Source organism: Acinetobacter sp. yr461, from assembly GCF_900110445.1.
GTDB classification, from domain to species: domain Bacteria; phylum Pseudomonadota; class Gammaproteobacteria; order Pseudomonadales; family Moraxellaceae; genus Acinetobacter; species Acinetobacter calcoaceticus.
On sequence record NZ_FODU01000015.1, the window covers coordinates 1 to 57,671 of the forward strand.

Sequence of the window (57,671 nt, forward strand, 5' to 3'; positions counted from 1 at the left end):
AAACTGCTTATATATGCGGGAATAGCTCAGTTGGTAGAGCATAACCTTGCCAAGGTTGGGGTCGCGAGTTCGAGTCTCGTTTCCCGCTCCAAATTTAAAAAGCCCTAGTCGAAAGACTGGGGCTTTTTTCTTTTATTGATTCATAATTTAAGGTCTATCTATTCACAGCATATTTTATTGAGAATAGCCCAGCTCAAGGCCAAGTATTTCATTGCTAGATTCACATTTTTAAATCATCAGTTATAACGATTCAATCTAGTTATATTTGCAAGGTATTGGGGTTATTCGATTCATAGATATAAATGGTAATAATTGAAAAAAATCCAGATTAAAGCATTCTATATTGTGGCTCTGCTGTAAGCATATGGAAAAGATGAAGTTAGAATCATAGATATAGCTTTCAAAATAATACTCTTCTGTTTTTTGAGCATTATTGGTTGAGTCGAGAAACTGTATATGTTCAGGCAATACATGAAAGTTGAGCATTTTTAAATGACGGCTCATTCCTTCGCCAGTACATTTGATATAGGCTTCTTTTAAGGTCCATATTTGAAAAAACCGCTGATATACACTGAATGGATCAATCAGTTCTTTCTCTTTAATCCATTCAATTTCACTTGGTGCTAACACACTATCAACACGCGTCCAATCGAACTCACGATCCACTCGTTCAATATCAACTCCTATTTCCCCCTGTTCAGTCACAGCAAGGATAATAACGTCTGCTGAGTGAGTAAGATTAAAATACACAGCGTTGCTGCCTTGTACAAAAGGCTTGCCGTTGGGATGTAATTGGAGGTTGACCTTATAGGGTGCGATACCTAGTTTATCTGCCAACACAGACTTCACTAACACACGAGAGATCAAGAAAAGACGAGCCGCTTTAGGGTGATATTGATCATATCTCAGCTTTTCTGCCTCGTTGAGAAAGCCGAGATAATGACTCAATACCAAATGGTCTTGTGGTACCCGTGAAACTGGGCAGACATAAACCTGTACTTGCGCACGATCAGACATTAGGAAGCTGTAGTGCTAATGTATTTCGTCAGAACCGGCGCGAGGTAGTCATATACCGCGTCTACATGTGTGACGTGTGGATTATGGCCTGCACCAGCTATGATATGTACAGGGATATCAGGATTTATTGTAGTAACCATTGGGTCCTTATCTCCCACAATAATTTCAACTTTAGATCGAAGCTCATCAAGCAAAGCTGTTTGAGTTGCTCGCTGTTCTGGCAAATTAATGCGGTGCATATATTCACTAATATGCTTGGCTACCGACACTCTACGCAATGAATCCATCGCATAACCAACCGCCGGATTCTGTTGCCCATCTGGATGCAAGTCTTTAGCAATCACATCTTTTGGCACAAAACGGAAAATAAGGTTAGAGAGGGTTTGTATCCGAAACATTTTAGCGGCCTGCGCCTGAACAAAATAAGGCGATATCAGGATAAGGCGTGCAACTTTATCTGGATATTTCTTTGCAAGATTCAATGCAAAGAGACACCCTAGTGAGTGTGCAATAACAACACTATTTGGCGCTAAGAGCTTTGCAGCAGTGTCAATAAACTGACGGTTGTTATCTTCCACCACCTCATAACTGCCTGAACGCCCAAGTCCCGGCAAGTCCATCATAGCCACCTGATCATGTGTGATTTTATTGATGATTGGAGACCAGCATGCACTATCAAATGGAATCCCATGTAAAAATAATGCAGATGATTTTTCTGATTTAACTGGCTGTTTAGTATAAATTTCTGTCCAATATCGATTCTGATAGCCAAAACCACTAGGTGTAGGTACTTGCATGCGACCAAAACGTGTAAGAACCAAGCGATCAATCCAACGAGAGTAATAGGGACTGATATTGATTAGGTCCGCGATGCCCATTTTCGCGGCCTGCGCCTCTGCCCCAGCGACATGATAGTGCTCGCTAGAAATGAAAGCGAGTTGCTCTTTAGAACCACCAAGCAATACCTCAGGTAATTTCTCAAGCAGAACTTTGGGTAACTGTAAATGTGGTGCGCTGACGCCTAAGTGCTCGGCAGCTAGGTGAACCAAGCTATGAAACTTTGGTGTCGCTGGATCAAGCAACATATACTCCTGAGCAATGGTCTCAGGGTAAGACATCGTTCGGATGAGAAAGCTCACGATATACTGCATATTGCACAATGGCAGGAATGTATCACGCCCACCTGGCAATGCCATCAGACGTCCCTGATACAGCTTATCAATCATGTCAGCAATGCCAATATATTGCATATCACCATGCGTATAGAAACCATCAATGACTGTCGCTGGATTTATTGCAGTCCATGGCACATTTAAACGCTTACAGGTCTCAATGAAAGCTTGATGCCCTAAAATTTTCGAAGCCTCGTAACCACCGTATTTGCAATACAAATCATCAGCCGACTCTTGCGGTGGAGCAGCCACACGATATCCGCCAATCCAGATGAATCGCTCAAGCTGCTTCAATGTTGCAGCCCATTCAATCAAAGCGACTCCTGATTTAATGTTCGTACGCTCTGCTTCAGCTTTGCTAATGCCCCAATTAAATGATGCAGCAAGATGATAGACAACATGGATCTTTGCCTGAGCATCCGCTAGCAGAGAGTCCAGCTTAAAATCACGGCTTAAATCATATTCAACAAACGAAATAGAGGGATCAACTAACCCTTGCGTTGCAATGAAACCTAACAGCTTATCTTTCTTGGTTGCGGCATTACGCAGCGCAGCAATCACCTGATGACCTTCGCGCAGAAGTTCAACGATCAGTCTGCTGCCAATAAAACCTGCTGCACCTGTTACTAATATGGTCTTCCGTGAAAAATTATCTTTTTTTGCGTTATTTAAATTATCCATAAATCACCTTATTAGGGACTGGGCACTCCAGCATTGTTTTGGAGCGAATTATCTTAAAAATTATATCGAATCTGGGCATACACCAGACTGTTATCTCTAAATTGTCCTAACACCGTATCATTTTTGCCCCAGAAGCGATCTCCACCTGCATTCAACTGCCAGTGATCATTGAGACTGTAATTAATACGTACTCTCAACAATTCATTAGGCTCTGGTGCAAAATAGAATCCCGTTACTTCCAGCTTTAGATTATCGTTCAGCAAGTTAAGTGCATAGCGCAGCATAGCTCCATACTGATCCTGCTCATATTGGTCACTGATTGTTTGCTGATAACGGTAAACTTCTCTCAATGATGGATTTGTTAGACTGTCGGCAGATCTAAAGTCCTCCGTATGTTTGTACACGCCTACTAAACTCAGCGTGGAGTTCTTTAATGACAATTCCGGTCCCATGACCACAGTTAAATTATTTTTCTTATGTGAAAGATCTTCGCTGCCATCCGAGTCTGTCTTTGTATACGCAGCTTCACCTCGCCACACGAGATCGTTATGGTTATAACTAAAATCAAATCCATAGACAGACATAGGATTATTTTTCAGTTGCAATGTTGCCTCCCCTGTTGGAGATGCTGAAAGAACTGACAGATCGGGCATATGGTCCAAACCGGAGAAATACGATGCCCCAACATCCAGACCATCTACGGAATAATCCCAACGCATTGCAAACGCAGGACGACTCTTACGGTCTATGTCATACTGAACACCAGCAATTTGACGCAATGGAATCACATCTGAACGACTACGCGGATACCATAATGCCGTCCATTTATTGGTTCCAGATTCAGGAATATACGTTAATTTGAGAGCATCATTTCCAAGACGTTGATCTGTCTCATCTGGCACTAGACGCGTATAGTCACGGGGCGATAGATTATCCGTTGGATTAATCCCGTCAGCTCTCCCCCAGACTACAATCTGACGACCAAAGTCGAGATAAAACGTCTGATCCCAGTTATAAGAGGCATATAACTCACGTAAGTTGCGATTCACCTTACTTACCTGATCTGGGTTTACAGTATGGTCCGTTTCGTCTCCAATATTTATGTCGTAATGGATCTTAAACTCAGGGTTAAACTTAAGCGTACCATTGGACCAGAAACTTGCTTGCCCAATGTTTTTTAACGAGCTTAGATCACGATCCGATGACCACACATCGAATCTGGCTGAGTTCTGGCTCACAAAACTAATTTCGCTGTCATCTGCATAAGCATGCTGCAGTAGCATAAAGCTACTGCAACATGCCAATACCCAATAGGTACCTTGCGTCATTTTTCAAGACTCTGCGGTGAGAAAATCTTATCGGATAAGGTTTTTTCTGCGACAAAATCACTGACGATAACTTGTGTCATATGCTGAGTTTGTAGATTCTTTGCCATAGATTTCATGGCCTGCCATCTTGGTTTCACTTTGCCGTAAGGACGGATATCCGTGAACTCAATATGTTTTAACGGCTTACCTGCAGTATCCCAAATGTCGATGGTTGCTGTAACAAAGTTGTCTTTGAGGATGCACATGCGACGTTTGCTATAACCAAAGTCACTCTTCACAGTATTATTGATTGGCGTTGCTTCAATCGTGTAGCAATCTTTGCCATTAAATTTACCATCTGCCAGTTTCGTATACTTCCAATCACTTAACTTATAGCCAAGTACATCACCATAACTAAAGTCTGTACCGATAAAAGCATCGCCTTTATTCGCCGATGCCAGACGGCGTACTTTTTTCAATGCAGGCAGATAAACAAACATACTATCACTGCCTTTTGAGTTCTCAATCAATAGCGTCGTGGTTCCCTGTACATCTGCTGGTGAGATGAATTCAGTCAAACGCATATTGTTCTGAGTATTCCCAGCCAGCTTAGTCATATTTTTGGTCAAACGTACGCGTTGCTCGCCACTTTTAGACGTCAGCACAAATTTAGCACTAGCACTTGAAGACAAGAACTTAGAGGCATCATCACTACGGTTAACAATGTCTTGAACTTCATCTGCATGAGATGTTTTAGGCATTGACATGGTGAGTGCAGTACCCAACAAAAGACTTGTCACAACAGTTTGTGCAACGGTAATGTTCTTCTTATTTGAGGGAAAGATAAAACGAGGTTTCAAGATTAGAATCATTGTAGGTACCATAATTAAGGTTGCAAATACACTAAAAAGCATCGCAATCACAATAAACATCGCTAGCCATTGATGCACATGGAAGCCTTGCGATAAGGACAATACGCCATACCCACCAGCAACAGCAGTCGCAACAAAAAGCGAAGCCTTACCAGCAGTACTTAAAGTTTTACGAATAGCATCTTTGATATCGCCCCCTTCTTCGCGCAAGATTTCACGCAAGCGATAGAGGAAGTAGATGGCATAATCCGCACCAATACCAACAGCCATGGCCGAGATGAGGGAGTTCGGAATATTGAGCGGAATGTCGAGCCAGCCCATCACACCAAAGATTGCAAGAATCGAGAACAGAAGTGGCGTCAGGACAATTAGTCCCGCAGAGAGCGAACGGAAAACTAGCGCTGAGATAAAGAATACGGCAAATGAAATCTGTAGAATGTTCATGAGCTTGCCGTGAACCATCGTTTCAGTCAAAGCAATGGTCTGAGTCACATCACCACCAAAACTCACGACAGCTTTATCACCCAATTGACCCGCCATATACGTTTTTAGCGACTCAAGAATTTCTTTAATACGATGATTACTACCCGTTTTTAACAGAATCGTGATCTTGGCATAGCGCTGAGTCGTATCAATGTAAGATTCAAAATCAGTCGGCTCACCAGACATGGAATACAACAGCAGATACTGAGCAACAACATCTTTGGTTGCTGGAACCTGAAATGCCTGTGGCTGATCGGCATTCATTGCCTGATTCATTCTCTTGATATAGTCCACGATAGAGATGGTTTTACCGACCTCTGGAATTGAATTCGCGAACTTCTCTGTATTATCAATCGCTTTTAGAATTTCTGGATTTTCAATACCATCACGAACCTTTGTATCGACCATGATGTAGAGACTGTTTGTGCCACCAAGAGACTGATTCAGAAACCTGTCATCTTGCTGCATCGGTAAGTCGCGCGAGAAGAAGTTTCGGCTATCGTTATCCACCACAATACGGCTTGTGCCAATAGCAAGAAAAACACCCAGTACTGCAATCACAGTCATTAGCATCATGCGCGGACGAACTGACAAAATGACATCACCAATACGTTTTGGAATCCAGTCCCAGATCGGTAAACCTTTGCGTGCGACCTTGGTAACCGAAGGCGGTGGTAGCATCGAGCGAAGTACAGGAATAAAAGTCATCTCAATGATCAGCGTACTGATGATCCCGATTCCTGTAAAAATACCGAATGAACGGATGGTCGGAATATTAAAGGTCAACAGCGAGAAGAATCCAGCCGCTGCAATTCCGCCAGCCAATATCATAACCGGACCAACACGAACCATAGATTGCACCACGGCTTCGCTATTCGCAGCTTTAGGTTCCATACCTTGGGCAGTCAGTCGATCAAAGTCTTCATAGTATCGCTTGAGCAACTGCACGGCGTGCCCTGCCGCAATGGCCAGAATCAGAATAGGTGTAGGAGAGTTAAAAATATCCATTGGCTGTTTGAACAACCCCATCATACCCATACCCCATGCCACAGCCAGTAAAGCTGTAACTAGAGGAAGGATCAAACCCTGCTTACTGCGGAATGCTTCGAAGTGCAATAACCCAATGACCAGTATGGCAATCGGGAACAAGATATTGATCCGTTTAGAGTAATCTTCGGCTTTATCCAAATAAACAGGATTACCGCCCACACTAATGGTCATATCCTTAGACTGTTCAGCCGCTACGATCTTGTTGATCGGACCCATCATCTTTTGGAAGCCCTCTGGACTTTCCTCAAGCTCAAGCAAAATAGCAGCAGTTTTCTGATCTTTAGATACGACTGAATTCATGTAGATTGGATTCAGTGCTAGCAGTTTTTTCAGCTGATCGACATCACTTTCAGTTACAGAACTGTTCGGCAGTAGTTTCTTGGCATCAAATCCATCCGAATTGGCGGTGATCCCTTTGGCCTGACGTGCAGCCAGACTCATCAGAGTAGATCGAACCACACCCGGAGCATTATCAACTTCTTCGGTAATACGTTTAACTTTTTCTAACACTTGTGGCTGATAAATATCACCCTGCTTCGGTGTAATACCAATCACGACCATGTACTTGGAGCCGAATTTCTTTTCTATCAGCTTGGTCGAGGTGATATAAGGATGTCCTTTGGGCGCAAGCGCATCTGGATCAATAATAATTTTTACACCAGATGCGAGATACGCCAGTGCAAGCGTCAAGAGCATCACCACCGTCAGCACAATACGGCGATGTTTGAGAATCCAACGCGCATATTGTTCCATCACCTGATGAGTCTTGCGGCGTGGTTTATTGGTCTCGTGCGTCTGCTTACCAACCGACTCATAGGCTTCGCCCTTCTGAGCCAATGCTTCAAGATTAGCAACGTCTTTCTTGAACTGGGCGAGGACCATTTTTTTTAGCAGCGCTGGGGGCAATACACCAAAAAAGCTACCTGGCTCAGCCTCAAACACCCATTCAATCCATGTACCTTCTGGATGTGGTTTGAAGCGATAAGTACCTGTGTAGTGGAAAGGTCCTTCCACTACTTTGAACGCATACAATTCATTCGGTACTAGATGGGTGATTTCACCTTTAAAGGACATCTCACGACCAATAAAGCTAAAACCGATTTCATACTTGCTGCCCGCACGCGGAGTATTGTCTAGCAGTTCAGAATGCTTACACGACAATTGCCAGCCTGCATCGTTGGCCGGGTTTGCAAGATAGTTGAAAACCTTGTCAATCTCGGCCGGTATGAGGAAAGCATGTTCTATGGTCACCATTGTGGTTCTACCTTCTTGTATTTCTTATGCGGGAATTGGATACATCTGATCAATTGTCTGGGCAACAGCCACGACATTCTCAGCGTACATAATTGATGAATGGTCACCAGGCAGATCCACCTGTGTAAATGTGTCTTTAACCAGTTGGTCCCAGCCTAGACTTTCGCCAAAATCTTCCAGCTCATCTTTGGCCTTAACCAAGAGGATCGGAAAATCTTCAGGCTCTGGGAAATAGGTCTGGAGTGCGATGCCATTCGCCAAATAGGTATCAAAGTAAAGTCGGAAATCTGATGGGTCTGCATCTAGAGGTATAACATTGATGGCCTTGGCTTCTTTAAGCACATGATCAAACATGTGATCTGGACTCAATTCACGCAAGTATTGTGCTGGTATCATCAACTTCTTGCCATAAGGCGCAGCCAGATCACGAGCAAACCAGGATAAGAGCATCGCATCATCAGCATCTTCAGGCACATTCTCTGTAATTGGAGCTCGGGTATCGATCATGACAATCCCTGTGACCTGCTGCCCCATTTGACGCAACTGATGACTGATCTCGTATGCAATCGCACCGCCAAAGCACCAGCCACCAAGGAAATAAGGTCCCTCAGGCTGCGTCTTTTGCATTTCAGCAATATAGAGCGTCGCCATATCTTCGATTGCCACTTCTGCTGCATCTGCTTCAATTAGTCCAGGAGACTGAATAGCGCGCAAGGTACGTTTCGGATTAAGATGACGCGAAAGTTCCATATAACAGAAGGTACTGCCACCAATTGGATGGAAGAGCCACAAAGGTTGCTCGTAAGTTCCACGGCGCAGCTCAATTACGATGGAAGGCTTAATTTCTTTATTTTCACGAATGATCTCGCCCAGACTCGCCACAGTGGAATATTGGGCCAGCAAAGCAACTGATAGTTCAGTACCAAAAGCTTTTTTGAGGTGATTAACAAGCTTCACAGCCAGTAATGAATGTCCACCCAAGTCAAAGAAGTCATCATGTATACCAACCCGTTTAACCGACAAAATCTGCTCAAAGGTAGTACAGAGTTCAATTTCAATCGGATCACGTGGCGCAACATAATCGTTACTTTGCTCAAACACAGGCTCAGGAAACGCTTTACGATCTAGCTTATTGTTAGCCGTCATTGGAAACTGGTCCAATGTAATAAACGTATTTGGCACCATGTAAGCTGGTAGATGGATTTGCATCGTCTTTTTCAAACTAGCAATGTCAATCTCATGTCCGATTAAATAGGCTACTAGTTTCTGATCGTTGCTGGTAGTCATCTTAACCAACACGACTGCGTCTGTGATACCGTCGATCTGTTTGAGAACATTCTCGATTTCGCCTAGTTCAATACGGAATCCACGAATCTTGACCTGGAAATCTAGACGTCCATGATGAGTCAAATGTCCATCCGTACGCAGACAGACTTTATCTCCGGTGCGATAGAGTCGACCGGCATTTGGTAGAGATGGCAAAGTTCTAAATTGCGCATCTGTCAGCTCAGGTCGATGCCAGTAATCAACTGCCAGACCATCACCTCCAATCCAAAGCTCTCCCATAACGCCTGGCGGGACTAAACGCTGCTGTTCATCAAGGACATAAAGCTGGGTGTTCGCCAGTGGTTCGCCTAAATCAATAAATTTTGCATCAGTGATACGAGCCGCACTTGACCATACCGTAGTTTCGGTCGGACCATAGACATTCCAGAGACAGCCAACTTTACCCAGCAGTTTTTCTGCCAAAATAGTATCTAGCGCTTCGCCTCCACAGAGTGCAGTCAACCCCGCATTGCCAATCCACTCACTATCTAAAAGCATTTTCCAAGAGGCCGGTGTTGCCTGCAAGACATTGATAGACTTAGCATTTAAATAATCCACCAATTGATTGCCATCTTGTGATACCTCTCGTGGGCAAACATGCACCACACCGCCGTAAATCAGCGGAATGAGTAACTCAAGAATTGAAATATCAAACGCATAAGTGGTGATTGCTAACAACTGAGTTTCAGTCGTTACTTGCAATCTATCATTCATGGATAGCAAGAAATTGATGATTGAAGGATGCCCAATACGCACGCCTTTAGGCTTACCTGTCGAGCCTGAGGTGTACATCACATAAGCGGTCTCACCAAAGGCAAGCGTTTCGCGTACTTGCTCAAGGGGCACAACACCAGCTTGATTGATATCCAAACGCGGTACAGAAACTGTGAGAGCATCCATCAACTCGGTTTGAGTCAAGATGACTTTAGGTTCAGCATCTTCGATGATGTTATGTAGACGTTCACTTGGGAAATTCGGATCTAGTGGTACATAGGCTGCCCCTGTCGCCCAGATCCCGAGAATTGCTGCTGGTAATAATGCCGTGCGGTCTAACATCAGACCTACACGATCGCCACGAGTAACGCCATGTACACGCAAATATTCAGCGATACCAGCGATATGCTGACCTAACTCACGATAGCTAACCGCATGATCCTTCGAGGTCAGAGCATGATGATCACCACGTTCATCGATCTGCTTTAGAATCATTCCTAATAGATCATGTTGAGGATAATCAGTAGCCTGTCCACGTAGGGCATCGAACTGGATACCATCCTTATAATCAGGTGCGATATCTAACTCAACGATCTTACGTTCAGGATGAGCCACCATTTCTGATAATACAGCTTGCAGCAGTTGCACCATATTATCGGCAGATTTTGCAGAAAATAGCTCGGAGTTGTATTTCAGCACGCCAACGAGTTCGCCTTGATATTCACCGCCCATTTCCAGCGTAAGATCCAATTGACCTTCTTGCTGGCGAACCGGAAAACTTCCTAACGTCAGGTCTTGACCAACCAAAGTCGCTGGGGTCTGGATTGGCAAGAGTAGTTCTTTAAACTCATCCATGCCACCTAGACGTTCCCAGAACATTCCCACCTGCGCCAATGGATTAATACTGCCATCACGCTTTGGTGAAACAGCCTCAACCACTCTGGAAAAGGCAACTTTTTGATGCTTGAGACTTTGTCTTAATTGTTCCTGCACTTGCTGTGTAAACTGACGTAAAGTCTGATCAGCATCGATGTCCATGTGAATAGCAATCGTATTGACAAACTGCCCTAGTGCATTGCGCAGCGAGCGTTCAAGTCGACCAGCTACTGGTGTGGCAATAACGAGATCATTTTCATTCGATAGTTTGTGGAGCAGGATATAAAAGCCAGATAGTACGAGTCCAAACAGCGTGATCTCATAATATTTCGCCAAGTTCACAAGACCAGACGACACTGACTCAGGCACACGGAAAACCAGTGAGCTGCCTTTATGTTGCTGCACAGCAGGACGTGGATAATCAAGCGGAATGCTATGCACGTGTGGTGCATGTTGCAACGCATTTTTCCAGAAGAGTAGACTCTCATCAGCATCATCGGTCACAGTGCTCTGTTGCTTATCTGCATACTGTGCGAACTCGATTCCGTTCACTGTATCCGAATCTGTAACTAGTCCAAAACGTTTGCAGACATCACGCAACAAGAGACCAATCGACCAGAAGTCCATTAAGGCATGATGAATCACAACCGCAATCACATAGTGATTTTGACTGCGCTCATAGCAATGAATACGCCACAGCGGTGGCTGGGTTAGATCAAAGGGCTGCTTCGTATCCTGCTCGACTAATTGCGTCAAATCAGATGCATCGACATGGCGGGCATCCGACACGATAATATTAGGATAGATACGATCCCAGATAAGTTGCTCAATACCCTGATCATTGGCAGGCATGCTTACACGCAGCAGCGGATAATCATGCATTACCGCCTCTAGAATCTCCATCGGCTTGTTGCCTAATGGTTGGTTAACCTTCACATCAAAGGCCACCACCATATTGTAGGCATTGCAAGTCGACTCAAGCCGCTGGATATACCAGATGCCGAGCTGTTCTGCAGAAATCGCATGGCGCGATAGAATTGCAGGTTCCAGTCGTACAAGGTTGTTCACGAAGCAACTCCCTGCTCCAACTGAGAAACGATATATTCAGCCAACGCATTAATTGTTGGGTAATCCCATAGTAGTGTCGGCTCAAGTTCCAGTTGTGTTAGATCCTCTAGATCCCCAGACACCGACAAAGCGACGATAGAATCAAGACCGTAACTGGTAAATTTTTTCTGTGGATCAAGAGTCTGGGGCTCTACGCGCATTTCTTTGGCTACTAGCGTGCGAATGATTTCGCTCCAGTAAGCTTTATCTTTATTCATGGGGTAATATCCTCTTTAACCGGTTTGGCATCACGCGGTGCCAGTGCAAAATCGATGACAGATAACATATGGTTGTTTGAAATTCGGTCTAGCAGATCTGCCAATGTGCTTTCACGCAGTGATTTCATTGGAGGGGACGTCTGCCCTTCAGCAGCATTTAGAAAAATGATCAGCCATGCACCATCCTGCAAAGCAGGTCTTAGGCCACGACGGTTAAAGACCCAGAAACCCAGCACAGCAATGCGAGCAAACAGCTCGGCATAGTCGCGGGCTAAGCTGAAACGTAATGTTTCGAACTCTTTAGCCGCATCTGAACTTGAGAAATAATCTTGAATTTTTTGATCTAGCGTACGCTGCTCGATAAGAAGCTGATCAGCGCGCTCACGTAGCGTGGACAGCGTCTCAGCAGCCAGCCCCCCTACTGTAACGTCAGCATCGTTGAGCATCTCGATGATCGTTTCCAGTGACTCCATCACCAAGTCACCATCTCGGTTGAAAATCTCAAGCTCGCGGAAATCAATAGCGTCGGTTTCCACCTGCAAGTCATACAACTGACGATAGCGTGCTTTAGCTTCGGCTTGATTGAGATGGTCGGCTTTTTTGCTACGTCCTTTATTGGCAGATTTGAGCTGAAAACTTAGACTGTCTAAACAGACGGTGCTACTGCCGTCAAATACACTCACGATCAGATGATCTCTGAAAGCTTTCTGGTACATTCCATCAGCATATGCATTTCTTAAGAAAAAACGCGACCCAAGCACTGAGGAAGTAATTTTAGCCAGTGACTCTACATACTCAGGTACCAGTACCTTGATGATCGGTGACCATGTGCTGAACTGATTAATACAGACGTGTAGCCCACGCGCGCCAACGAGTGATAACACTTCAGCTGCTAACAGATAGGCATAGGCTGTAGCAAGTTGCTCACGTACTAGCGGAATGTTAATGACTTTTTTGTTATACAACTCGCGTTCGATAGCAAACTCGGTCGCGATGCGTAGCATCGTATCGCCCGCACCCAGAGAAAAGCTGCTGCAATATGCACGCGTCACCTGTAGCGTCTTGAGTCCAAGCTCCAATCCCTGACCTTCTTCACCGATCAGGGCATCTTTGTGAATTTCAGCATTATTAAAGCCAATACCGCTAATATCTAACCCACGCATACCCACCGTCGGCAAGCGGTTTAGGCTATAGGTTCCTTTAGAAGCCATGTGACGCTTATCAAGCCAAAACGCACTCAGACTACGCGGTCCACGATCATCTGATGTTTTAGCAATCAGACTTAAAGAGTCACCTAGAGTCGCACGATTGATTGACCATTTTTCGCCATTTAAGACGTACTTGCTCTCGGCAGCTTGTGCAGTTACTTCACTGGATAATAGGTCAGCCCCATGCGCTTTCTCGCTATAAGCAAGCGCTGGTGCAGCACCACTCAAAATCCGACTAGCGATGTTTTCGCATTGATTAAGATTACCGCCGATCCATACGATCACAGACCAAGCATTAGTACTATAGGTCGAATTAATTGTTAGATCACGTCGTGCCAGCACGCGATGCAGATATAGCAACTCTTCACCAATTTCCATGCGACCTCCAAGCTCTGAAGGTACATAAAAACGGTTCATGCCTACGGCATTCAGAAAATCAACGGCACGCTGAGGGTATTGCTCCTTCTCATCACGCTCGATGGCCGCGGACCAAGAAAAATCATTATTAGTATCATGTACGGAGCCTAAAATTTGCTCCAGACGAGCAGCAGATTGAAACTGCCGCAAATTGGACGTAAGTGACATGAGTTTTTGCTCAAATGATTAAAGGGTAAGGATTAAAACAAAGCACTTTTCAGTCGATTAAAAATGAGCGCGCGCACTTCTCGTTCCTTGATCATTGAATTGAGTAGATTGGAGCTATAACGAATCAGTTGCCCCCGCTGCTCACGATCACGGATGACTTCTAAGCCATTCTTGACATAGTTTCGGGCCATCACCGTTCTACGGTTTGGATGGGTTAAACAGATCAGTTGACCGCGCTCGATCTGCTCTTTAATTTTTCTTCTTCTAATTTTGCCGCTGGTGGTCTTGTTTATCCGACCTTGATGCAGTAAATAGACACCTTCTACAGGCAAGCCGATATCAGCCGCCACTTGCTCTTTAACCTGAGTTCTGATGGTTTCAAAATTAAGAGTCTTGTCTATCGACTTCTTTTTGATCTCAAGCACAACCGTGACACCGTCAGAATTACCGAAATTCACTGCTGCAACACAACCTTTACGGACAGCAGGATGCGCCACTTCGACGGAGCACTCGATATCTTGCGGGTAATAGTTTTTACCACGGATGATGATCACATCCTTAAGGCGACCGGTCACATATAGGTCTCCATCTTTGACAAAACCCATATCACCAGTTCTTAAGTAATGCACTTGACTAGGCTTACCTGCTTTATCGAGGATGGTTGCAGCAAAGGTTTCCTGATTGACCTCCGGCTTCTGCCAGTAACCCGCAGTGACACTCTCGCCTGCTAGCCAGATTTCACCGACTTCATCAGCCCCCACCTCTTTGCGGGTATGCGGATTGACAATACGGCAATCAATGTGTGCTGAGATCTTGCCACAGCTCACCACTTGCACAGCTGTCTGATCTTGGCTGGTCTGCACCAAGTTGGCATTCAACTTTTCACGGTCTATCGAGATAGCATTGAGAGGACCAGTTACACCACTGACTAAGAGCGTAACTTCTGCCAAGCCATAGCACGGCAAGAAAGTATCTAGTCTCAATTGCGACTGAGTATTGAACTTCTCCATGAAACGCTGCATGACGTTGGCCTTGATCGGCTCGGCACCGTTAAACAGCACACGCACACGGCTCAGATCAAGCGATGCAGCCTCATCATCCGAGATGCGGTGTAGGCACAATTCATAGGCAAAGTTTGGCCCACCACTAATCGTGACCCCTTTTTCGCTGATGAATTGCAGCCATTTAAGAGGTTTACGGATAAAATCCAGCGGTGACATCACATAGCAAGTCAGACCTACATACACGGTCTGTAAAACCGAGCCAATCAATCCCATATCGTGATAGACAGGTAGCCATGTAAGACCGATATCATCGGCTTGTGTGCCAAAAGCTTCAGCAATCATGACTTCATTAGCCATGATATTTTTATGGGTGACAATCACACCTTTAGGCCAACCTGTTGATCCTGAGGTGTATTGTAGGAAGCAGATATCTTCTTCAGAAATCAGAGGAAAATCCTTTTCCACCAAGTCACGTTGCAATTGGGCATCAACGGCATGCAATATTAAATTTTCATTTTGAGCTTTTAATGTGATCAGTCCTGATAGCTCAAGAATCTTCTGAGTTGTGAGTACGATCTTTGGCTCACAGTCATTCATAATATTCAAAATATTAGAAAAACCGTTGCGATTAAAAGGCAAGCTGACAGGTACTGCGATAATTTTAGCTTTCAGACAAGCAAAGAACGATACGATAAAGTCCAGTCCAGGCTCGAACAACAATACGGCACGATCGCCACTGTCTACAAGATTCATTAATATTTGAGCTTGATATTGAACCCGCTCGTTCAGATCTGCATACGTCAGAGATTGAATACCACCAGATTGGCGTCCCAAATATTCAAAAGCAATTTTGCCTCCATTTAAATTTGCGTGGGATTCCAAAGTTGCAATGATATTATCCGTACCCATTACAGCCATAACTTAACTCCAATTATTTATAATTCACCCTTAAAACTCGCTAATTCAAAAATTACATGTCTAGCTGGGGCTTTTAATAAAAAATGAATATACTTTTTTTGTTTAAAATATAAATTCACATTATATTTTATGTGCGGGTGTTTTTTATTACACCTGTAAGGGTTTACAGGTTGGCCTGTATTTATTGAAAATTAAGACACTAGATCTCTTTCATAAATTATTTTTATTCAGTCAATTTTGTGAAATCTGGAAATTAAATTAAAACTCAAATTCAATTTTTTGCATCTATTCCAATAATATTTAACAAGGTTTCTAAAGGTTTTTAACCTACCAACTTACACCCAGTCCGTATTTTTATTTTGTTGCTCTCTTGATTGTAGATCTTGTATTCAAGATCTAATTTACTGTGTGCTTTCTCTTTTTCAGAGCAATAAAAGATTCAGGTAAAATCCTCTAATAGCCTTTATTTACAAGGATAAAACTCATAAAGGAATCTGCTTTAAATTGTATTTAAATAGCTCGAAATCATGTACAGCACCGTGACTAATATATAAACTTAGAATCGATATATTTCATCCATAGATAATACAAAAAATACGAATATTTATTTTTTAGCAAGGATATTAATCAAGAAAATATTTAATATTAAAATAATAGAAAAATTAAAAAGACATTATTAGTTAAAGTTTAAAAAATACAGACTCCACAGCAAATAATTTTTATACAATAATTCCATTTTAATTAAAATTTCATTAAATTAAAAAATACTTTTCAAATAATTAATTTTACTTTAAAAACACATCTAATAATATTTTATTTTCTTAAAATCCAATATTAAAATTCTCTATCTTTTATATATCCACCTTTATAAAATCCCCAACATCACAGCCCGAATAGCTGCTGAAATTTTATTATTCACATTTAGCTTCTGCATTGAGTTACAGAGATGAAAATTTACTGTTCTTTCAGTTACCCCGAGAATCTGGGCAATCTCTGCTGACGTTTTTCCTTCCGCAGTCCAACGTAGAACCTCTTTTTCCCGGTTCGTTAAATAAAGATTAAACTGAGCAAATTCCGCATCATTCACAATTTTAGCAATGCTGGAATGCACTGTCTGAGACAACCAATACATATTTGTATATTGAGCTTTCTGCTCTTTTTCTGATAATTGGTCAGCGGATCTTGCTAGTGTTAACATCCCCCTTGTACCAATAAAGTCACGGCTTGACTGGGCCCAACCAACATTTAAACCATAAGAACGCGCCTCCTCCCAAAAATCTTTTTGAGCTTGTGTGTTCGCAGATTGGCTCGACCAGACAAGAGGTTGAAGTGACAGCATACAATGCTGTACGGTTGGATCTACCACCACATATTGCTGTTTAACATAACGCTTCTGCCATGCTTCTGGATAATTATTCAACATAATCGTTTTTGGTTCAGCAATAGATAATGGTGCCTGCATTCCATAAGCACAATAATCAAATCCGAGCTTGAAAGCTGTAGATTTGACGACCTCAAATAGCTGATATTCATTTTTTACCATCAGAGATGCTGATAGTAAATCCTCTTGCCAATTTTCCATTTACTCTCATTAGACCTTATTCATAAAGCATGTTTTGTTTAGTTGCATATAGTGAATTCATAATCCAATTAACAACATTTTTGAGCCTGAGAGGGTGGTAAATTCTTCGGATAAACTAGTTTCAGAAAGCTTTTTAAGGTTGTTATATTGCATATGTGAATTATGCTTGAAACTCTCAAATATAAAGAACGCATTTTATTCCAAAAATGAGTATTTTTTACTTTCAAAAGAAGTCTATTATTTATCCTTATTTGCATATTTCTATTAATTTAACTAAATAATAACTTCCACGAACAATACACTCCCTATAAGTTTTCTATTTATTATCTGGTGAAGCGTAGAATAATTATAATGATCTCGAAAATATTGTTTTAATAATGAGGATAGATATTATCTACAATACATATAAAAAACTCAAACTATTGATAATCTTGCAACAAGCAACTCTCATATCGAAGCTATAGATGGCTCAATTTCTGCATAAGTAAAACTCCCTGCCTGAAGTACTTTCTAAAGAACAGCTTAACGTTGTGTACTACCAGATTACGACTGACCTGTAAAACATAACAGTATTTTGTTGGCAATAATTTATGTTATTTATCTATAGAACTGTAATTCAAGTCACTTGAACAGGTAGCATGGTCACAATCCCCCCTGATTTCTCAATCTCAACTGATGGTTTTATTCGGATGAATGAAAACCAGCTTATGAATTACCCCCTCCAACACCTCATATCTACTGTTGAATCAACACAAATTGAAGATTCTCAAATTCTATATTATGGGTTTACTGAATGGGCAACATCCCTGACCCCAGCTTTAAGTACCGGATGGGACTGGGAGTTTGTTGAGCAAAATGGCATCGCTAGCTTAAAACGGATTGGGCTACCTCGAAGCAATATCATGATTGTTGATGTATCTGGTGCAGATATTGGATTTGATGTTACTGAAACATTAATCAAAAAAAAAATAGATACTTTGTTTTGGGAACAGTTCATTTATGCTCAAATCAATACAACGCAAACAAAGACTAAATTAAGTCCAAACTTCTCTTAGAAACCTGTTAATTCTTACAGTTACCACCTTTCCAGCTGTCGAGTAAAGTCGCCTGAAAAATAAGTGGAAGCACTTGTAATGAATATTATTGTTGGATTCCAAAACAATTTTTCAGAAGGTCTATATACCAAATTTAAAAGTTACCGTTACAGGGTATTTGTTGAACATTTAGGTTGGGAATTAAACTGTCCAAATAATGAAGAACTAGACCAATTTGATAAGGTCGATACAGCTTATGTCGTCGCTCAAGATAGAGAATCCAATATTATTGGCTGTGCCAGACTTCTCCCCACTACTCAACCCTATTTACTCGGTGAAGTATTTCCTCAATTAATGAATGGAATGCCTATTCCTTGCTCGCCAGAAATTTGGGAGTTATCAAGATTTTCAGCCGTAGATTTCTCGAATCCACCTTCCTCTGCTAGTCAAGCAGTGTCATCTCCTGTATCTATTGCCATTTTGCAAGAAGCAATTAACTTTGCGAGAGAACAAGGCGCAAAACAACTCATTACGACTTCACCTCTTGGTGTAGAGCGGTTATTACGTGCCGCGGGTTTTCGCGCCCATCGTGCAGGACCGCCAATGGTTATCGAAGGATATGCTATGTTTGCATGCTTAATTGAAGTGTAGTTTGTTAAATCAAAGTCTAAAAATATTGATGACATTATAAAATTATAAAGATTAGGGTCATGAGTTCGAGTCTCGTTTCCCTCGCTAAAATTTAAAAGCCCTAATCCAACGATTAGGGCTTTTTTCTATTTAAAGCATCAAACTTAATATTAAGACTGCTCAGTAATCTTGGTTTTCAAATTTAATTCTGATTTCTTATGATAAGCCTCGTCAGTTTTAGTATTCCAATCGCGCGGCATAAATGAAGTCGATATAATCGCAACGATAGCCATAGAACCAATATAAATCATAATTAAGTAAGGATTACCCTGCCCGATACTTAAAAGTTTCGTCGCAATTAGCGGTGCTAAACCACCACCGAGCACTCCAGCTAGCTGTACCGAAATTGAGATTCCGCTATAACGAATTTCTGCCGGAAATTGACGTGCAAAAAGCTGAGCCTGTGGTGCATACATAATCGGGAAAACCACACCAATCGCTAAAACAATTGCCGTCCATACCAATACCGGATCTTTAGTGTTGAGCATGGTAAAGAATGGATAGCAATAAAGTGCCAATACGCATAACCCAAACATAAACATATTGCGTTGGCCGACTTTATCTGACAAATGTCCACATAACGGCGTCATAAAGAGAATGACCACAGCACCGCAAATGGTGGCAAATAAAATGTCCTGACGTGGAATCCCAAGTTGGGCAGTGGTGTAAGCCAACGTAAAGGTTGAAGCAATATAGAACCATGCATTCTCAGCAGCACGCGCCAAAATAATGGTGATGAGCTGCTTCGGATGATTTTTAAAAACTTGTAAGGCAGGAACTTTAACTTCTTCGGACTGCTGTTTTACTTTTTCAAAGTCTGGTGACTCTGGTACTTTCACTCGAATGTACCAGCCTACTGCCAGTAAAATAATGCTGGCAAGAAATGGGAAACGCCAACCCCAGCTAAACAGTGCTTCTTCAGGTAATAATGACACCAGTCCTAGAGCAATTGAGGCTAGCATTAAGCCACCACCCGTACTGGCTTGAGGCAAGCTTCCCCAAAACCCTTTACCACCTTCGGGTGCATGTTCAACGGCCATAAGCACTGCACCACCCCATTCACCGCCCATTGCCATACCTTGAATAAATCGCAAGATGACTAAACCGATTGCAGCCCAGTAACCAATTGACTCGTAAGTTGGTAATAAGCCAATGAGTACCGTCGGAATCCCCATTAACATTAACGTCAGCAGCAACATCGATTTACGACCAATCTTGTCACCAAAATGACCAAAGACTAAACCACCTAATGGCCTCCCAATAAAGCCAACGGCATAGGTTGCAAATGCAGCAAGTACGCCTGTAAGTGCGTCCAGATTTGGGAAAAATAATTTATTAAAGATGAGAGCTGCTGCCGCGCCATAAATAAAGAAGTCATACCACTCAATGGTGGTGCCGACCATGCTAGAGATGCCTGCTAATCGATGTGACGACTTTTTAGAATGTGAACCGTTTCCTTGTATTGTTTGCATCGCAATTTCCTTTCTTGGATTTTCTTGTTTTGTCTTTTTTATGCTTATGACCAGCCCTGACCATAAGCATTTTCAGGTCTCGCTTTATCTCCTTAAGCTTTTTTGTTTTTATAATGCGGGCTTAGCTTAGCTTTTCTAAAATTTGCTCTAGCTCCACATTACGTTCTTGCCACTGTGGTTGTTTATCTTTATCGACAATGAGTGCACGAACACCTTCAATAAAGTCACCATGCTCAAACCAGATATCCTGTAAATCACGCTCAAGTTGCATACATTGCGGCAAAGAAAGCCCACGGCCTAAATGTTGCAGCTTCAAACTCGTTTGTTTGGCAATAAATGAACGTTGCTGCAAAATGCTGAGCATCTTGCTAGTCCAAGTTTTTAAGCTTTCATCTTGTTCATTTTCAAGACTTTGTTCAATTTCATCTAAATGCTGAAAACCGAAATGTTTACGAATACCTTCCGCCAATTGTTTTAATTCACTTTCGGCAGGACGAGTAATAAATCGGGTAATGATTTGCTCAATTCCTTCTTTACTTAAACTTGGAGTATCAACAAGTGCTTCTTGTAAAGCTTGTAACTGCTCGCTTGGCACATGGTAGTCAATTAAATCGAGATAGAGTGCATCGCTACTGCTGATCTGCTCACCCGTAATTGCCATATAAACGCCGATATCATCAAGTCGAGACAGGAAGTGTGTTGCTCCAACGTCTGGGAAAAAACCAATGGCAGTTTCAGGCATGGCAAATCTGGACTTTTCACTGCTTACGACAATGTGACAAGCCTGAGCTAAACCAAAACCACCACCTAAGACATAACCATCAAGTACAACGATGACTGGCTTTTCATATTCACGCAGTGTATTCAGCATTTTATATTCGGCACTAAAGTAGCCTTTATAGTCAGCCGTGCCATTTTTATAACTGTCGTAGAGATAGCGGATATCTCCACCTGCACAGAAGGCTTTCGGGCTATTTGACTTAATTAACACTGCCTGAACAGCAACATCATTTCGCCACAGTTCCAATTGGGCACCAATGCCTTCAATCATATCTAACGACAATGCATTGAGGTGAGTCACACGGTCTAAGGTAATAACGCCCAACTTACCTTGTTGCTCAATCATTAAGTGATTTTCTGTATTCATTTTATTGATCTCTTATTGATTTTTAAAATTTGGCTGACGTTTTTCAACGAAAGCCTGCATTCCTTCTTTTTGGTCAGATGTCGCAAAAATTGAATGGAACATACGTCGCTCAAAGCGTAAACCTTCGGTGAGATTCACTTCATAAGCTCGGTTAATAGTTTCTTTGAGCATCATATTTGCAGTTAAAGATCGTGCTGCAATTTTTTCTGCGGCTTGCAGGGTTTGTTCAAGTAATTCTTCTTTACTAAAAACACGTGCAACCAGCCCACTTTGCTCTGCCTCTACTGCGCCCATTTGTCGCGCGGTAAAGCACATTTCCATTGCTTTGGCTTTACCAATCGCATGAGTTAAGCGCTGTGTACCACCAATACCCGGAATTACGCCTAAAGTAACTTCGGGTAAGCCAAACTTGGCGTTATCGGCACAATAGATAAAATCACACATGAGTGCCAATTCACAGCCGCCGCCCAACGCATAACCACTGACTGCTGCAATTAAAGGTTTACGGCGCTGTGCGATACGGTCTGCAAGATGAAAAAAGTCATCAAAATAAATATCTGGAAATGCCAAATCAGCCATTTCTTTAATGTCTGCACCAGCGGCAAAAGCTTTTTCTGAGCCTGCTAATACCATGCAGCCAATTTCACGATCTTTTTCGAGCTGATCTAATGCCTGATTAATCTCACTAATTAATTCACTATTTAAGGCATTGAGCGCTTGAGGGCGATTTAATGTAATCAGTCCAACCCCATTACGCTTTTCTAATAAAATACTTTGCCACTGCATGATTTATTCCTTGTGCTGGTTTTATAGACTACGTGCGATGACTAAACGTTGAATATCGCTCGTGCCTTCATAAATTTGACAAATTCTGGCATCGCGGTAGATACGCTCAATCGGGAAGTCTTTGAGATAGCCATAGCCACCAAACACTTGTAAGGCGCTCGAACACACTCGCTCCGTCATTTCCGAAGCAAATAGTTTGGCCATTGAAGCTTCATTTAGACACGGTTGGCCTGCTTCTTTTAAACGTGCAGCGTAGTGAACAAGTTGTCTGGCAGCTTCAATTTCGGTTGCCATGCTAGCAAGACGAAACGCGATGGCTTGGTGCTCAAAAATCGGTTTGCCAAAAGTAATACGTTCTTTAGCATAGCGAGTTGCTTCTTCGAGCGCCGCACGTGCCAAACCTACTGCCTGTGCGGCAATACCGATACGACCACCTTCTAAATTGGCAAGTGCAATTTTTAAACCTTCGCCTTCTTTACCCAGCATAAGGCTCTTGTGAATGCGTACATCTGTCAGAGCAATCTGGCACGTATCGGATGCATGCAAGCCTAGTTTTTCTTCAACACGAATCACTTCATAGCCTGGTGTATCGCGTGGGACTAAAAAGGCACTAATCCCTTTTTTACCTGCGCTCGGGTCGGTTACTGCAAACACAATAATCACGCCTGCATTATTGCCAGAGGTAATAAACTGCTTAGCGCCATTTAAAATGTAATCATCGCCATCTTTAACCGCACGAGTTTTAAGTGCTGCCGCATCTGAGCCTGTATGCGGTTCAGTTAACGCAAAAGCACCGATCATTTCACCTTGTGCCAAAGGTTTCAAAAAACGCTCTTTTTGCTCGTCGGTACCAAATTTCAAAATAGGCACACAGCCAACCGAGTTATGTACACTCATAATGGTCGAAGTTGCGCCATCTGCTGCGGCGACTTCTTCGAGTGCCAATACATAGGCTAAATTGCCCGTGTCTGAACCGCCCCATTGTTCTGAAACAAGCATGCCCATAAAACCAAGTTGCCCCATTTGAGCCAAGGTTTCCTTTGGGAATGTCCCATCTCGATCCCAATCACTGGCATTGGGCTTGATTTGTTCTTGGGCGAAACTTTTCGCCATATCACGAATGAGTAATTGTTCTTCGGTAAATTGCATTGTTATTTCCTTTACCCTGCTTTAGCTTGTTGTTTAGCAATTTCTTGATTACGCAATAAAAAGCGCTGAATTTTACCACTTGGAGTTTTAGGTAATTCACTCACAAATTCAACTAAACGCGGGTACGCATGTGCAGAAAGTCGTCTTTTAACAAATTGGCTGAGTTCTTCAGCAAGTGTTTCTGATGGTTGAGTACTCGCGGATAGAATCACGAAAGCCTTAACTACTTCGGTACGGTCTGGGTCAGGCACACCAATCACTGCTGCCTCAATGACAGCATCATGTTCAAGCAAAGCACTTTCTACATCAAAAGGACCAATGCGATAACCCGATGTGGTGATTACATCATCACTGCGCCCAACAAAGCTCATGCTGCCATCGGCATGTAACTCGGCAGTGTCGCCTGTTAAATAGTAATGACCCACAAAAGGCGATTTTCGGCTTTCTTTATAGCCACCGAACCACATCATTGGAGACTGGCTAATATCTACAGCTAAAATTCCCGGTGTGTCTGGCGGAAGTTCTTCACCTTGTTCATTGACAATCGCAACACGGTAGCCCGGACTTGGGAAACCTGCTGAACCAGCGCGTATTTCATGTTTTAAACCATGATGATTACACACCACCATACCCACTTCGGTTTGTCCGTAATGGTCATAAATCGGAGCATCAAGCACTTGTTTAAACCAGCGAATCACTTCTGGGTTAAGCGGCTCACCTGCACTGCTAACGACACGGAATAGTCCTTTTAACGGCGCCATTTGTGCTGGATCAGCTGCCATCATCATACGGTAAGCAGTTGGTGCACCTGCCAAGTTGTTAATTTTATAATCTTTCACAATTTGGCATAGGCTATCTGTGCTGAAACCACCTTCATAAAACAAAGTAGCGTGGCCCAAAAATAACGGCCCAGTAATCGCATAGTACAGACCATAAGCCCAACCCGGATCGGCAATATTCCAAAACGAATCTTCTTCGGTTAAACCAATGGCGTCTTGCATATATCGCCCGAAGGCAATCAGTGCTTTTAATGGCACTTCCAAAGGTTTCGCTGGCCCTGTAGTCCCTGAAGTAAACATCAATAAAAATGGATCTTGGATGCTACGCATAACCAGTTCACATTGATCAGACTGCTGCTTCACTTCATTCCAAAAGTTAAAATCACCAGCTTTGAGCGGAGTACCTTGCACATCGGCAACCGTCACAATTGGAGGGCAATTCTCAATTTCATCAAGCTTGCTGCGGTTACCTACATCGGTCACCACCAACTTGCTTTGTGCAAGCTGAATACGATGCTCAATCGCCTTTGGGCCAAACGCAGTAAATAGTGGTTGATAAACTGCACCAATACGCCAAGCTGCAAAAATAGTCACGATCAGTTCAGGTGTTCTTGGTAATAACCCTGAAATACGGTCGCCTGCTTTCACACCTTGTGATTTTAAAAAGTTGGCAAACTGACTTGACCATTCTTTTAGTTCACGGAAGGTGTATTGCTCTTTTCGGCCGTCTTTTCCTTGCCAATACAGTGCAATTTTGTCGCCATCTGCGTGTCGATCACAGCATTCATAACAAGCATTTAATGCATCGAGTGAACCTGATAACATTTTTTTTGCAGTACTTTCCAAATCGAAAGCCTGTGCAGCATTTTGATAATCCATCATATCTTTTCCCTCAGTCCGGATTTGTTGTTATTCACGACAGGGTTTAATTGAGTTAAAGCCATCCTTTGGCTTTGCCGTTATACCTCTTGTGGCAGGTATTGCTGAATAATGCTCGAAAAATCGAGGTTGGCATTACCACGCATGCACATTTGCTGATAGAGCTGCTGTACCATGCCACCTAATAAAATTGGCTGTTTAACTTGGCCTGCGGCCTCGACAGCAAGACCTAAATCTTTCAGCATCAGCTGTGTGGCGAAACCATCTTGATAGCCTCTAGACGCTGGTGCATTTTCATTAATATGTGGCCATGGGTTGCACACATCCGAACTCCAGCAACGACCGCTTGAGCTATTAATGACACCTGCCAGTGCTTGCGGGTCAATACCCAGCTTCACACCAAGTGCCATACCTTCGGCAACGGCAGCCATTGAAATACCCAAGATGAGGTTATTGCAGATTTTGGCAATTTGCCCTGCACCGACCTCACCACAATGAACAATATTTTTGCCCATGTGGCTGAGCACAGGTTTCACTTCATTAAAGGTTTGCTCATCGGCACCCACCATAAAGGTTAGGGTCCCCGCTTGAGCACCAATGGTCCCACCTGAGACTGGCGCATCACAGATTTTGATATTTTTGCTATGTGCAACAGCAGCAATATCTTTAATGGTTTGCGGATCAATAGTACTGCTATCAATGCATAAGCTACCTGCTTTTAGCACTTCCAAGACACCATTTTCACCTAAGTAAACTTCTTTAACATGTTTTGCAGCAGGTAACATGGTAATGACCACGTCTGCTTGTTTCGCGGCTGCCTGTGGGCTGTCACATACCACGCCACCCGCCTCAGCAAAGTACTGAATAGCAACTTCACTGAGGTCATAACCATAAACTTTGATTCCGGCTTTAAGTAGGTTATGGGCCATTCTGCCGCCCATATTTCCTAGACCGATAAAGGCGATATTCATCCGTGATCCCCTTAACGTAAACTAATGGTTGTGTTTACTGCACCAACCTCATGGCTGTCTTCAAACCAGCGACTGGTAATAGTTTTGGTTTGGGTATAGAACTGTACAGCCTGTTTGCCGTATGGCCCCAAATCACCAAGTTTTGAGCCTCTTGAACCCGTAAAACTAAAGAAAGGCACTGGCACAGGAATTGGAATATTGATACCCACTTGACCAATATCAATGAGGTTTTGGAAAGTACGCGCAATCGCACCACTTTGCGTAAATAAGCCCACACCGTTACCAAATGGGTTAGCATTGATTAAAGCAATCGCTTCCTCAAGTGTGTCTACGCAAATAATTGAAAGTACAGGTCCAAAGACTTCTTCTTTATAAATACGCATGTCGGTATTTACGCCACTAAAAATCGTTGCGCCAACAAAGTTGCCCGATTCATAGCCTTGAACTTGAACATCGCGACCATCGAGTAATAACTCTGCGCCTTGCTCAACACCGCTATTAATCAAATCAATTACACGCGCTTTGGCACGTTTTGAAATGACAGGACCAATGTCAGTATTTGGCTCATGACCTGCGTTTACTTTTAAGGTTTTCGCTTTTTCGACTAATTCTTGAATCCACTGTTTGCTTTCACCCACCATGACTGCAACCGACAATGCCATACAGCGTTGCCCAGCAGCACCAAATGCTGCACCCACCAATGCATTTAAGGTTTGTTCTTTATTGGCGTCAGGCATAACAGCCACATGATTTTTTGCACCCATCATCGACTGCACACGTTTGCCATGTTGCCCAGCAAGGTTATAAACATGCGTTCCAACCGCAGTTGAACCCACAAATGAAATGGCTTTAATGTCTTTATGCGTACATAAACGATCAACAACTTCTTTACCACCATGCACAACGTTCAACACACCCGCTGGAATACCTGCTTGAATTGCAAGTTCAACGAGCATCATGGTTGATAACGGATCTTGTTCTGATGGTTTTAAAACGAAGGTGTTGCCACAAACGATTGCCATTGGGAACATCCACAGTGGAATCATCGCTGGAAAGTTAAACGGCGTAATACCGGCACACACACCTAAAGGTTGCTGCAAGGTATAAGTGTCTACACCACGTGCCACACCCTCGACATATTCACCCATTTGTAAGGTGCCGATCGAACACGCATGTTCAACCACTTCTAAACCACGTTGAATATCGCCTTCAGCATCTGCCAAGGTTTTGCCTTGTTCAGCCGTTAGTACTTGCGCAATATCCTTCATGTTGGCACGAATCAAATCTTGCAGTTTAAGCATGATGCGCATACGTGCTTGAATTGGGGTTTGGCGCCAAGAAGCGAAAGCATCTTGTGCAGCTTGAATAGCAGCATCGACTTCTTGAACCGTTGCAAATGGTACACGACCAATCACTTCTTGAGTCGCAGGGTTAATAATGTCTTGCCATTCCTGTGTTTTAGATTCGATAAAGTTTCCGTTAATGAGTAACTTAGCGGTTTCCAATTCGATTTTTTGGATTGTGTTCATAACCTCTCCGTAGGCGATATTTTTATTGTGTTCAATTATTAGAAAATATTTTTTAGAGATATTTTCTTTATTCCAGTTTCAATTGAGACTAGCAAAGAAAACTTTGACCACCAACGCAAATTCATGCACGATTGATGTGCAAATATGCACAGGGATTACAACAAAAATGAAAGTGGATTGGGATCATCTACATTTTTTTCTGGTTTTAGCACGTACAAAAACCTTAACCAATGCCGCGCGTATTATTGGGGTAGAGCATAGTACGGTTGCAAGACGGATTCAGGCCCTAGAACTTGCTTTGGGTACAACGCTCTTTAAGCGTGAAGCAACTGGTTATGAATTGACACTTGAAGGGATGGCACTTGTTCCTCGAGTTGAGCAAATGGAACAAGCTTTCTTACAAATTGAAAAGCCACATCAACCTTTACAAGGCCGTGTGCGAATTGGCACACCTGAAGGTTTTGGCACTGCGTTTTTAGCCCGTTTACTGGCTGAGTTCTCTATTCAGTATCCATTGCTTACCATCGACCTGATTCCAGTGCCGAAAATGATTAAGCTCTCGCACCGTGAAGCAGATATTGTGGTCTCAATTGACCGCCCAACTTCTGGGCCATACATCATTACGCGCTTGTCTGACTATTGTTTAAAGATTTATGGTAGCCAAAACTATCTGGCTCAGAACCCACCTATTCGCGGTTTAGAAGATTTAACCCAGCATCGTTTCGTGAATTATATTGATGATCTGGTCTATAGCCCCGAGCTGTACTGTTTAGAACGATTGCCCTTAAAGCTCAATGCAAATTTCCGGAGTAGCAGTATTTTGGCTCAACAAATTGCAGTGAGTGCTGGTGCAGGCCTTGCAATTTTGCCCAAGTTTTTGGCAGATGATAAACCGGAACTTGACGTCGTTTTAGAGCAACAAGTTCGCTTTACCCATACGTTCTGGATGTTGACCTTTGTTGATTTACAACATGAACCACGCATCAAATTAGTTTGGGATTATCTACGTAAGCAAGCCGATAAATATCAACATTTATTGGTTGATTAAAGAGTCTAAATAAAAAAGCCAATCATGATTGATTGGCTTTTTTGAAATTATTAATAATCAATCAAAAGTTTCTTGGCCTAGTTTTTTCATGCGTGGTTTATAAAACACATGATAGCTAACGCCTAAAACAACTAGCCATAATGGACTAACATATACCGCTTTTAATGTATCTGGCTCTAGTGCCAAAATCACTAAAGTGAACAAGAAAAATGCAATGACAACATACGCCATCAACACCCCGCCCGGCATTTTAAAGGTCGATTTAGCATGTAACTCTGGACTCAACTTACGGTAACGTAAATAGCACGCCATGATCAGAAGCCATACACTAATAAAGAGAATCACACAGAGGGAACTTGCCAAAGTAAATGCTTCCATCGTATTTGGAACAAAGTACTGCAACACTGCCCCGCCCATAATGAAAATACATGAGAAGATTAAACCATTTGAAGGTACGGCACGTTTTGATAAACGCCCCAATGCACTTGGCGCCTGACCATCTTTCGATAACCCGAACAGCATACGACTAGTTGAAAACACACCGCTGTTCATAGAAGACATCACCGAAGACAGCACAACTAAGTTCATAATGATGGCAGAAACTGGAATACCTGCATTTAAAAATAACTCAACAAACGGGCTTTTATCTGCGCGAATGTGATCCCAAGGTGTTACTGACATCACCACAAAGAGTGCCAACACATAGAATAAAATAATACGAATTGGAATCGCGTTAATCGCTTTCGGTAGATTTTTCTCTGGATCTTTAGTTTCAGCGGCTGTTGTACCAATCAATTCAACGCCAATAAAGGCAAACACGGCAATCTGGAAACCTGCCAAAAATCCACTTACGCCTTTTGGAAATATGCCGCCATGCGACCACACATTACTTACACTCACAACCTCGCCATGTGGAGCTTGAAAATGAGTGAGGATCATGTAACCACCGACTCCAACCAGGCCAATAATGGCTAAAATCTTAATGAGTGCGAACCAAAATTCAACTTCACCAAACAACTTCACCGTAAGAAGGTTAAGCCCTAAAATGAATAGTACACAGCCTGCACTAATCATGGCCTGTTGCATTGGTGAGAAACTGGCGCCTTCGGGCAGCCAGAAACTTAAATAGTTAATGACGGCAGAAAGATCGGCTATACCCACTAACACCCAACCTAACCAATAAGTCCAGCCTATATAATAGCCAGCCCATGGGCCGATCAAGTCATATGCCATATCAACAAATGATTTGTAATGTAAGTTGGCAAGCAGTAGTTCACCCAATGCGCGCATCAGAAAAAAGAACATGCCACCAATTAACATGTAAATCACGAGAATTGAAGGACCTGCGAGGGAGATGGTTTTGCCCGAGCCCATAAATAAGCCGGTTCCAATTGCACCGCCAATTGCAATCATTTGTAGATGGCGATTATTTAATTTCCGTTGTAAATGATCAGGGGAGCCTGCCTCATCTGGATGATGAACCATTGTCATATTAGAAGTCCTTTTTATATTTTGCTTAACTTAAATCAGCAACCTATAGGGAGAAAAATGAACCGTATATCGTGGGTTGCTGAGTCTATACTTCAGGACAAGATGTTCAAGTATATTTTTCCTTAATTGATAAATCGTTTGTCCTGTTTTTTTAAGTCACATTATTTATGTAATGCCTTCACGGCAATTTTAATTAACATATCTGGATTCTCCAGATTAGCCGGAGTGTAGCATGCGATAATGCTATATGTACTTTTCCAATACCCTCAAAATCGCACCATTGACTCAAAAATAAACAATATTATTCCGATAAAAAATCGAAAGAAAATAAAAAAAGCCAATCATGATTGATTGGCTTTTTATTAAAACTTAATGATCGTTGACGAGTTCACGTCCTAGCTTTTTCATACGAGGTTTATACAGTACATGATAGGTGACGCCTAAAATAACCAACCATACTGGACTGACATATAGTGCTTTTAAAGTATCTGGCTCTAATGCCAAGATCACCAAAGTGAAAAGCATAAATGCCAGAACTATATAGCTCATCCAAACACCGCCCGGCATTTTAAAAGTTGATTTTTCATGTAACTCTGGACGTAATTTACGATAGCGTAAATAGCACACCATGATAAGACTCCACACACTAATGAATAGAATCACACAGAGTGAACTTGCCAAGGTAAATGCTTCCATGGTGTTTGGAACAAAGTACTGAAGTACCGCTCCGCCCATAATGAAAATACAAGAGAAAATCAAACCATTTGAAGGTACTGCACGTTTTGATAAACGGCCAAATGCACCCGGTGCCTGACCATCTTTTGATAAGCCGAACAGCATACGACTGGTTGAAAACACACCGCTGTTCATCGAAGACATCACCGAAGACAGCACCACCAAGTTCATAATGATGGCAGAAACTGGAATACCCGCATTTAAGAATAACTCAACAAACGGGCTTTTATCTGCGCGAATGTGATCCCACGGTGTTACTGACATCACAATAAACAGTGCCAATACATAGAACAAAATAATACGTATCGGAATCGCGTTAATTGCTTTTGGTAAATTCTTCTCTGGATCTTTAGTTTCAGCAGCCGTTGTACCTACAAGTTCAACCCCAACAAAAGCAAACACGGCAATCTGGAAACCAGCCAAGAAGCCTTCAGTACCTTTCGGGAATAAACCACCATGCGACCAAACATTACTCATGCTTGCTACAGCACCTTGAGGAGCTTGGAAATGGCTGAAAATCATGTAACCACCCACTCCGATCAGGCCAATAATCGCCAAGATCTTAATGAGTGCAAACCAAAATTCAATTTCACCAAACAAACGTACTGTCAGTAGGTTAAGACCCATGACAAACAACACACAGCCTGCACTAATCATGGCTTGTTGAGTTGGAGAGAAGCTTGTGCCATCGGGCAGCCAGAAACCTAAATAGTTGATGACCGCTGAAAGGTCCGCAATACCCACCAGCACCCAACCTAACCAATAGGTCCAGCCCAAATAATAACCAGCCCAAGGACCAATCAAGTCATGAGCCATATCAACAAAAGATTTGTAATGCAGATTTGCAAGGAGCAACTCGCCCATTGCACGCATTAAGAAAAAGAACATTCCTCCAATGATCATATAGATCAAAAGGATTGAAGGACCTGCGAGGGAGATGGTTTTACCCGAGCCCATAAATAGACCGGTTCCAATTGCACCGCCAATTGCAATCAGTTGTAAATGACGGTTAGACAGTTTTCGTTGCAGATGATCAGGAGAATTTTCTGTATCTGAATGACGAGCCGTTGTCATATTAAAATTCCTTTTTGAATTCCTTTGTTAAGATCAGCAACCTATGGCGAAAATCGAACCGTATGCCACAGGTCACTGAATCTGTTCACCAAAAAATGACTGGTTAAACCGTATCTATCTTCCTTCTGTTAGATACATCATCATTTTTGGAGTAAAAACGAATTACTTTTGTGCTGCCGTCACGGCAATTTCAATGAGCCAATCTGGATTGACCAAATCGGCCTGAATTGTGGCACGCGATGGAGCAACACACCCTTTTAACCAATCAACCCAAATTGCATTTACGGTTGAAAAGTCAGAAAGATTTTTTAAATAGAGCTGCGCAGAGAGCAAGCGAGATTTGTCGGTATCGGCAAGCGCCAAAAGTTCATCAATCGTTGCAAGAATTTCACGAGTTTGGCCTGCCACGTCTTGCTCGGTATTTTTAGGTACCTGACCTGACAAATAAACCACTTTGTTAAAAACAGTCACGGCGCTCATGACTTCATTAGTGTTAATCTTTTGTATATCTGAATTGGACATTCGGATTTCCTTATACCTGATTAATAAATTGAACACGGGCGGTGACAGCACACATCAGTTCATAACCCACTGTACCGGATGAAACTGCGACATCATCAATAGGCAAAATAACGCCTGTACTTGATTGCCCCCAGAGCACCACTTCGCTGCCGACTTTGGCATTTTCAATACCCGTTAAGTCGACTGCCAACATATCCATGCTGACACGGCCGACTGTACGAGTGCGGACAGAGTCCACTAAAACAGGCGTGCCTGTTGGTGAAATACGTTGATAACCATCGGCATAACCGCAAGCCACAATTCCAATGGTCATGGGTTGCTCTGAGACAAAGTTTGAGCCATAACCTACGCTTTCATTCGCATCTAAATGCTGAATGGAAATAACTTCACTGCGTAAGCTCATGGTCGGTTGTAACCCCCAATCTGCAATAGTGTGCGTTGGGTAGTCTGGCGAGCTGCCATAGAGCATGATGCCGCTACGTGCATAATCTGATTTGAGCTGGTCTTGATAGCGCAGAATTGCCGCACTATTACTTACCGATCTTTCACCCGGTAAATTCTTAATAATCTCTTCAAAGGCAGTAATTTGATAATCAATACCTTGCTGACCAAAACGATCGCCATCTGCATCTGAAAAATGCATCATGTGCGTAATCTTGGATACATTTGCCAAGTTATTTAAACGTTCCCATGCCTGAACATAGTGCTGTGGTTTAAAACCAAGGCGGTTCATTCCACTGTTCATTTTTAGGCAAACATCAAATTGAGCCGGATAGGGATGCTTTTGAACCCACTCAATCTGCTCTTCACTATGAATGGTGAAACTGAGTTTGTACTGCACACAATCAAATAAATCTTGAGGAGAAAAAATTCCTTCGAGTAAAAGAATTGGACCTGTCCAACCTAGAGCACGAATTCGTTTTGCTTCATCAAGATCAAGTAAGGCAAAGCCATCTGCTGCTTTAAATGCTTCATAGACACGTTCAATTCCATGTCCATAAGCATTTGCTTTTACAACGGCAAAGACCTTACTGTTTGGCATAGCCTTGCGTACTACTGCCAAGTTGTTTTGTAAGGCTTGACGGTGGATGACTGCGGTAATAGGACGAGGCATGATTAATTTCCTAAAGTCCGTTACGCAGCATGCGCATGAGAATAGCGCTGAATTGAAAGACCATCAGTACTGATTTCAGTCTTATGATTCAAGACGATGTCACTAATTAATTTTCCTGAACCACATGCCATTGTCCAACCTAAAGTCCCATGACCTGTATTCAAGAACAGATTTTTAAAGCGAGTCGCACCAATAATTGGGGTACTGTCTGGTGTCATTGGACGTAAACCAGTCCAGAAAGATGCCTGTGCCATATCACCGCCCGGGAACAAGTCCTGAGTCACCATTTGCAAGGTTGCACGGCGGTCGTCGTTAAGACCTAAATTGAAACCACTTAACTCAGCCATTCCACCTACACGAATACGTTGGTCAAAACGGGTAATTGCAATTTTGTAGGTTTCATCAAGCACAGTAGATTGCGGAGCAAAAGCAGGGTCAATAATTGGAATCGTCAACGAGTAACCTTTCACAGGATATACAGGTAACTGTAAATCGAGTGGTTTCAAGAAATCACGTGAATAACTACCAAACGCTAAAACATAACGATCTGCGGTTAAAACTTTACCATTGACCTGAACGCCCTTAATTTCATCGCCTTCAACAATCAATTTTTCTACGTTCTGGTTGAACTGGAAGTTAACCCCAAGCTCTTTGGCAATTTGAGCCAAAGCATTGGTAAATAAATAACAGTCACCTGTCTCATCATTTGGTAAATGCAAACCGCCGACAAGTTTATCTTGCGTATTTGCCAAAGCTGGCTCTACACGACCAAGCTCATTGCCATTTAATAATTCGTAACTTACGCCACACTCTTGTAGAACACTAATGTCGCGTTGAACCGCTTCCATTTGCGCTTCTTTACGGAATAACTGCAAAGTGCCTTTCGCACGGTTTTCGTAATTAATACCTGTATCTTTTCTTAATTCACGTAAGCAGTCACGGCTGTATTCAGCCACACGCATCATACGTTCTTTGTTCACAGCATAACTTTGTGGATTACAGTTTTTCAGCATTTGCGCCATCCACTGTAACTGCCACATGCTGCCATCTAAATTAATCGCAAGCGGTGCGTGGTGTTGGAACATCCACTTCACAGCTTTAAAAGGAATTCCTGGTGCTGCCCAAGGGGTTGAATACCCTGGCGAAATTTGACCTGCATTACCAAAACTTGTTTCTTCAGCAGGACCTGACTGACGATCAAGAACAGTGACCTCAGCTCCTTGTTGAGCTAGATAATAGGCACTTGCCACTCCGATAACGCCGCTACCTAATACAATTACGCGCATTTCTATTCCCTCACGCACACCAGTTTATTTCACTAGTATATTTCTGCCTCAATAGTTTATTTCACTGTTTTTAAGGCTATAATCTAGGTAAATTTATGTTTTTATCACAAGAATTTTAAAAAAAGAGGAAATATCTATGCGCCCCCTAGATCGTATAGATCGCATGATTCTGGATATTTTGCAGCGTGAAGGACGAATTGCGATTAGTGAATTGGCATCGAGAGTCAACCTGTCGACCACCCCCTGTTCAGAGCGTGTCAAACGACTTGAACGCGATGGCATCATCATGGGTTACTTCGCACGACTAAACCCAGCCTATGTGGACCGCAACTTGCTCGTCTTTTTAGAAATTAAGTTATCTGCCAAATCAGGCGATGTATTTGATCAGGTTGCCAGAGACTTAGTCGAGATTCCTGAAGTACTCGAATGTCACCTCATTTCAGGTGAGTTTGACTATCTTGTAAAAGCCCGATTAAAAGAAATGAGTGCCTACCGTCGCCTATTGGGAGATCTGTTAAAGAAACTCCCCGCTTCGGCCTCTTCACATAGTTATGTGGTCATGGAAGAAGTCAAAGAAACTTTATATTTAGATGTGAGTAAGTAAAGCGAGGCCACTATTGAACTCGCTTTATCCACATTTTGAAAATTAGAAATATTTTAAAATCGAAATATGTTTATTTTGATGCTTAAACTTCGAGAACCACTTAACCGCTGGATAAAGTGCAAAAGACAATGCTACTGTCATTAACCAGAGCATCCACACATGGTTTACAGATAAATAATTGCCATGGTTGACACCCCATATATTCACTGCAAACACATACATCAGTTTCAACACATATAAATGCAGTAAATAAAAGAACATAGGCACCGAACCAAACACCACCAATGGTTTTAAAAATGAATATTGCTGCATACGTTCAAAAGTAATCAGCACGATTAAACCGATTCCAACATTCAGCAAAATAAACAGTAAAGATGGTGGATATTTTGTGAGATTAAAAAAGCTCATTAACGTCAGTTGTAGTGACTCAAAATGCTGCCACGGCTGGTCACCATAGATATTGATAAAACGAAGTAAAATGAAGAATCCAATACTTGCCAGACCGATACTCAATAAATAGCGGCTTCTTTGTTTTGCAGTATATTTTGAACTAAAGAATTGGCCTAAAACATACCCCAGCAAAATAACACCAATCCAAGGCAAAACAGGATAGCTTGTTCTGAGCTTTATACCTACAAACTCAATCCAGCCACGCTCGTGTAAAACGAACCATATATTCTGTAAAAAACCGTTTGTAAAATGCACAGAATCTAATAAGTTATGCCCAAAAATAATCACTAAAGCTGCACCAGTAAGAACAGGTAAAGGCAAACTCACACAACCAGCCAACACCACCATGCTAATACCAATCGCCCATATCACCTGTAAGTAAATGACTTCTGGTGGAAAAGTTGCTGTCCAAGCAAAGTTCACCAATGTCAGCTCTAACACAATTAAAAATAGACCGCGCTTCAATAAAAACGCACGGGTTTGCTGTAAATCCTGTTTTTTTGAATGAAATAAAAAAGCCGAAATACCTGTTAAAAGAACAAAAACCGGAGCACAAATATGTGCCAATAACCGACTACCAAATAATGCAGGCTCAGTCACTGTTACATCCATTGGATCTATGACCTGCTTATGCAAATAGAAAGTTTCTCTCACATGGTCGAGCAACATAATCAAGATGACCAAGCCACGTAAGGCATCAATCGACTGTAAACGCTCAATATTTTTTTCTAAAGACATAGCGATAATCAATAAAATAATGTAACGTTATATTATTACATTTAATCCCTTTTGTCTTTCATGGCTGCTCATTTATGCAACACAAATTAGGTTTGTTGTCTTCGTTAGGTCTATCGTTTATATCGACACTCAGTTGGGGAGAAGAAACGTCAACGGTACTTGAGACCATACGCGTTCAGGCTGAAGCTACCCAAGAAGATGTAAGTCAAAATAGTTCAGCGACTAAATTTTCCCATGATGTTTTAGATGTACCTTTTAATCGTGCTTTTGTTTCTAAGCAGGTGATGGAACAACAAGACGTTCAACGGATTGATGATGCATTAACCTTAGTCAGTGGGGTTTTTCATCAAAACAACTATGGTGGTGGTTTTTGGGATAATTACTCTTTCCGAGGTTTTAGTGGTGATCCAAACTTAGGGGCAACCATGATCCGTAATGGTTTGAGTGTAAACCGAGGTGTTAGTGCTCCCAAAGACATCGTAAATATTGACTCTTTAGAGTTTTTAAAAGGACCAATGGCTGCCCTCTACGGACGTGGAGAAACAGGTGGTTTGCTCAACCTCAATAGCAAAAAGCCACAGTGGGAACGTGAAAGTGAAATTAACTTACGCGCCAATAGCCAAGAACAATATCGAATGAGTCTGGAACACACCGGACCGATTAACGATGAACTGGCCTATCGTTTAGCAGTTGCTCATGAAGATAATCAAAGCTTCCGTGATCATGTTAGCAGTGAGCGCTGGTTCTTTTCGCCGCAGCTCACATGGAAAATTTCAGACCAGACTCAACTCGACTTTGATAGTGAATTTACTCAGCAAAAAGGAACCTTTGACCGTGGGGTAAGCACCGTTAATCACCAGTTTGTGATGGACCCGAAAACCTTTACAGGCGAGCCTGATGACGGCGATATGAAAGTGAAAGATTACTTTTACCAGTTACGTCTTAGTCATGAATTTAACCCTGACTGGAAACTGAATAGTGCCGTCAGTTATAAAGATGCCCAAATGGTTGGCTTTTCGACCGAACCACGACGCCTACAAGCCGATGGTCGTACTTTAGAACGTCAACGCCGCTATCGTGATTATCAAAGTGAAGATGTGCTGGCTCAAACAGAATTGCTTGGTAAGCTTGATACCTCATGGGCTCGACATGAAATTTTACTTTCAACTGAACTTGGTCAACTCGATTATCAACAATATCAGCTTCGTCGTAATCACAGCTCAGGCATGCCAAATACAATTGATATTTACCAACCTGAATATGGAAAATATTTACCAGATTTAGCACCGTTCACCAACACCAAAGAACAGCAACGTTACTTTGCTCTTAATGTACAAGATCAAATCTTTTTTAATGATCAATGGAGTGTGCTTTTCGGCAACCGTTTTGATCAGGTCGAACAAGACTTTAAAAATCACCTGACTCAGACCGAAAGCAACCAGACACTTCACCAAAATAGTCCGCGTTTCGGAGTAAATTTTAAAGCCTCTGACCAATGGGCTTTTTATACGAACTATGGTCGTTCATTTGCGATGAATAGCGGTATGAACCGAAATGGACAAACCTTTGCTCCTGAAAAAGGTGAAAGCTATGAGGTTGGTACAAAATATAAGATTAACGACCAAAGCGTACTCAGCCTTGCTCTATTTAAAATGAAAAAACAAAATGTGCTGACGACAGATCCAATCGACAATGCATTCCAAACAGCAGCTGGTGAAGTTAGCAGTAAAGGGATTGAATTTGACTTAAATAGCCAGATCAATGATCGATGGCTCGTCAATGCCAACTATAGTTATACCGATGCTCAAATTGAAAAAGACCAAGACCTAGCTAAAGGTGCACGTCTGAGTAATGTGCCGAAACACCAAGGTTCAATCAGCACCAATTATGAGCTTCTGCAAAAAGGTACAAGAAAAGCGGGTGTAGGTGCTAACCTCACTTATGTCGGTGAGCGCAGTGGTCATAACCTAGATAATGGATTCAACTTACCGAGTTATACGCTAGTCAATTTAAACGGCTACTATGCCCCATCTGACCGCTTACGTTATCAGCTGAATGTAAACAACCTGTTTGATAAAACTTATTATGTCTCAAGCTATAGCGATTTGTGGGTCCAACCGGGTGAACCACTGAACGCTTCAATTTCGGCACAATGGAAATTTTAATTAATCCATAAATAAAAAAAGCCCGAATCATTTTCGGGCTTTTCATTAAAACATACCATTTTCATTGACGAGTGGGTTGGGCTGTACTTGGCCGATATCCCAAAACTCAGCAATTTTCCCATTTTCAAAACGACAAATGTGAACCACTGCCAAGGTTGTTAACCCGTTCATTTGCATTTCAAGTTTAGAATGCACAGCAACCAAATCACCATCTTCAATGACATGTTGAACGTCAAAGACTTTGTTTGGTGTTTCAGCCGCGCTTTCACGCATTCCTTCCTTTAAAGAAGTCGCATCACCAGCATAATAAGGGTTGTGATGCTTGAAGTTTGGAGCAGTATAATTGCTGTAGGCTTCATCGACTTCACCAGCAGCGGCAAGCTCTAAAAACCGTACAGCAATTTGTTTTTGAGATAAGTTCATGTTATCTCCTACCCGTTATTTTAGACCTTACTGCAACAGGTCATCTTCTTCATCTTCATCCTCATCAAAGACATAGGCCATGCAGCCCCATCCATCATATTCGCCCTGAAATTTTTCAGCGATGCTGGTAAACCATTGTTCCAAATCAACAATATCTGAGTACTCTGGTTCCATATTGACAAAGACCGTAATCACCCATTCATTTGGCTCAACAGAATCATCTTGAAAGAGTGAAACTTTTTGTTCTTGGTACAGTAGATAGAGTGCACATTGCTCTGCATTTTTCTGATCTTGAAAAGCAATAGAAAATTCAATTTCATGTAGATCGGTTAAATCATCCCCGTCTTCAGCCATTTGCCAAAGTACATTGCCGTTATCGTCATCTGGAAATTGTTCGTAATCACGAGTCATAATATGATCCCTTGTTGTTGTTGCCGTATTAATATTATTCGGCATTAAGAATACCCGACTTTTATTGCAGTTTGGGTATATATTCCGTTCCCAATTGCATCAAATTAATTTTTTTAATTATATAAATTCTAAAAAGGCACCTGCGATTCGATCACCACATCCGTTCCATTTAATGGATGCTGAAAAGCGAGATATGCGGCATGTAACGCCATACGGTTTAAGTGAAATTGCTTAGGTTCAGGGTGATATAACTTGTCACCCATAATCGGATGTCCAATATGCATCATGTGTACACGTAGCTGGTGCGAACGTCCTGTTACTGGTTCAAGTAATACTCGGCTTTGATTTGTTCTTTCATCATAAGTGAGCGGTTGAAATAAGGTTTTGGCGTGTTTCCCCAATTCAAAATGCACGATTTGTCTAGGTCGATTTTCCCAATCGGTAATGAGTGGAACCTCGACGCTCCCCTCTTCCGCGACTTGGCCTTGTACCAAGGCAATATAGTGCTTTTTGACTGTTCTAGCCTGAAACATTTTACTCACCGCGACTTCTGCATCACGATGCTTGGCGAACATAAGCAAACCCGAAGTCGCCATATCTAGACGATGAGTCACTTTGGCTAAAGGGAACTTTTCAAGCACCCGTAAATAGGCACTATCATGATGTTCAGGCAACCTCCCCATAACCGACAATAAGCCCGCTGGCTTATCAACCACAATCAAGTCATCATCTTCAAATAAAATTGAAAGAGGGTCTTGTGGCGGAGCATAAACAAAGTTGTCGTTTAAAGGCATGGTCGTAGAAACAGCAATGGAGCATGGCGGCAGATCATAAAGAAATTTCCAATTTACCGCAAAATATTCTATACAGCTCATCATGTTCCACGTGAAACTCAGATTCAGTTTTTACCGTTTTTTATTCATTTCAGATAAAAGATCGAGCTGAATTTCTTGAATATGTGCAAGTCTTTCCCATTGATGTGATAAAAGATGATCCATTTTTTCATGCAAATGGCGAATCTCAAGCTCAGCTTTTAAATTAATTTGATAGTCATGTTGAGCGCGTAACCGATCTTTTACCTCTTGCCGATTTTGACTCATCATAATGACAGGTGCCTGAATTGCAGCTAAACAGGACAATACCAGATTAAGCAGAATAAAAGGATAAGGATCAACAGGATGTACAACCATCACTACAGTATTTAAAATGATCCAAGCCACTAAAAACAGTCCAAAACAAGTTAAAAAGACCCAACTTCCGCCAAAAGAGGCTATTTTATCTGCTAGTTTTTCACCCAAAGTCCAATTTTGATCGAACTCTGTCTCTGTATTTCGACTAATCAGCTCATGCCGTTGCATACTGCCAATCACTTCATTTTCTAAAGTTGTTAACTCACCTTTTTCTGAACGCAATAGTGATTGCACATACTTAATACGGTAGTCCGCCAGATCAGCACGGCAAATAAAGGTTGAAAAAGACCAATCCGGATAATCTTTCAAGATTTCTTCACCAATGACATCTCGAATGACTTCACCAGAGACCAGATCTTTTAAGAGAAAACTCTTTCCACAAACGGCGCATTGGCGACACTGGTTTTTATTGTCCATTTTATTCAGCTCGCAATTATAATAATAAGGATATTATATAAACGATTTCAATGGATAACATCGTAAATAAAAATAGTACTCTAACCCAATATCTGTAAAGTGACTGGTACTATTTTTCGGTGGGCAGGAATCACTGGCACCATGTAGAGTCGTCCAAGCAAATTTTTAATATGCACTACTGTGGTTATGGTCAGTACTTGAGTCTTTTCATTCTTATAAATAGATAAAGTCACATTTAAATGTTTATCGTCATCGCCAACCACCAACTCATTTTCGGTACGCTGTAACAAGGTAAAAATTCCAATTCGGTCACCAGCTACATATTCATTTTCTTTTTTATGCGCATCAATTTGCTTAAAACTTCCTAAATCTTTAAGCCCAATCTTTGAAGTAATTTTATTACGTAAATTCATACTCCATTCTATCCATTGAGGCGTGTGATGGAACAGTTTAATAAGTTGCTGAAATACATTCAGGTCTGGTTGGCCAAGCACAATACTCCACGAATCGTGGAAGTAAGCATTGTTCAATTGAGATGAGATTTGGCTGTCATGTGGCAAGGCAGAAAGATAAGGCTTATTCATGGATTATATTCTTGTAAAGTATTGTTTTTATTATAGAGAATTTTTTAGGGTGTCAAGGGAAAACATCTATGGTTTACTTCAACAATTATAACTTTGTAAGTTAGAACCTTATGCCTATAAAATTTTGATCTATAGCGTCCTAAGCCGAATCGAGACCTTTTGGGTGAGTACACACTAACGTTATACGTTTTGGTGCATGCTACTCTTTTCGATCCCTATCACACCCTTGAGATATAGTTTAGCCAGCACCCTGCGGGATTGTTTTTCTAAGAACAGCTAATTTTCATTATTTTTGGAAATTTTTACGCCATTAAGTAAATTAAAAAGAATTTATTCCCATTTCAATATAATTAGTTAAATTTAAATTCCACTTTATTTGTATTTTACGGTTTATTTTACCAAGTCATTAACTGTTTTGGGAAAGCACATCAGAATATAAAAAATTAAATTACCCTTCAGTCATGAAGGGCAAAAATCTTTTATGAAGATATAAAACCATGCTTACGAGCATTGTAAACAGTACATAATGCGATGAGAGCAAAAACCAGCATAATCCATGGAAAAGAAGCTGCACCAAAGCTTTCAAGTAATCCACCGCCAACCATTCCACCGAATGCGATAGCAAGATTAAACATAGTGACCAACATAGACTGTGCGACATCTGCTTCATGACCCGCTGTACTTGCTAAAGCAGTCTGTAATAATGTTGGAGCGCCGCCAAAAGTTACTCCCCACAGCACAACGCCAGTTATAACTACAAAACTCGAAGAGCTGTAAGCACCTAACAGTATTGTTGCGATAGCAAATACAAATAAGCTTAAAAGCGTTATTTTTCTTAATGATCGATCGATAAACACACCTGTAATGAGAATGCCTACAATTGAAGAAATACCGAATACAAAAAGTATCGTCTCGACTTTGTATGCCTGCCCTGTCGAAGCCAAGAAAGGCGAAATATAAGTATAAAGAATGCTATGGGCTAATATCCAAAGGAATACGACTGCTAAAACAGCTCTAATGCCGGGCATTAAAAGAACTTTTAAAATGGGCAACCTTTTTTGTGCTGACTGTCCCGCAAAATCAGGAATACCAAAACGTATCCAGACAAATAAAATCAATGCCAATAAAGACATTATCCAAAATACGCCACGCCATTCAAACAGCGTTCCTAACCATGCGCCCAAAGGAACACCTATCGACAAAGCAATCGGTTGCCCAACCCCAGCAATTGCTAAAGCTCGACCTTGATACGATGCTGGGACCATGCGCCTTACATAACCCGCTAAAAGCCCCCATATAACGCCCGCCGCCATACCTGCAATGAAACGAGCAATCAAAGTTAAAATATAATCATTTGATAAGGCAGTAATCGCATTAAATAAAAGTAAACCCGCAATAGCACTGAGTAATAAGGGTCTCCGATTCCAACTACGAGTAAGACTAATCAGAGGTATTGCCGCTAAAACCGAGCCCAAGGCATACACTGCTATAAGCTGCCCTGCGTATGCCTCTGAAATATTTAGCCCTTGGCTGATTTGGGGCAAAAGCCCTGCTGGCATGGTTTCCGTCATGATGGTCAGAAAACCTGCAACAGTAAAAGCCAACAGTTTCCAAATCGGTAATTGAGCAGAGAACTCTTCACTTAACTGATGAGATGTTTCATCACTCTTAATATTCATAAAGCTTTACTCTCAAACTCTTTTTCAAAGTACTTACTCTTTTGTGCATAGTTATAGCTCGTTTTATAAAGTTAGGATGGGAAGACATTTGTTCTCCATGTAAACTAAAATCATTATTATGGAATGATCATTCCAATTTAAGTTAAATAAAAACCTTAACTATCCAGCTCTACAATAGTTAAGGTTTAAATGAGTTTTATAAAACGTTTAAAGCAATCTCCACCACATCCATTAAGCATTGCTTTCTTTGTTCAAGCGGGCTGCCTTTGCCTAAAACACGTAAACCTTGCATGGTATTTAGAAAGAAACTTGCTAATGCACGTGGGTTTTGGGTAGAAGCAATTTCACCAGATTGTTGAGCTTTAATTAATAAATTCTCTAAAGCATGCTGTATTTTCTGTAGATTACTTACAACAAATTGAGTGACATCTTCATCATGCCCAGCCAACTCTAAACAAGCATTTGCGACCAGACAGCCTTTGTGTTCTGCATCATTTAGCTCATCTTCGACCACATTCATAAGTAATTGCCGAATAAGTGCTTTCGGAGAATCTGAGCCAGACAGCAACTTCACATTATTAAGTGTAGTTAAAAGTTCATAGCGTTGTAATGCTTTTTGATAAAGCCCCTGTTTACTCTGAAAGGTACTGTAAAGGCTACTTCGAGATAATCCCGTACCTTCAACCAAATCTTGAACCGAAGTCGCTGCATATCCATGGCGCCAAAAAACATGCATGGCTGCATCAGCAATTTCATCAGTTTCAAATTCTTTTGTTCGCATAAGCAGACTTAACAGGAACGATCGTTCCAATTAATTTATGATATGAAGATAAATAAGTCAAATTAAAAATTATTTCATCAATCGTTGTCCCATCTGGATCATTCAAACCAAACTTACTCATTACTGCTTTTAAGATTTTTTGTTTTGCTCTTTTCAGTATTATTTTTATAGATAACTTTTTCGCTTGAATACATTATAAAAACATATTATAAACTATTTCTAACCAAATAATTGGTTTTTGGAACTTTATAATGAACAACAATATTATAATCTTTGGTTATGGAACAGGTATTTCCAAAGCCGTAGCACATAAATTTGGTAAAGAAGGCTATAAAATCGGGTTAGTGGCACGAAATGCCGAAAAACTCGAAAAGGCCATTTTAGAACTTAAAACACATGGTATTGAAGCTTACGCTTTTACATGTGATTTAGCCGTTCTTGAAAACATACCAAATCTTATTAAATGCATTAAAGATCAATTAGGAGAGATTAAAAATATTCATTGGAATGCTTCCCATGATATTGAAGGCAACATATTAGAAACCCCTCCACTGGAGCTCACCAAAAGCTTTCATATTCGCGTTTCGAGCTATATTACTACGGTACAAGCTTGCCTACGTGATTTAGAAAAAAATCATGGCAGCATTTTATCGACAAATGGAATTTTCGCATTCGATGCGGTCGGAATAGATTTAGTTGCCAAAGAATATTCATCATTAGCAATTACTGCTGCCGCCCAATATAAAACCACCAACTTACTTGCTCATAGTCTAGCTGACTCAAATGTTTACGTGAGCCAAGTCATTGTGAATGGCTTTGTTGATGGGACATCAGGCGCTCAAGATAAAACGTACACAGTACATCCCGAAACCATTGCAGAGCAGTTCTGGTACTTACACCAACGTAAACAAGAAACCGTTTCTCTTTGTGGAGAAGCAATTCAAGCGGCTTAAAATTATTTCTTATGACCGAAGAAGCGTAATAAATTACGCTTCTTACAGTTTATTGCACATAAGGCCAAATATCTGGGTCTATATAGCTTTCATCTATATGGTAACCCTCTTTTTTCATATTATTTTCTTCAGTTTTACGGGCTTTCTTATTATTGGCAACTTCAGTTTCAAATGCTTGCTTTAACTGCTCTGAATTCATCTTATCTGTATCAGAGATAGCATTTCGCCCTGCATATTTAAAGTTTTCAAAGCTGTACCTCACCATATACTGTTCTTTTTTATCATCTTTATAAGTCTGTCGAAGACTAATACCCAACTCCACATCCCCATTATACAAATTAAATACCAACCTATTTGTTTTCAAAAGAACAGCCTGCCATTCTTTAAAACTTAAGATATAAGTTGGATCTATAACCTCACCCATAGTTTCAGTCATATGCTTTAGATTATCTTGTTTATCAATTCGAGCACTAAAAGGTAAAAAATACTGCTTCCATTGTTTGTCATTAATCTGATGCACTAATTTAGTATAAGCAGTATAGGCTTCTTGACTCGTGGTATATTCATTTGGATGCAAGCTAGCATTAATGTCCATGATTTGAATACCATCATTGCTTCGTCGAGCTACTTGTGTACCTAGCACACTGATTACATTTTCAATTTCTAAATTACTCTTTTCACTAAATACACGTACTCGACCTAGTTTTGGTGGAGTCCAATCTAATGATAAAAAATTCATCCCTGCAGGCTGACGATCAACTGGTGTAGTACTATTTTTACTAAAATCTTGCATGCCTTGTTCACCAAAATGAAGGGCTATTACATCTTGATTTTGGTTCATCGACTTATTTCCTTGGGTAGTATTATTTGCAGGCTTACAAGAAGTTAAAAAGATGCATGTAATAATGCAGATAAATAAAGATAAATAGTTTTTCATAATAAGTTTCCAGCCTTATCTAGCATCACACCTTCCCTTCATTACTACTTGAATGTATTTTAAAATCGGCTTTGCTATTTCCCCATTTAGAAATGGTTTTCAATTCTTGTTGTAAAAATGGCCGACCTTTTTCATCAAGCATTAAACGGTGATATTTTTCAGCTGCCTTACCAATCCATTTCATACGACTATCATAATCTTCAGCAATCGTATGCTTGAGAGGAGCAATGTAAACATCCTCTTTTAGCTCTACTAATTGATCAGCTTTACTACCTGTATAATTACCAAACCAATTCTTTTTTACCGCGTCTACACTATAATCACTTGATAGAACAAGTGTGGCATCTGGCATACCTATAAACCAACGTTGCATCCACGCACCAAATTTAACTGATGTATTTTCCCAAACAACAACTTGAAGAATATTATGTTGTTCCTGTACCGCAATAGCCATCAAATGATCGAATAGATTTTGACTAGCTTTTCTATATTTACTTTTCTCATCACCTCCATTCAAAAAAGCTTTCTCAATGGCAGGTAATAGAGTAAAAGCATCATTAATTTCTTTCGTCACCTTTAAATTTTTAATACTAGGTAAACACGATGACCATGGCAAATTCATTAATGCTGGCTTAACAAATTTGAATGTACTAGTATCTCGCGTACCTTTACAACTCTTAAAAGATTCTGAAGATGCACTCCAAGCTAAATGCCAAGGAGCAATATCCATAAACAACCACAAATTGCCACGAGCAAAAAGATTTATAGCCTCTTGTACACCGACATTATAGCCAAGCAGGCTCCCCCAATGCTTGAATATAGTTGCAACCGTTTTTGAGGCAAAAGCTCCCAACCCCATCCAATAATATCGTCCTAAAAGATTTTTATTTCCGCCGTGCTCTATTTCTAAAAATATTTTGGCATAAACGGAGGCGATTCTTCTCGCTCTCGCCTCATATCCTGGCTCAAGTTTATAGTTATTCGCTTTTTGTAAGTTAGATAATCTTTTGATCGCTTCTTGCTGATATATTTCCCAAAATGTCAAACAATCACAGTGAGCATCCTTACAACTATGTTCACTTATGTTCGTTTTACTGTTCCAATCTAAACTGTTAGACATTTTTACTTCCTTGCGCTGGATCTACCCAAACTTCGGCTTCATCTACTGTTTCTAGCTCCAACCATAACAAATCGAGCTTAAGCCCCTGTTCTTTAGGGCTATGTATTTCTTTGGTTTGCCCTTTCTTATCTGCGTTAGCAAAAATTTCTTTACCTTCAGAAGATATCTTGTAATCAACAAATGAAAGTGGTTCACCTGAAGGCAATAGCATCTTGAATCTCTCATTATAGGTTTCATAAGCGGGTAAACCTTGAAGGTTCATACCTACTTCAGCCCCTCCTTTAAACAAATGCTGCCCAGCCTTCACCTCAAACTTACCGCCTGTGGTCATAAAAATACCCGACCCAGTAATTTTGACTTGAGAGCCGCCTGCGGTGAGTACAATTTCTTTGGCTGCTGTCGCTTCGATTTTGTCTTCTGCTGAAATAATCTGAACAGCTTTACGAGCAATTAAATCTGCTCCGTCGCCTTGCGCTTGTATCTCGACTTTGCCTTTGCCTGCATAGAGTCTTGCCCCTTCTTGCGCCGCAAAAAGGCTGATTTTATTTTGGGCATGTGCAATCAAGTTCTTTTGGGTAGACAGATTTATGCTGTCCCCAGCAGTTTGGTTTATCTGGCCATCTGCGCTTAAGTGAATGTCTTCATTACTGCTCAGCGCGATGCTATTTGGGCTCGCCAGCAGCATAATCGCCTCTTTAAACGTTTTGGCTTTTGCATTGTCTTGCTGCTCAAGTTTTTCAATAAAGGATTTTAGGTTTTCTAAATTTTCTAACGGGTCGGTTTGCTGATTTTTGGCAACTTCACTAAGTGCCTTGGCATTGTTAAGGCCACCGTCGATTTGTTGTTTCGCCTCGTTTGCATCAAGGTGTACGCCTTGAGCTTGATCCTGTTTATGGGTACTAACGAGTAAACCACTGCCAGCTCGAACTGCCCCCCACTGGTCTGTTCTGAGTTCGAAACCTTCACCTCGACCATCACTTTCCGCTTTGTCTTTTGGATGGCTTAAGTTACCCAAGTTTAGCTGACTGGCCGCATGGCTACTTTGTAGCTGGGCACTGATCTGGCCTGTGGTGTCATCAAAACGGAGTTGGTTAAAACCCTTACCATCGACTTCTTCGGAGCGAATGCCGCTCAGTTTTTTAGTGTCAGGTAGTTGGCCTTTCTGGTCGAACTGCGTTGGGTAGCGTTCAGCTTCATGAATACGGCCCACCACAAATGGTCGATCAATGTTGCCGTCAAAGAAGTCGATCACTACGATCTCGCCCACTCGTGGCAAGAAGCGTGCGCCATAACCCGCACCCGCCCACGGGGTGAGTACATCGACCCAAGCCGAGTCGGTATCATTGTCGTTACTTCCCGCTCCACCGTCATGGCTATGATCATCAGTTCGAGTAAACAGGAAGCGGACTTTAATACGTCCCCACTGGTCAACATGAATGCTTTCGCCCTCTAACCCAACCACTCTAGCGCGCTGCGGGTAAGCAGCTGGTCGGTGTTCTAGCGGGCTATACTCAGGCACAGCTTTAATGTTACGTCGAACGACATTTAGCTCAGCAAAGTGGCGTTGCTCAAGGTTTTGGCCGTCGAGTTGGGCTGCCTTGAGCTTATCTTTTGGTAATAGGCGCTCAAGTTGCTGTTGTAACTCTTTCGGTAAATTATTCTGGTTATAGTAGTGCTTGCTTAAGATTAAAAACTCTTTATCGGCACTATCATGGCGCTCAAGTTCAGGGTGGTCATTGAGTTCAAACCAATAACCCACCTGAGCATCACGGACGTTACCAGAAACCGTAAACTGTTTAGAGCTCAGGTGATGGTAAGCATTGATATGCTGGTTAAGTTGTTCAATCTGGCTATTGCCTGAAGCGGTGGCTTGGTCTTCACCGTTTAAGTCCTGCATCCAAGCGGGGCTGACGTGCCATGCATCTTCAAGGTTTAAGCTCGCATTGTCATAGTGTTCGCTGTGCTTTTGTGTGCCTTGTACGCTGCCACTGCCTTCTTCTTGTTGCAAAGCATCGGCTTGCCAGCGCTGCACATGAACCGAGGTTGGCTGTAAGCGGCGCTCAGCTTTAACTTGGGTAATGGTATCGAACTGTTCTGTGGCACTGCTGCGTTGGTAACGTAGGCTACGGCGTTCAAGGGCCTGATAATTTTGGTTATCGTCAATTAAACGTAACACTTGTGGCTGAATGGACGCATTCGGGTCAGCGATCAAAAGCTGAGATTCATCCACTAACCAGTTAATGCCTTCACTACGCCATAAACGGGTTAAAAAGTCATAATCGCTTTCGTTTGATTGCATCACAAATGGACGCACATCGTAGTCTTTAGTTAAGCCTGCCGTGTCGAGCGTTAAGCTTGAGGCAAATAGCGGGCTTTTGCCTTGCCATTCTTTAAACAGAATTTCGCTAATATCCCGCACGCTTTTGTTCATAAACACACGGCTATTACGGCGTTTATGCCAAAGTGCAGTTGGGTCTTTTAAGGTGAGATTATAAATGGTGAGTGAGCCGTCGCTTTGCCCTTGGCTCGCTTCGGTAATAATACCTGTCGTTCTAAAGAACTGGCCCATGTCAGTCACCTGATCGACGGCAACCTGACAGCCAATAAATTGTTTTAATGCAATATGCGCGTTTGTCGACAGACACAGTAACTCAGCAACGCTGCCTTGGTTGAGCGTATGCTCGCCTTCAACACGTTGTAAGAAGACTTGCTGATTTAAAGACTGATTTGAGAATTGGATATGAACGGCACGATTTTGTGAAACAAGGCCTAAACGCTCCAATATACTCGACACACTCATCTGCATTTTTATTATCAATCAAACTTATATTTAGGCCGCATTTTAATTAAAAAAAGACTAATCTGTCTATCTATACTCATTTTCAAAATGTAACTAGTCTAAATATGCTGTTTTAGGTTAATTTGTTATTCAATAGGTATTTAATCCGTAAAATCAGATCATTTTAAAGCGCTATAAATCACCAAGATGCATTTAATATTTTTTCTTTGTATTCAAATAGATATCAAAGGAAAAATAAATATTCAAATTAATAAAATTCAGGATGAGATATGAAAATAAAAAAGTCTGCTTTTTATATATTTACGGTGATTTTCTCACTTCATTCTTCAGCATTTGCTGAACCGAGTGTGGCCGATATTCAATATCGTGCAGAACAAGGGCAACCCGTTGCTCAATATCATTTGGGCATGATGCTTTTAAGCGGTGAACAAGGCGTTGTTAAAAATTATGAGCAAGCTTTTAAATGGCTAACTGCGGCTGATCAAAATGGAAGCGTGGGCGCAAAATATAGTTTAGGTATGATGTATTACACAGGCACAGGCGTCGAAAAAGATGCCAAGCGCGCTTTTGATTATTTTACTAAGGCTGCGGCTAAGGGTCATGCTAAAGCGCAATATAACTTAGGGGTGTTATACGACAAGGGTGAAGGAACTGCGCAAAATTATGGAAAAGCGTTTGAATGGTTTAGTCGTGCTGCCGAGCAAGGCTATCCACCCGCAGAATATAATTTAGCTCAGCTCTATAAAAAAGGTCACGGCGTCACCCAAAGTGATGAGCAAGCGCTTAAGTGGTATACCAAAGCCGCCGAGCACAATGAGAGCGATGCCCAGTACAACTTGGCCCAGATGTATTTAAATGGTGAAGGGACGCCGAAAAACCTACAACTGGCAAAGAAATGGTTTCAGCAAGCTGCCAATGCAGGAGACGTAGATGCTAAAGAAATGCTTAAAAATTTAGAATAAAAGTAATCATCTCTATCATATTTTTATTAATAAATTTTTGTATTTCCATCACTTATAAAATTGTATGTATGACCTATTTTATTCTTTTTATAAGGTCCACATATATTTTTGACCTTAAATTACCCTTCCCATTTTCTAAAAACGAGACAGGTATTTACCCCACCAAAACCAAAGCTATTACTCATGACTGTTTTCAGTTCGGTTTCTCGGCTCTCTTGAACAATATCGAAATTTTTAGCTTCTTCTCGCAGTTCGGTAATGTTAATACTCGGTGCGATAAAGTTATTTTGTAGCATTAAAATAGAATAAATAGCCTCATGTACGCCTGCTGCTCCTAAACTATGCCCAGTCATTGACTTGGTTGAACTCAGTGGCGGTACTTTTTCGCTGCCAAACGCTCTTTCTATGGCCAATAGTTCTGGAATGTCTCCTGCTGGCGTTGAAGTACCATGCGTATTTATATAATCAATCGTTTCAGAGCCGTTTTGCTTAGCTTCTTCTAATGCCAGTTTAATACACCGTGTTGCCCCTTCACCACTTGGTGCAACCATATCGGCACCGTCGCTATTGGCAGCATAGGCAACCACTTCTGCCAAAATTTTTGCTCCGCGCTTTTGAGCATGACTTAAAGATTCCAAAACCACCATGCCACCTCCGCCAGCGATTACAAAGCCATCGTTATCTTTTGAATATGGTCGGGAAGCTGTTTCAGGCGCATCGTTATATTTAGAGCATAAGGCGCCCATCGCATCGAATATTGCTGTTTGAGACCAATGGTCTTCTTCGCCACCGCCTGCCAACATGAGGTCTTGTTTGCCAGAAGCAATGAGGTGAAATGCATATCCAATTGCATCTGCCGAAGTTGCACATGCACTGGCAATTGATTGAGAAATACCTTTTAGATTGAAAGCATTTGAAAGGTTAGAACTAATGGTATTTGTAAGATAACGTGAAGCTAAATAAGGAGATACATCGCCTGCCCCTTGGTCTTTTAAGGTGTAAAGCATCTCAACAATTGAAGCTGTCGAAGATCCCCCTGTTCCCCCAATAATTCCATATTTAGCGTTATTGGCAATATCACTCACATTGAGCTGGGCATGTCGCACGGCATCAACCGCCGAGTTATATGCATACATGGCACAAACGCCCATGTGTTTTTTTAACTCTGGATCAATATTTTCAAAATTCATTTCTGCCGTAGCACTGACGCGACTTCGAAAATTTAAGTTGGCATAAATATCGTTATAGCGAATGCCTGAGCGGCCTGCTTTTAAGGAATCAGTGACTTCTTCTAATGTATTTCCGATACAAGAATTTATTCCCATACCCGTGATTACAACACGTTCCATTTTTATCTCGATAAAAATAATGAAAATAAATCTTATCAGCCAAGTTCTTTTTTAGAACTGGCAAAATATGTCTATATTTATTATTTTTTCTAATCAAATATAAATAAAAAGTTAATAATAATATTTTTATTTTAAAATATATTTAGTTTTATTATTAAATCAAAAATATTTTAAATATTAAATTGACGTAATTAAAATCACCGATTATTATCTCGTTGCTGGCCTACATTGCCAGACGGTTTTGACAGACCGTAACTCGTAGCGGATTATAGTTCTACTATAATTCGTTAGACCCTTGCGTCCCCTTTTCTTTGCGGTAGGACGGGAGGGGGACGCCCCGTGCGTGCTGGTTCTACGAGTCCAGTCTGTCAACCCCCTTTCGTTCTACCACCATAAATTAATTCGCGGTAATCTGGTGGTAGGACTCCATAATTTTAAGGAGTTGACCATGACACTTTTCAAACTTATTCCCTCTCTAATTTAACTATTTTATTTATTTAAAATCTGGGTTTTCTGTACCCTATCTTTTTAAATTTATAAATTATTTTTATTTTAAAAATTTAATTATTTTATTTTCCTGTGTTTATGGGAGGATTAATTATTACCTAAAAATTATTTTAAACTTTAAACCAATTATATTTTTATTCTACTCATAGATATAAATCATTATGAGAATAACATGACAATTTATAAACCTATTTTGGCTTTAAGTTTCGTTCTAGGCAGCTTGAGTATTTCGGGCTGTAACTTACACACCCAACAGGATTTTGAAAAAATTTGCCTGTCGGGTGGACACAGCAAAACCAGTTGTGAATGTATTTACCAGCGACTTGAACAAGCTTACTCACCTAAGCTGATGCAGCGCCTAGAACATGTCAGTTTGCAAAGTCCTGTTCTCCCACGGGACTTTGCCCCTACTTTTTTCAGCGTCATGCAGCAGTGTGACAAAAGTAGTATGGGCTAAGCGTTTGGCTTAGCTCCCTTTATCTCTGTGCTGCAATGGTTTATTACTTTAAATCAGCGCAAAAGATTAAAGCCTGTTGTGGCACAGAGGCCTAAGTTGTTTGGTTAGTTGAGCTTGTATTTAGATTTAATAAATTCAAATAATTCTTTAAAAAGAGGGTGCCATTCTTCTGTTGGAGGACTTAAAAAAGAGTGCCAGAAAAAATCGAAAGTTAATCCATTATCGTCTTCACAAAAATGTGACCATCCATCTTTTAAAGCCTCATGTGTACTACACACAAAAACATGCCAGTCAGGCCCTGCCTCTGAAGGAATATGTTTACCTAGATATGAATGGATTTGAGCATTCTTTATTCCAGATTCTTCATAAAGCTCACGCAAAGCGGCATGTTCTAACTTTTCTTGATGTTCCACTGTACCTTTAACGATTTGAATTCCTGCTAACGGATGTCTAAATACTAAAATTTCCAAGTTATTATTACTTTCCCTGAATATCACGGGGACCACTTTTTCTATTAAAGTCATGATTATTTTCTTCTTTAAATTTAGGTAGATATTTAAAAATTAGTAAAATTACATCAACTTTATAACCCATCAAGTTATTCTGTGCTTACATTAAATTTTTAAACATTTACTAGAATGAACTATACATGGAATGAATTTGAGCAAAGACTCATTACCTATAGAGATGTAACTATTGACCTTGCAAGAATTTTAGATACGTATGAGCTTCAAATAAAAGAACTTCTTCAAAAAATTCAATCATTAAATTATGAAGATTCTCTACCTATATTTAATCAGTTATATGAAATACAGGCTCATTTAGCTACTGCCAAGTTTCGCTATGACCTCGACTTAAACGAAGCTTTAGATATATTCGTTTATCATTTCGATAGAGATGACAAAGAACTTATAAGCCAATATTGGTATCAAAAACTCAAGCAAAACAAGGAAATCCTTTGGCCTTTACCTGAAGATGAATAGTTGCTTGTACGTTTTAACCTACAAACATTTAGGGATTTTGCGGATTGGCGACACCCTACTTTTTACCTATGATGAGTTCATACAGGAACAGGATGTTCCGGAACATAAAACTACAATAATAGGTTCATGCACTAGGAGCGTGAGATACGACAGGAGTCATATCTAGCAACCAAATACGAAAAAGCTCGACAGGATGTCGGGCTTTTTTTATATCTGAATATTGATAAAATTTTAGAGTTTAAAAATCTCAGGCAAGCTATCTACAAGAATATTAGGAATGTTATTTGGATAAACAATCTCGTCTGTTTGGCTCAGTTCATCAAATGTCCACCAACGACTTTTGCTAATCACAAGCTTTTCATGTTCTGACCAGTTTGCTGCACTCACTTCTTCATTTTTAATAAAAACAATAAAAAGCCTTTCATCAGAAATTACAACTTCTGCACTTGGTAGCATCATTTCAAAATTTCGTGTTCCGACATGAGTGCCCACCTCGCTTCTTACTACACCTAACTCTTCATAAAGCTCTCGACAAGCTGCTTGCTCGAAGGTTTCCCCTTCTTCAAGCCCTCCACCGACAGTTGCCCAATGTGATTGACCAGCCAAAGCATCATTTGTATGAGTAAATTGAAATAATAAAATTTGATGATTTTCATTAATCACTAATAGTCGTGAAGATTTTCTAATACGCATTTGATTTTTTTCTTAAAGTAACAAGGTGGCTATTATTCATATTCACTTTGAAAAGTTAAATTATTTCTCACTGTACGTTTTAGCCTACACGCTTTTAGGGATTTTGCGGATTGGCGACACCCTGCTTTTTTCCTAATATGAACTCATACAGGAACAGGATGTTCCAGAACATAAAACTACAATAATAGGTTCATGCATCAGGATGTGAGATACGACAGGAGTCATATCTAGTACCCAAATACGAAAAAGCCCAACAGGATGTTGGGCTTTTTTTATGATCTTTTAAAAATGATGTTTAGGCTCATCTATAACGGGCTATGTGCCTGTTCTTGCTTCTTCTTCTGTATCCAACGGACTGCCCAAATAACAGCAATCAGCACCACTATTGCAACCAGCGCAGGAACTAACAAAGCTGAAACCGAAAGTAAAATTGCGCCAATCCACTCCCCTGTAGCAACAACAAAATTCCCTAAGCCACCTGTGGTTGCAGTTGAAACACCGCGTGCAGCGACTGTACTCATTTGCACCACGCCTGCCGTACCACCACCCACAATAATGGCTGCCGCCCAACCTGCGAACTGTGACATTTCACCACTACTCACAGCCATGGTCGTTAACGTACCCGCAATCATAGCCGCAGGAGTCGCGACTGTGTCTAAAGCATTATCGACCCACGGAATATAATAAGCTGCAACTTCACAGACTGTTGCCACAGCCAAAGCCAAGCAAACCGATGGCATAGCCAACCACTCAAAACCTTTTGATGGCTCAAACCATCCCATCATGGTTGCAATGCTCATGACCAACAGCGGCACAAACACGCGAAAACCGCAGGCAGCGCTCAGCCCCACGCCAATACATAAACCTAATATAGTTTCCATAACGGTTTCCTTTTCATGCCCATCGCGGGTCTTGTTATGTAAGTCTTATTTTAAACTAACAAAAAGCCCCATCGGGTGACAGGGCTTTTTGTTAAATGCGAACGCAAATATTATTTTATTCTTAACGTTTAAACTCAGTGCAATAGCATTTAGTGCATGGTGGTAAACGATCTGTATTAATTTCTAAAAACACTCTCTGGCCACATTGAGCGCAGAAATAGAAGCCTGTTCCGGGTTTTTCGCCAGCTGTTACCATGATTGCATTCCTATAATCGTATAGATATTAAACAGGAATATAACCCAGTTAGAGTGATTGTCAATTGTCCATTTCGCCCGATGATGATGGCATAAATGCAAAAAATGTTATTTGTACGATTTATCTTACAAACTTTTAGGGATTTTGCGGATTGGCGATCCCCTGCTTTTTTCCTATGATGAGTTCATACAGGAACAGGATGTTCCGGAACACAAAACAATAATAATAGATTCATGCATCAGGACGTGAGATACGACAGGAGTCATATCTAGCAACCAAATACGAAAAAGCCCGACAGGATGTCGGGCTTTTTTTATATTCTTATTTTTCTGCTAAATAGCTTCTTACACGCGCATCATTAAGTAAAGTCATTACCCCTTCTGCAATACATCCATTTAAATCTTGTACTAACACACCACTCGTATGAGGAACGGTAAATGGAATAGTTTGTCCATTTCCTAAAGTCGCTTCGAATTTAATTTTACTGCGCCAGAAAAGCAGATTGGTGTAGGTACTACGTAATGAATTTACTTTAATCGCAATCGATTTCGATCCATTACCATCAATAGGTTGACCATTTTTCAATAGTTCCTTTTGAGTCTGCTGTACCATCGTTTCTGTAATAGCCTTAATGCTAGAGTCCAGTTTTGTACCCATATAAGAATATACAATCACTCGGTCATCTGAAGTTTGGGCATTGGTCACATCAGCCTTGCCAATAACCTTCACAGGTTGAATTAGACCTGCACGCAAAGGGTATTCTGTACTTACATAAGGCATCGTCCCACAAGCAGTTAATATAAGAGAGCAAATTGAAATAATGAATAAGTTACGCATTGATATTTTCCAAGAAATCTATTGTGATTTATATTTAAGTGTAAGAACCGCGTATCTTAATGTAAGTTAAAGAGAATTTGATGACGAAAATAAAATAATTTTTAAAAATATAATATATTCAGTCATTTTTTATAATTAATTATCTATGTATAAACAAATAAAACCCCACTCTAAAGTGGGGCTCTTAAAACTATATCAATTATTTTTAACTAAGGTATTAAGCCACTTGGCCTTCTAAAAAGTCTTGCGCAAAACGCTGTAATACACCGCCCGCTTCATATACAGAAACTTCTTCTTCTGTATCCAAACGGCAAGTCACAGGCACTTCAAGAATCTCTTCTTTACCATCCGCTGTAGCACGTTCAATCACTAAAGTTAAAGTCGAACGCGGCGCAATATTACCAATCACGCTAT

Annotated in this window: 47 protein-coding genes, 1 tRNA gene and 1 pseudogene (1 of these 49 running past the window's edge); 10 read left to right on the plus strand and 39 right to left on the minus strand. The window is 41.2% G+C overall.

The window, feature by feature from the left end; translation table 11 throughout:
* The first annotated feature begins 15 nt into the window (after positions 1-15).
* A tRNA-Gly gene (locus BMW38_RS16010) sits at positions 16-91 on the plus strand.
* Positions 92-255: 164 nt separating this feature from the next.
* Here BMW38_RS16010 and BMW38_RS16015 read toward each other — a convergent pair.
* The 9 genes from BMW38_RS16015 to abaR all read right to left on the minus strand — a co-directional run bounded on the left by BMW38_RS16015 (position 256) and on the right by abaR (position 17,374).
* Positions 256-1,017 carry a 4'-phosphopantetheinyl transferase family protein gene (locus BMW38_RS16015; protein ID WP_213031186.1) on the minus strand — a complete coding sequence of 254 codons (762 nt, stop codon included), beginning with the start codon at positions 1,015-1,017 and terminating at the stop codon, positions 256-258.
* Positions 1,017-2,870 carry an alpha/beta fold hydrolase gene (locus BMW38_RS16020; RefSeq protein WP_092709902.1) on the minus strand — a complete coding sequence of 618 codons (1,854 nt, stop codon included), beginning with the start codon at positions 2,868-2,870 and terminating at the stop codon, positions 1,017-1,019. Before BMW38_RS16020 ends, BMW38_RS16015 begins: the two co-directional genes overlap by 1 nt.
* A gap of 53 nt (positions 2,871-2,923) precedes the next feature.
* Complete coding sequence (locus BMW38_RS16025) at positions 2,924-4,198, minus strand: porin (RefSeq protein ID WP_092709905.1); 1,275 nt, start codon at positions 4,196-4,198, stop codon at positions 2,924-2,926.
* Complete coding sequence (locus tag BMW38_RS16030) at positions 4,195-7,836, minus strand: outer membrane lipoprotein-sorting protein (protein WP_092709908.1); 3,642 nt, start codon at positions 7,834-7,836, stop codon at positions 4,195-4,197. Before BMW38_RS16030 ends, BMW38_RS16025 begins: the two co-directional genes overlap by 4 nt.
* A 24-nt stretch (positions 7,837-7,860) precedes the next feature.
* Positions 7,861-11,820 carry a non-ribosomal peptide synthetase gene (locus BMW38_RS16035; protein ID WP_092709911.1) on the minus strand — a complete coding sequence of 1,320 codons (3,960 nt, stop codon included), beginning with the start codon at positions 11,818-11,820 and terminating at the stop codon, positions 7,861-7,863.
* Entirely contained in the window at positions 11,817-12,077 is a 261-nt protein-coding gene (locus BMW38_RS16040; RefSeq protein WP_003655615.1) for an acyl carrier protein, read from the minus strand. Before BMW38_RS16040 ends, BMW38_RS16035 begins: the two co-directional genes overlap by 4 nt.
* The gene (locus BMW38_RS16045) at positions 12,074-13,852 is read right to left on the minus strand and encodes an acyl-CoA dehydrogenase (protein ID WP_092710019.1); all 1,779 of its coding nucleotides are present in this window, start codon (positions 13,850-13,852) and stop codon (positions 12,074-12,076) included. The genes BMW38_RS16040 and BMW38_RS16045 overlap by 4 nt, the downstream gene beginning before the upstream one ends.
* Positions 13,853-13,902: 50 nt before the next feature.
* Positions 13,903-15,792 carry a fatty acyl-AMP ligase gene (locus BMW38_RS16050; RefSeq protein WP_092709914.1) on the minus strand — a complete coding sequence of 630 codons (1,890 nt, stop codon included), beginning with the start codon at positions 15,790-15,792 and terminating at the stop codon, positions 13,903-13,905.
* A gap of 865 nt (positions 15,793-16,657) precedes the next feature.
* Positions 16,658-17,374 (minus strand): LuxR family transcriptional regulator AbaR, encoded by a 717-nt coding sequence (gene abaR / locus BMW38_RS16055; protein WP_092709917.1) that lies wholly within the window; start codon positions 17,372-17,374, stop codon positions 16,658-16,660.
* 638 nt (positions 17,375-18,012) lie between these two features.
* Here abaR and BMW38_RS16060 point away from each other — a divergent pair.
* Entirely contained in the window at positions 18,013-18,429 is a 417-nt protein-coding gene (locus BMW38_RS16060; RefSeq protein ID WP_092709920.1) for a DUF4902 domain-containing protein, read from the plus strand.
* A 63-nt stretch (positions 18,430-18,492) separates the two neighbouring features.
* The gene (gene abaI, locus BMW38_RS16065; protein ID WP_092709923.1) at positions 18,493-19,059 is read left to right on the plus strand and encodes an acyl-homoserine-lactone synthase AbaI; all 567 of its coding nucleotides are present in this window, start codon (positions 18,493-18,495) and stop codon (positions 19,057-19,059) included.
* Between the two features lie 149 nt (positions 19,060-19,208).
* Here abaI and BMW38_RS16070 read toward each other — a convergent pair whose 3' ends face one another.
* From BMW38_RS16070 to BMW38_RS16100, 7 genes are all read right to left on the minus strand, one after another.
* Complete coding sequence (locus BMW38_RS16070) at positions 19,209-20,570, minus strand: MFS transporter (protein ID WP_092709927.1); 1,362 nt, start codon at positions 20,568-20,570, stop codon at positions 19,209-19,211.
* A gap of 121 nt (positions 20,571-20,691) precedes the next feature.
* Complete coding sequence (locus BMW38_RS16075) at positions 20,692-21,717, minus strand: enoyl-CoA hydratase/isomerase family protein (RefSeq protein WP_092709930.1); 1,026 nt, start codon at positions 21,715-21,717, stop codon at positions 20,692-20,694.
* Positions 21,718-21,729: 12 nt separating this feature from the next.
* Positions 21,730-22,503, minus strand: coding sequence for an enoyl-CoA hydratase (locus BMW38_RS16080; protein ID WP_003655631.1), 774 nt, complete (start codon positions 22,501-22,503; stop codon positions 21,730-21,732).
* Between the two features lie 21 nt (positions 22,504-22,524).
* Positions 22,525-23,652, minus strand: a complete 1,128-nt coding sequence (locus BMW38_RS16085; protein ID WP_003655633.1) for an acyl-CoA dehydrogenase family protein — start codon at positions 23,650-23,652, stop codon at positions 22,525-22,527.
* 11 nt (positions 23,653-23,663) lie between these two features.
* Positions 23,664-25,313: an AMP-binding protein gene (locus BMW38_RS16090; protein WP_092709933.1), complete on the minus strand. Its 1,650-nt coding sequence runs from the start codon at positions 25,311-25,313 to the stop codon at positions 23,664-23,666.
* Between the two features lie 77 nt (positions 25,314-25,390).
* The gene (gene mmsB / locus BMW38_RS16095; RefSeq protein WP_092709936.1) at positions 25,391-26,281 is read right to left on the minus strand and encodes a 3-hydroxyisobutyrate dehydrogenase; all 891 of its coding nucleotides are present in this window, start codon (positions 26,279-26,281) and stop codon (positions 25,391-25,393) included.
* Positions 26,282-26,292: 11 nt separating this feature from the next.
* Positions 26,293-27,810 carry a CoA-acylating methylmalonate-semialdehyde dehydrogenase gene (locus tag BMW38_RS16100; RefSeq protein ID WP_092709939.1) on the minus strand — a complete coding sequence of 506 codons (1,518 nt, stop codon included), beginning with the start codon at positions 27,808-27,810 and terminating at the stop codon, positions 26,293-26,295.
* 166 nt (positions 27,811-27,976) lie between these two features.
* Here BMW38_RS16100 and BMW38_RS16105 point away from each other — a divergent pair, with 166 nt between their 5' ends.
* The gene (locus BMW38_RS16105) at positions 27,977-28,858 is read left to right on the plus strand and encodes a LysR family transcriptional regulator (RefSeq protein WP_004640467.1); all 882 of its coding nucleotides are present in this window, start codon (positions 27,977-27,979) and stop codon (positions 28,856-28,858) included.
* Positions 28,859-28,915: 57 nt separating this feature from the next.
* Here the strand turns inward: BMW38_RS16105 and BMW38_RS16110 are convergent, their stop codons facing one another.
* From BMW38_RS16110 to BMW38_RS16130, 5 genes are all read right to left on the minus strand, one after another.
* The gene (locus BMW38_RS16110; RefSeq protein ID WP_081407769.1) at positions 28,916-30,343 is read right to left on the minus strand and encodes an amino acid permease; all 1,428 of its coding nucleotides are present in this window, start codon (positions 30,341-30,343) and stop codon (positions 28,916-28,918) included.
* Between the two features lie 375 nt (positions 30,344-30,718).
* Positions 30,719-32,158: an amino acid permease gene (locus BMW38_RS16115; protein ID WP_017391548.1), complete on the minus strand. Its 1,440-nt coding sequence runs from the start codon at positions 32,156-32,158 to the stop codon at positions 30,719-30,721.
* A 162-nt stretch (positions 32,159-32,320) separates the two neighbouring features.
* Positions 32,321-32,680 carry a RidA family protein gene (locus BMW38_RS16120; RefSeq protein WP_005037543.1) on the minus strand — a complete coding sequence of 120 codons (360 nt, stop codon included), beginning with the start codon at positions 32,678-32,680 and terminating at the stop codon, positions 32,321-32,323.
* Between the two features lie 10 nt (positions 32,681-32,690).
* Positions 32,691-33,794 carry an alanine racemase gene (gene alr / locus BMW38_RS16125; RefSeq protein ID WP_092709942.1) on the minus strand — a complete coding sequence of 368 codons (1,104 nt, stop codon included), beginning with the start codon at positions 33,792-33,794 and terminating at the stop codon, positions 32,691-32,693.
* 20 nt (positions 33,795-33,814) lie between these two features.
* Entirely contained in the window at positions 33,815-35,080 is a 1,266-nt protein-coding gene (locus BMW38_RS16130) for a D-amino acid dehydrogenase (RefSeq protein WP_092709945.1), read from the minus strand.
* Positions 35,081-35,216: 136 nt separating this feature from the next.
* Here BMW38_RS16130 and BMW38_RS16135 point away from each other — a divergent pair, with 136 nt between their 5' ends.
* Positions 35,217-35,684: an Lrp/AsnC ligand binding domain-containing protein gene (locus BMW38_RS16135; RefSeq protein ID WP_003655656.1), complete on the plus strand. Its 468-nt coding sequence runs from the start codon at positions 35,217-35,219 to the stop codon at positions 35,682-35,684.
* Between the two features lie 42 nt (positions 35,685-35,726).
* Here the strand turns inward: BMW38_RS16135 and BMW38_RS16140 are convergent, their stop codons facing one another.
* On the minus strand, positions 35,727-36,872 hold the full coding sequence (locus tag BMW38_RS16140; protein WP_092709947.1) for a DUF1624 domain-containing protein: 1,146 nt from the start codon (positions 36,870-36,872) through the stop codon (positions 35,727-35,729).
* A gap of 74 nt (positions 36,873-36,946) precedes the next feature.
* Here BMW38_RS16140 and BMW38_RS16145 point away from each other — a divergent pair, with 74 nt between their 5' ends.
* The gene (locus BMW38_RS16145) at positions 36,947-39,037 is read left to right on the plus strand and encodes a TonB-dependent siderophore receptor (protein ID WP_092709949.1); all 2,091 of its coding nucleotides are present in this window, start codon (positions 36,947-36,949) and stop codon (positions 39,035-39,037) included.
* A gap of 45 nt (positions 39,038-39,082) precedes the next feature.
* Here the strand turns inward: BMW38_RS16145 and BMW38_RS16150 are convergent, their stop codons facing one another.
* From BMW38_RS16150 to BMW38_RS16180, 7 genes are all read right to left on the minus strand, one after another.
* A complete protein-coding gene (locus tag BMW38_RS16150) occupies positions 39,083-39,460 on the minus strand; it encodes a nuclear transport factor 2 family protein (RefSeq protein ID WP_092709951.1) in 378 nt (125 codons plus the stop codon).
* A 27-nt stretch (positions 39,461-39,487) separates the two neighbouring features.
* Positions 39,488-39,871: a ribonuclease E inhibitor RraB gene (locus BMW38_RS16155; RefSeq protein ID WP_003655664.1), complete on the minus strand. Its 384-nt coding sequence runs from the start codon at positions 39,869-39,871 to the stop codon at positions 39,488-39,490.
* Between the two features lie 128 nt (positions 39,872-39,999).
* A complete protein-coding gene (locus tag BMW38_RS16160; RefSeq protein ID WP_092710021.1) occupies positions 40,000-40,665 on the minus strand; it encodes an RluA family pseudouridine synthase in 666 nt (221 codons plus the stop codon).
* A 111-nt stretch (positions 40,666-40,776) separates the two neighbouring features.
* On the minus strand, positions 40,777-41,478 hold the full coding sequence (locus BMW38_RS16165; protein WP_092709953.1) for a DUF1003 domain-containing protein: 702 nt from the start codon (positions 41,476-41,478) through the stop codon (positions 40,777-40,779).
* A gap of 80 nt (positions 41,479-41,558) precedes the next feature.
* On the minus strand, positions 41,559-42,062 hold the full coding sequence (locus BMW38_RS16170) for a DUF2867 domain-containing protein (RefSeq protein WP_092709957.1): 504 nt from the start codon (positions 42,060-42,062) through the stop codon (positions 41,559-41,561).
* A gap of 479 nt (positions 42,063-42,541) precedes the next feature.
* Entirely contained in the window at positions 42,542-43,741 is a 1,200-nt protein-coding gene (locus BMW38_RS16175; RefSeq protein ID WP_092709960.1) for an MFS transporter, read from the minus strand.
* A 196-nt stretch (positions 43,742-43,937) separates the two neighbouring features.
* Positions 43,938-44,522 (minus strand): TetR/AcrR family transcriptional regulator, encoded by a 585-nt coding sequence (locus tag BMW38_RS16180; protein ID WP_092709963.1) that lies wholly within the window; start codon positions 44,520-44,522, stop codon positions 43,938-43,940.
* Between the two features lie 251 nt (positions 44,523-44,773).
* On the opposite strand from BMW38_RS16180, the gene BMW38_RS16185 reads away from it, so the two are divergent.
* Positions 44,774-45,475, plus strand: a complete 702-nt coding sequence (locus BMW38_RS16185) for an SDR family NAD(P)-dependent oxidoreductase (protein ID WP_092709966.1) — start codon at positions 44,774-44,776, stop codon at positions 45,473-45,475.
* Between the two features lie 49 nt (positions 45,476-45,524).
* Here the strand turns inward: BMW38_RS16185 and BMW38_RS16190 are convergent, their stop codons facing one another.
* Genes BMW38_RS16190 through BMW38_RS16200 form a run of 3 tightly spaced genes read right to left on the minus strand, consistent with a single transcriptional unit; the run spans position 45,525 to position 50,338 of the window.
* On the minus strand, positions 45,525-46,412 hold the full coding sequence (locus tag BMW38_RS16190) for a hypothetical protein (protein ID WP_092709969.1): 888 nt from the start codon (positions 46,410-46,412) through the stop codon (positions 45,525-45,527).
* Between the two features lie 25 nt (positions 46,413-46,437).
* Entirely contained in the window at positions 46,438-47,532 is a 1,095-nt protein-coding gene (locus BMW38_RS16195; RefSeq protein WP_092709972.1) for a DUF2515 family protein, read from the minus strand.
* Positions 47,525-50,338 carry a type VI secretion system Vgr family protein gene (locus BMW38_RS16200; RefSeq protein ID WP_092709975.1) on the minus strand — a complete coding sequence of 938 codons (2,814 nt, stop codon included), beginning with the start codon at positions 50,336-50,338 and terminating at the stop codon, positions 47,525-47,527. The genes BMW38_RS16195 and BMW38_RS16200 overlap by 8 nt, the downstream gene beginning before the upstream one ends.
* Before the next feature lie 263 nt (positions 50,339-50,601).
* Between BMW38_RS16200 and BMW38_RS16205 the strand changes: the two genes are divergently transcribed.
* Entirely contained in the window at positions 50,602-51,294 is a 693-nt protein-coding gene (locus BMW38_RS16205) for a tetratricopeptide repeat protein (protein ID WP_092709978.1), read from the plus strand.
* A gap of 119 nt (positions 51,295-51,413) precedes the next feature.
* Here the strand turns inward: BMW38_RS16205 and BMW38_RS16210 are convergent, their stop codons facing one another.
* The gene (locus BMW38_RS16210; RefSeq protein WP_092709981.1) at positions 51,414-52,643 is read right to left on the minus strand and encodes a beta-ketoacyl synthase N-terminal-like domain-containing protein; all 1,230 of its coding nucleotides are present in this window, start codon (positions 52,641-52,643) and stop codon (positions 51,414-51,416) included.
* 679 nt (positions 52,644-53,322) lie between these two features.
* Between BMW38_RS16210 and BMW38_RS16220 the strand changes: the two genes are divergently transcribed.
* The gene (locus BMW38_RS16220) at positions 53,323-53,607 is read left to right on the plus strand and encodes a hypothetical protein (RefSeq protein WP_092709984.1); all 285 of its coding nucleotides are present in this window, start codon (positions 53,323-53,325) and stop codon (positions 53,605-53,607) included.
* Between the two features lie 104 nt (positions 53,608-53,711).
* Here BMW38_RS16220 and BMW38_RS16225 read toward each other — a convergent pair whose 3' ends face one another.
* Positions 53,712-54,131 (minus strand): NUDIX hydrolase, encoded by a 420-nt coding sequence (locus BMW38_RS16225; protein ID WP_092709986.1) that lies wholly within the window; start codon positions 54,129-54,131, stop codon positions 53,712-53,714.
* 114 nt (positions 54,132-54,245) lie between these two features.
* Between BMW38_RS16225 and BMW38_RS16230 the strand changes: the two genes are divergently transcribed.
* Complete coding sequence (locus BMW38_RS16230; protein ID WP_092709990.1) at positions 54,246-54,590, plus strand: hypothetical protein; 345 nt, start codon at positions 54,246-54,248, stop codon at positions 54,588-54,590.
* Positions 54,591-54,821: 231 nt separating this feature from the next.
* On the opposite strand, the pseudogene BMW38_RS16235 reads toward BMW38_RS16230, so the two are convergent.
* The 5 genes and pseudogenes from BMW38_RS16235 to acnD form a co-directional block, all read right to left on the minus strand.
* Positions 54,822-55,323: pseudogene (locus BMW38_RS16235) on the minus strand (NUDIX domain-containing protein).
* 265 nt (positions 55,324-55,588) lie between these two features.
* Positions 55,589-56,164: a DUF4126 domain-containing protein gene (locus BMW38_RS16240; protein WP_004795421.1), complete on the minus strand. Its 576-nt coding sequence runs from the start codon at positions 56,162-56,164 to the stop codon at positions 55,589-55,591.
* Positions 56,165-56,285: 121 nt separating this feature from the next.
* Entirely contained in the window at positions 56,286-56,420 is a 135-nt protein-coding gene (locus BMW38_RS19500; RefSeq protein ID WP_004640417.1) for a zinc ribbon-containing protein, read from the minus strand.
* 321 nt (positions 56,421-56,741) lie between these two features.
* Positions 56,742-57,257 carry a hypothetical protein gene (locus BMW38_RS16250; RefSeq protein ID WP_092709996.1) on the minus strand — a complete coding sequence of 172 codons (516 nt, stop codon included), beginning with the start codon at positions 57,255-57,257 and terminating at the stop codon, positions 56,742-56,744.
* 217 nt (positions 57,258-57,474) lie between these two features.
* Positions 57,475-57,671 carry the end of a Fe/S-dependent 2-methylisocitrate dehydratase AcnD gene (gene acnD / locus BMW38_RS16255; RefSeq protein ID WP_092709999.1) on the minus strand. Its footprint extends 2,410 nt past the window's final position, so 197 of the gene's 2,607 nt are visible here — the last part of the coding sequence; the start codon falls outside the window, past its right edge — the gene reads right to left on this strand; it ends in the stop codon at positions 57,475-57,477.

Excerpts from the sequence above, each read along its gene's own strand:
- BMW38_RS16015 (WP_213031186.1), bottom strand. The coding sequence starts at position 1,017 with ATGTCTGATCGTGCGCAAGTACAGGTTTATGTCTGCCCAGTTTCACGG.
- BMW38_RS16020 (WP_092709902.1), bottom strand. The coding sequence starts at position 2,870 with ATGGATAATTTAAATAACGCAAAAAAAGATAATTTTTCACGGAAGACC.
- BMW38_RS16025 (WP_092709905.1), bottom strand. The coding sequence starts at position 4,198 with ATGACGCAAGGTACCTATTGGGTATTGGCATGTTGCAGTAGCTTTATG.
- BMW38_RS16030 (WP_092709908.1), bottom strand. The coding sequence starts at position 7,836 with ATGGTGACCATAGAACATGCTTTCCTCATACCGGCCGAGATTGACAAG.
- BMW38_RS16040 (WP_003655615.1), bottom strand. The coding sequence starts at position 12,077 with ATGAATAAAGATAAAGCTTACTGGAGCGAAATCATTCGCACGCTAGTA.
- BMW38_RS16050 (WP_092709914.1), bottom strand. The coding sequence starts at position 15,792 with ATGGCTGTAATGGGTACGGATAATATCATTGCAACTTTGGAATCCCAC.
- abaR (WP_092709917.1), bottom strand. The coding sequence starts at position 17,374 with ATGGAAAATTGGCAAGAGGATTTACTATCAGCATCTCTGATGGTAAAA.
- BMW38_RS16060 (WP_092709920.1), top strand. The coding sequence starts at position 18,013 with ATGGTCACAATCCCCCCTGATTTCTCAATCTCAACTGATGGTTTTATT.
- BMW38_RS16070 (WP_092709927.1), bottom strand. The coding sequence starts at position 20,570 with ATGCAAACAATACAAGGAAACGGTTCACATTCTAAAAAGTCGTCACAT.
- BMW38_RS16075 (WP_092709930.1), bottom strand. The coding sequence starts at position 21,717 with ATGAATACAGAAAATCACTTAATGATTGAGCAACAAGGTAAGTTGGGC.
- BMW38_RS16080 (WP_003655631.1), bottom strand. The coding sequence starts at position 22,503 with ATGCAGTGGCAAAGTATTTTATTAGAAAAGCGTAATGGGGTTGGACTG.
- BMW38_RS16085 (WP_003655633.1), bottom strand. The coding sequence starts at position 23,652 with ATGCAATTTACCGAAGAACAATTACTCATTCGTGATATGGCGAAAAGT.
- BMW38_RS16090 (WP_092709933.1), bottom strand. The coding sequence starts at position 25,313 with ATGATGGATTATCAAAATGCTGCACAGGCTTTCGATTTGGAAAGTACT.
- mmsB (WP_092709936.1), bottom strand. The coding sequence starts at position 26,281 with ATGAATATCGCCTTTATCGGTCTAGGAAATATGGGCGGCAGAATGGCC.
- BMW38_RS16100 (WP_092709939.1), bottom strand. The coding sequence starts at position 27,810 with ATGAACACAATCCAAAAAATCGAATTGGAAACCGCTAAGTTACTCATT.
- BMW38_RS16105 (WP_004640467.1), top strand. The coding sequence starts at position 27,977 with ATGAAAGTGGATTGGGATCATCTACATTTTTTTCTGGTTTTAGCACGT.
- BMW38_RS16110 (WP_081407769.1), bottom strand. The coding sequence starts at position 30,343 with ATGGTTCATCATCCAGATGAGGCAGGCTCCCCTGATCATTTACAACGG.
- BMW38_RS16115 (WP_017391548.1), bottom strand. The coding sequence starts at position 32,158 with ATGACAACGGCTCGTCATTCAGATACAGAAAATTCTCCTGATCATCTG.
- BMW38_RS16120 (WP_005037543.1), bottom strand. The coding sequence starts at position 32,680 with ATGTCCAATTCAGATATACAAAAGATTAACACTAATGAAGTCATGAGC.
- alr (WP_092709942.1), bottom strand. The coding sequence starts at position 33,794 with ATGCCTCGTCCTATTACCGCAGTCATCCACCGTCAAGCCTTACAAAAC.
- BMW38_RS16130 (WP_092709945.1), bottom strand. The coding sequence starts at position 35,080 with ATGCGCGTAATTGTATTAGGTAGCGGCGTTATCGGAGTGGCAAGTGCC.
- BMW38_RS16135 (WP_003655656.1), top strand. The coding sequence starts at position 35,217 with ATGCGCCCCCTAGATCGTATAGATCGCATGATTCTGGATATTTTGCAG.
- BMW38_RS16140 (WP_092709947.1), bottom strand. The coding sequence starts at position 36,872 with ATGTCTTTAGAAAAAAATATTGAGCGTTTACAGTCGATTGATGCCTTA.
- BMW38_RS16145 (WP_092709949.1), top strand. The coding sequence starts at position 36,947 with ATGCAACACAAATTAGGTTTGTTGTCTTCGTTAGGTCTATCGTTTATA.
- BMW38_RS16150 (WP_092709951.1), bottom strand. The coding sequence starts at position 39,460 with ATGAACTTATCTCAAAAACAAATTGCTGTACGGTTTTTAGAGCTTGCC.
- BMW38_RS16155 (WP_003655664.1), bottom strand. The coding sequence starts at position 39,871 with ATGACTCGTGATTACGAACAATTTCCAGATGACGATAACGGCAATGTA.
- BMW38_RS16160 (WP_092710021.1), bottom strand. The coding sequence starts at position 40,665 with ATGCCTTTAAACGACAACTTTGTTTATGCTCCGCCACAAGACCCTCTT.
- BMW38_RS16165 (WP_092709953.1), bottom strand. The coding sequence starts at position 41,478 with ATGGACAATAAAAACCAGTGTCGCCAATGCGCCGTTTGTGGAAAGAGT.
- BMW38_RS16170 (WP_092709957.1), bottom strand. The coding sequence starts at position 42,062 with ATGAATAAGCCTTATCTTTCTGCCTTGCCACATGACAGCCAAATCTCA.
- BMW38_RS16175 (WP_092709960.1), bottom strand. The coding sequence starts at position 43,741 with ATGAATATTAAGAGTGATGAAACATCTCATCAGTTAAGTGAAGAGTTC.
- BMW38_RS16180 (WP_092709963.1), bottom strand. The coding sequence starts at position 44,522 with ATGCGAACAAAAGAATTTGAAACTGATGAAATTGCTGATGCAGCCATG.
- BMW38_RS16185 (WP_092709966.1), top strand. The coding sequence starts at position 44,774 with ATGAACAACAATATTATAATCTTTGGTTATGGAACAGGTATTTCCAAA.
- BMW38_RS16190 (WP_092709969.1), bottom strand. The coding sequence starts at position 46,412 with ATGAAAAACTATTTATCTTTATTTATCTGCATTATTACATGCATCTTT.
- BMW38_RS16195 (WP_092709972.1), bottom strand. The coding sequence starts at position 47,532 with ATGTCTAACAGTTTAGATTGGAACAGTAAAACGAACATAAGTGAACAT.
- BMW38_RS16200 (WP_092709975.1), bottom strand. The coding sequence starts at position 50,338 with ATGCAGATGAGTGTGTCGAGTATATTGGAGCGTTTAGGCCTTGTTTCA.
- BMW38_RS16205 (WP_092709978.1), top strand. The coding sequence starts at position 50,602 with ATGAAAATAAAAAAGTCTGCTTTTTATATATTTACGGTGATTTTCTCA.
- BMW38_RS16210 (WP_092709981.1), bottom strand. The coding sequence starts at position 52,643 with ATGGAACGTGTTGTAATCACGGGTATGGGAATAAATTCTTGTATCGGA.
- BMW38_RS16220 (WP_092709984.1), top strand. The coding sequence starts at position 53,323 with ATGACAATTTATAAACCTATTTTGGCTTTAAGTTTCGTTCTAGGCAGC.
- BMW38_RS16225 (WP_092709986.1), bottom strand. The coding sequence starts at position 54,131 with ATGACTTTAATAGAAAAAGTGGTCCCCGTGATATTCAGGGAAAGTAAT.
- BMW38_RS16230 (WP_092709990.1), top strand. The coding sequence starts at position 54,246 with ATGAACTATACATGGAATGAATTTGAGCAAAGACTCATTACCTATAGA.
- BMW38_RS16240 (WP_004795421.1), bottom strand. The coding sequence starts at position 56,164 with ATGGAAACTATATTAGGTTTATGTATTGGCGTGGGGCTGAGCGCTGCC.
- BMW38_RS19500 (WP_004640417.1), bottom strand. The coding sequence starts at position 56,420 with ATGGTAACAGCTGGCGAAAAACCCGGAACAGGCTTCTATTTCTGCGCT.
- BMW38_RS16250 (WP_092709996.1), bottom strand. The coding sequence starts at position 57,257 with ATGCGTAACTTATTCATTATTTCAATTTGCTCTCTTATATTAACTGCT.